This window comes from Yersinia sp. 1252 StPb PI (assembly GCF_048593885.1).
GTDB classification, from domain to species: domain Bacteria; phylum Pseudomonadota; class Gammaproteobacteria; order Enterobacterales; family Enterobacteriaceae; genus Yersinia; species Yersinia enterocolitica_E.
Map to the genome: position 1 here is coordinate 1 of NZ_JAZGQE010000007.1, position 57,671 is coordinate 57,671.

Below are 57,671 nucleotides of genomic sequence, written 5' to 3' on the forward strand. Positions count from 1 at the left end.
GCGCTATGATTTTTAACTTTCTACTTATATATTTTATTACGTCGATAACAGGAGGCTGTCAGGCATGTTCTATCGTTACGGTGAAACAGAAATTAACCATCTCAAACGGCGTGATAAAAAGATGGCCGCCGCCATCGAACGGCTGGGGATGATAACTCGCCCGCTATCCCCTGATTTATTTGCTGCATTGATCAGAAATATCGTTGACCAACAAATTTCGGTCAAGGCGGCACTAACGGTCAACGCACGGTTGGTCGCATTGCTCGGGGCCGTGACACCAATAACTGTCGCAACTGCAACGGTAGAGGCTATTCAAGGGTGTGGTATGACGATGAGGAAAGCGGGATACATTAAAGGTGCTGCGGATGCTGCACTTAATGGCACGCTGGATTTATCTGCTATTTCCCTGCTGCCCGATAACGACGTTATTGCGCAGCTATCAAGCCTCAACGGTGTCGGCATCTGGACCGCAGAAATGTTATTGATCTCCTCACTTGCACGACCCGATGTCGTCAGTTGGGGAGATTTAGCGATCCGGCGCGGCATGATGAATCTATATGGCCATAAAACGCTGCCACGAGAACGCTTTGAGCGTTACCGCCGCCGTTACACACCCTATGGAACAACGGCATCCCTCTATCTATGGGCACTGTCACATGAGACGGTATAAGTAGCCTCACACCCCCATATTCATCACATCTTGATAAGCCGCAACTAACTTATTACGAACTTGGATGCCCAGTTGTAAAGATACTGATGACTTTTGCATATCTACCATCACATCATTCAGGCCAACACCGGGCACACCCAATTCAAAATTCTGTGCCTGAGTGCGGGCATGCTGTTGGTTTTCACTGATTTTGCCGATGGCCGCTTTCAACTCACTGGCGAAGCCGGCCTCTACTGGCAACATCTTTGCCGAACCGGATGCCTGCAATGCAGTGACCTGCAACTGCTGTAAAACCCCTTCAATACCTTGAACAGACATGCTCATCCTCAAACGATGTAATGGGTCAAATAACAACATGGAAAATGAGTCCGTAAATGCGGTTATTCACTATTCGCCACGTGTCACTATTTTCAGGATGACACCCTAACACATCATTTTTGTACTAAAGCCGCTAATTAGACACAAAAATACCGGCTTATTGAGCCATCGAATTCATCACTTACAGCAAATAATGGCATGCCCATAAAAGGGGAGATCAGCTATTGATGCTTTATCGCTCACAGCACTTGGGAGTCTGTTTTGTTTCGACACACTAGTTACATAAAAAATACTAACTCAAACGTTGTTCAGCTTGGCCAAGGACGTGTATGAATGCCTCGATAACTGGCGGTGAAAATCGTGAGAATGTTTTTACGACGACACTGGCACGCCTACGCGCGAATCCAAAAATCCCACTGCTGATTGCTGCGGCTGCGGCCGTCGCTATTATTGTCGCGCTGATGTTATGGGCTAAAAGCCCGGATTATCGCGTCCTTTATAGCAACCTGAATGATCGTGACGGTGGTGATATCGTTACGCAACTGACACAACTGAATATCCCTTATCGCTTCGCTGATAATGGTGGCGCGTTGTTGGTCCCGGCAGATAAGGTACATGAAACCCGCCTGCGTCTGGCCCAACAAGGCTTGCCTAAAGGCGGTGCGGTAGGTTTTGAACTGCTGGATCAGGAAAAGTTTGGCATCAGCCAATTCAGTGAGCAAATTAACTATCAGCGCGCTTTGGAAGGTGAACTGGCGCGCACTATTGGCACCCTCGGGCCAGTGATGAATGTGCGTGTTCACTTGGCAATGCCAAAACCTTCTCTCTTTGTTCGGGAACAAAAGTCTCCAACCGCCTCTGTAACACTCGCATTGCAACCAGGTCGTGCCCTTGATGATGGCCAGATTAACGCCATCGTATATATGGTTTCCAGCAGCGTGGCCGGTTTACCGCCGGGTAACGTGACTGTCGTTGACCAAACCGGCCGTTTGTTAACGCAATCCGACAGTGCGGGCCGTGATTTAAACGCCGCACAACTCAAATTTACTAACGAAGTTGAAAATCGCTTCCAACGTCGCATTGAAACCATACTCGCCCCGATGGTCGGTAACGGTAATGTGCATGCGCAGGTCACGGCTCAAGTTGATTTTGCCAGCCGTGAACAGACCGATGAAGAGTACAAGCCTAATCAGGCCGCCGACAAAGGCGCGGTCCGCTCACAGCAAGTTAGCACCAGTGAACAACTGGGGGGAACCAATGTCGGTGGTGTTCCGGGGGCATTATCCAATCAGCCATCTGCCACACCGGTCGCACCGATTGAAACCCCAGCAGCGACGCCTGCTGCCGGTGCTGCTGGTGCCACAGCGAACAATGCCAACGCGGCTAATCGTCCGGCCACTGCCGCTAAATCGACAGCGACGTCAAGCAACAGCCGCCACGACCAAACCACTAACTTTGAAGTTGACCGCACAATCCGTCATACCCAGCAACAAGCTGGCATGGTGCAGCGCCTCTCTGTTGCCGTTGTTGTTAATTACGGCAGTGATAAGGCGGGCAAGCCAGTTGCGCTGACCAAGGATCAATTGGCACAAGTGGAATCCCTGACACGCGAGGCGATGGGCTTCTCTACTGATCGTGGCGACACATTAAATGTGGTGAATACACCATTTAACGCCACCGATGATGCCAGCGGCAACACACTGCCCTTCTGGCAGCAACAATCGTTCTTTGATCAGATGTTAAATGCTGGTCGTTATCTGCTTATCTTGCTGGTGGCATGGATTTTATGGCGCAAATTAGTGCGCCCTATGGTCGCTAAGAAACAAGTTGCTGATAAGGCTGCGGCATCGGTCAATAACATTGTCCAGACTGCGGTAGCGTCTGAAAATGCCAAACAGAGTAAAGAAGAGCTGGCCTTACGTAAGAAAAATCAGCAGCGAGTGAGTGCTGAAGTTCAGGCCCAGCGTATACGCGAACTTGCGGATAAAGACCCACGTGTTGTCGCGCTGGTTATCCGTCAATGGATGAGTAATGACCAATGAGCCTGACCGGAACTGAAAAAAGCGCCATCATGCTGATGACTCTGGGTGAAGACCATGCCGCTGAGGTGTTTAAACACCTCTCCTCGCGCGAAGTGCAGCAACTCAGTACCACCATGGCCAGTATGCGTCAGGTTTCTCACCAGCAACTGATTGATGTATTGGCTGAATTTGAAGACGATGCCGAGCAATATGCCGCACTGAGCGTCAACGCCAGTGATTACCTGCGCAGTGTGCTGATAAAAGCCTTGGGGGAAGAGCGCGCATCCAGCTTGTTGGAAGATATTCTGGAATCGCGCGAAACCACCAGTGGCATGGAAACGCTCAACTTTATGGAACCGCAGATGGCGGCCGACCTGATCCGCGACGAACATCCGCAGATTATCGCCACCATCCTGGTCCATCTGAAACGCGCTCAGGCCGCCGACATACTGGCGCTGTTCGACGAGCGCCTGCGCAACGATGTGATGTTGCGTATCGCCACCTTTGGTGGTGTCCAGCCCGCCGCATTGGCTGAGTTGACCGAAGTATTGAACAACCTGCTCGATGGCCAGAACCTCAAACGCAGCAAAATGGGCGGTATCCGCACAGCGGCCGAGATTATCAACCTGATGAAAACACAACAGGAAGAGACGGTCATGGACGCAGTACGCGAATACGACGGCGAATTGGCTCAAAAAATTATCGACGAAATGTTCCTGTTCGAGAATTTGGTCAGTGTCGACGACCGCAGCATTCAGCGTTTACTGCAAGAGATAGACAACGAATCACTGTTGATCGCCCTGAAAGGTGCCGATCAAGCATTGCGCGAGCGTTTCCTCAGCAACATGTCATTGCGTGCAGCAGAAATCTTGCGCGACGATCTGGCAACCCGTGGACCGGTACGTATGTCACTGGTCGAAAACGAACAGAAAGCCATCTTGCTTATCGTCCGTCGTCTGGCGGAAAGCGGCGAGATAGTCATTGGTGGTGGCGAGGATATCTATGTCTGACAGGATAAATGCCCTGCCCTGGCAACCTTGGTCACTCAACGACTTTGCCACTACATCGGATACTACTCCGCCCGCGGCTGCGCCGGATATCAGTATGCTGTTTACTGATGAACCGGATACGGGTAGCGATAGCGAATCAACCGGGGTCAGTGAGCAGCAAGCACTGGTAAATCTGCAACTCGAAGCCGAGAAGCAGGGCCGCCAACAAGGGTTCGCTAAAGGGTTACAAGAAGGGTTGGATAAAGGTTACCAGACCGGTCTGGAGGAAGGTCATCAACAGGCACTGGCCGATGCTCAAAAGCAATTGGCCCCGATGACTGCCCACTGGCAACTGCTGGTGAACGACTTCCAAAGTACCCTTGATGCACTCGACAGCGTGATTGCCTCGCGGTTAATGCAAATGGCCCTGGCCGCCGCGAAACAAATTCTCGGGCAACCTGCAATCTGTGATGGCACGGCATTATTGGCCCAAATCCAACAACTGATTCAGCAAGAACCGATGTTCACCGGTAAGCCACAACTGCGGGTTAATCCTGATGATCTGGCTGTCGTCGAGCAACGCTTAGGCAGCACCTTAAGTCTGCATGGCTGGCGCTTGCTGGGTGATAGTCAAATTCATCCGGGTGGCTGCAAAGTCAGCGCCGAAGAAGGTGATCTCGATGCCAGTTTGGCGACCCGCTGGCATGAGTTGTGCCGCCTCGCCGCGCCGGGAGAATTATGATGACCGCGCGCCTTGGTCGTTGGCTCGCCTCTTTAGATAAATTCGAAGAGCGCATCAGCCAGTCAACCACTATCCGTCGCTACGGGCGGTTGACCCGCGCCACGGGTTTAGTCCTGGAGGCCACGGGATTACAGCTGCCATTGGGTGCAACTTGTCTGATTGAGCGCCACGATAACGGCGCAGTGCAGGAAGTTGAAAGTGAAGTGGTCGGTTTTAACGGCCATCGCCTGTTTCTGATGCCGCTGGAAGAAGTCGAAGGCATTGTACCCGGTGCCAGAGTCTATGCCCGGGTGACCACCGGCGGTGCTTCAGCCAGTAAACAACTGCCGCTCGGCCCGGAACTCCTGGGGCGGGTATTGGATGGCAGTGCCAAACCGCTTGATGGTCTACCTGCACCAGAAACCAGTTATCGCGCCCCACTGATCACCCCGCCAATCAATCCATTACAACGTACCGCGATTGTGCAGGTACTCGATGTCGGTGTGCGGACGATTAATGCCCTACTGACCGTTGGCCGTGGGCAACGTATGGGTCTGTTCGCCGGCTCTGGGGTAGGTAAAAGTGTGCTGCTCGGCATGATGGCGCGTTATACCCAAGCAGATGTCATTGTGGTGGGTCTGATTGGCGAACGTGGCCGTGAAGTAAAAGACTTTATCGAGAATATTTTAGGGCCGGAAGGCCGTGCTCGTTCGGTAGTGATAGCCGCGCCTGCCGACGTATCGCCATTACTGCGTATGCAAGGTGCCGCTTATGCAACTCGCATTGCAGAAGATTTCCGTGACCGTGGTCAGCACGTATTGCTGATTATGGACTCGCTGACTCGCTATGCCATGGCGCAACGTGAAATTGCGCTGGCCATCGGCGAACCACCGGCAACGAAAGGTTATCCACCCTCCGTATTCGCTAAATTACCGGCGCTGGTGGAACGTGCGGGTAACGGTGTCACCGGCGGTGGCTCGATTACTGCATTTTATACCGTATTAACCGAAGGCGATGACCAGCAAGACCCGATTGCCGACTCGGCACGCGCCATTCTCGACGGTCATGTGGTGTTATCACGCCGTCTGGCTGAATCTGGCCACTATCCGGCCATCGATATTGAAGCATCGATCAGTCGTGCCATGACATCACTGATCGATGAGAACCATTACAGTCAAGTTCGCCAGTTTAAACAACTACTTGCCAGTTATCAGCGTAACCGTGACTTGGTCAGTGTGGGTGCCTATGCCGCCGGTAGTGATCCGCTACTGGATAAGGCTATCGCCCTTTACCCGCAAATGGAAATCTTCTTACAGCAAGGCATGTTCGAACGCAGCAGTTACGACGATGCATGCCAGCATCTGAAGAGTCTGTTTCCGGGTTGATAGCCAGTGACTCAAGCCACCGCCCCTGGCGTATACCCAAAGAAATTGGCGTGGCAGGTAGGCGGCAAGTGAATGACAAATCGGTCGGGAACCGATTTGAACAGCATTTATGCTAGCCCGTAGGGTGAGCCTCATTAATCCCAATGAGCTGACACCGTCAAGCCATTTGGGTAAGTGAAGGTAGCCAACAACCCTGCGGCTTCAAGTACGGCGGGTATAAGGAATACGATGAAAAGTCAGTCACCTCTCATCACCCTGCGCGATCTGGCCCAGAAAGCCGTCGAACAGGCAAGCACGCAACTGGGTCAGGTTCGCCTGTCCTATCAGAATGCTGAGCAGCAACTCACGATGTTGCTGACTTATCAGGATGAATACCGGGTGCGGTTGAATGACACACTGAGTAACGGGATGGCCTCCTCCAGTTGGCAAAACTATCAGCAATTTATTCAGACGCTGGAGCAAGCCATTGACCAACATCGTAATCAGTTGGCTCAGTGGAATGTCAAAGTTGAGCAGGCAGTTAAGCATTGGCAAGAAAAGCAGCAACGGTTAAATGCATTTGAGACCTTGAATGAGCGGGCTGAAACCACCGCGCGCTTGCAAGAAAACCGTTTGGATCAAAAATTGATGGATGAGTTCGCACAGCGCGCCTCACAAAGGAGTCTTAATTCATGAATCTGTCCCTATTGCCTGCCACTGCAACTGCCAGTGAAACTGAGGGTGCATCTTCCTCTTCATCGATTGCTGCGCTGTTTACAGACGCAGGGCTACCGGCTGATTTTGCCAAATTATTGGGTGACCAACTGGGTAAAGAGCTGACGGCTATGGATGCCTCGACCCTGAAATCATCGCTGGCTGCAACCACTGATATCACTGCCAATGTGGACGGAGGAAAGTCAATCAGTGGTAACAGTAAATTGAATCAGTTATTGGCCGCCTTAGGTGATATTAGCGCCACGTTGCCTGTAGGCCTGACCCACGCAGGGCAGACTGGAGACGCGGCTAATGTGAAGAAAACCACATTAGATGATGACAGCACGCTGGATAAAACCACCGCGCTGACCGAATCCAGTGCGTTGCAGTCGTTATTAGCCATGTTACCCCACCAGGTTGCTACCACGCTGGGCAGCGCCAACAATGGACAGAAAACGCCATTGACTGACGGCAATGGCCTGACCAGCGACAAAACCAGCGCCAGGCAGGACTTAGCTACTCTGACCAGTCTGACCTCACAAGATAAAGGTTTGGCGGCATTGATTGGCGGCACAATCGGCACTGCGAAAAGTGACAATGCCACCAACAACGCACTGCCAGCGGCCACCCCCGGTAAGGCTAAAACCACTACCGCCCAAGATAAGCTGGCACGTCTGACGACAGCACAGGATGCAGATAGCAGCCTTAGTGCCAAAGCCGCCCCCGTAGCCGTACCGACCGACAAAACCATTGCCACGGCCGCGGTGGATAAAATAGCCGTGAGTTCAGCCACGGTAACACCATCACTCCCTCCGGTTTCCAGCCCGGTTCTGCCAGCGACGGCCAGTGGTGCGGTTAGCGTGCCAGTCAGTGGTCATTTAAGCGCTCAGTTGGGTAGCCAGGAATGGCAACAATCGCTGGGGCAACAAGTGGTGATGTTTAGTCGTAACGGCCAACAAAATGCCGAACTGCGGCTACATCCGCAAGAGTTGGGGGCATTGCAAATCAGCCTGAAAATGGAAGATAACCAAGCTCAGTTGCACTTTGCTTCAGCTCACAGCCAGGTTCGGGCAGCTATTGAAGCGGCGATGCCAAGTTTACGCTCGGCATTGGCTGAAAGTGGTATCCAGTTGGGCCAAAGCAGTGTCGGCAGTGAAGGACAGTGGCAACAGGCACAACAACAGAGCCAACAAAATCAGCAGAGTTTCGCATCACACGGCCAACCCGCTTACGGTAGCAGCGCATCGGGTGATGTATCGAACAGCACACCGCTCGTGACACCTGCGGCGTTGCAATCGCTGGCTAATGGTAATGGTGGTGTTGATATTTTCGCCTAAAACGGGTGTTAATTTCAGCAAAAGGTGACAAACGGACAAGTTAGGCCGTTTTTCGCCACCTATTCTGCCTATTGGCATTAAAGATACGCGGGATAATCATCAGTAATAATTCGGATAGCATGGGGTTATTTGTCGGTGGTCAGCGGTTTGTGCCATCCAGCAATGAGATACCCCAGGTTATTGTCGTGATTCACCGGTTTGATACCGAAACAGGAATTTGTCTTCTCCATGTCTGATAATACCTTCCCGGCCAAGCGTAAGAGTTCGATCTGGGTGATCCTGCTAGTGCTGATTGCTGTGGCAGCATCTGCAGGTGGCGGTTATAGCTGGTGGATACTCCATAAGAGTAAACCTACCGCTGCGAAAGCCGTTCCTGTTATTCCGGTGTTTATGCCGCTGGAGACCTTTACGGTCAATCTGATCACGCCAGATAACAATCTGGATCGCGTGCTTTATATCGGATTAACGTTAAGGCTGCCCGACGATGCGACTCGCGCCAAACTCAATGACTATCTGCCGGAAGTTCGCAGCCGCTTGCTGTTGCTACTTTCTCGGCAGTCCGCCGATAGCCTGTCAAATGAAGAAGGCAAACAGCGGTTAGTCGGTGAAATTAAAAACGTACTTAGCCCGCCAATGGTTAAAGGCCAACCTAATCAGGTAGTCAGCGATGTGCTGTTTACCGCATTTATATTGCGATAATCATTATGGGCGATAGCATTCTTTCACAAGCAGAGATTGACGCACTGTTAAACGGTGACAGCGGTGGCGATGAGCCAGTTGCTGTCGTCGGTAATGAAACAGACGTTAAACCTTACGATCCGACGACCCAGCGACGTGTGGTGCGTGAACGCCTGCAAGCGTTGGAGATCATCAATGAACGTTTTGCTCGTCAGTTCCGTATGGGGCTGTTTAACCTGTTACGTCGCAGCCCGGATATCACCGTCGGCCCGATAAAAATTCAGCCATACCACGACTTTGCCCGTAATCTGCCGGTACCGACCAATCTCAACCTGATTCATCTCAAACCGCTACGTGGCACCGCGCTATTCGTTTTCGCCCCGAGCCTGGTCTTTATTGCGGTTGATAATCTGTTCGGTGGTGATGGTCGCTTCCCAACTAAAGTAGAAGGTCGCGAGTTTACCCACACTGAGCAACGTGTGATTAACCGCATGTTACGGCTAGCGCTGGATGCCTACCGTGATGCCTGGGCGCCTATCTATAAAATTGATGTGGAATATGTCCGTTCTGAAATACAGGTGAAATTCACCAATATCACCACCTCCCCCAACGATATCGTGGTCACCACCCCTTTCCATGTGGAGATCGGGGCGTTGAGTGGTGAGTTCAACATCTGTATTCCCTTCGCCATGATCGAGCCATTGCGTGAGCTGCTAACCAACCCACCGTTGGAAAATTCCCGACAGGAAGATAGCCACTGGCGCGAAACACTGGTGAAGCAAGTGCAGCACTCCGAGCTGGAGCTGGTGGCTAATTTTGTCGATATCCCGCTGAGACTATCGCAGATACTCAAGCTGCAACCAGGGGATGTATTACCCATAGATAAACCGGATCGACTGATTGCGCATGTCGACGGCGTACCGGTACTGACCAGTCAGTACGGGACATTAAACGGGCAATATGCCCTACGTGTTGAACATTTGATTAACCCTATTTTGAATGCTCTGAATGAGGAACAGCCCAATGAGTGACCCTAAGCTTCCGTCTGACGATGGAAAGGAATCCGTGGACGATCTGTGGGCTGATGCGTTTAATGAGCAGCAGGCAGCGGATAAACCAGCGGCCACCACCGAGGGTGTATTTAAATCACTGGAAGCACCGGATGCCTTGGGTAACCTACAGGATATCGATTTAATTCTGGATATCCCGGTAAAGCTGACCGTTGAACTGGGTCGCACCAAAATGACCATCAAAGAGTTACTGCGCTTGTCTCAAGGCTCGGTCGTCTCCCTTGATGGCTTGGCCGGTGAGCCATTGGATATTTTGATTAACGGTTATCTGATTGCGCAGGGTGAAGTGGTGGTAGTCGCTGATAAATATGGCGTACGTATCACTGACATCATTACTCCGTCAGAACGTATGCGCCGTCTGAGCCGCTAATGACCGCAGCACAGGTTGATACTGCCGCATCCACGGTTACGACACCGGTTACTGGCTTTGCGGCCAGCCACCCTGGTACTGCGGTGCAACAGACGGCACCAGCGATACCTGCCGGCTCGGTGTTAACGCAGGTTGGCAGCGTGTTAGGCGGTATTTTACTGCTGATTTTATGTGGTGCCTGGCTGGTACGCCGTTTAGGTTTTGCCCCGCAGGCACGTAACAACAAATTATTGAATGTGAAGGCCAGTTGTCAGGTTGGTCAGCGCGAGCGGGTGGTCATTGTTGAAGTAGACAATACCTGGCTGGTGTTAGGCGTAACTGCACAGCAGGTGACACAACTCCACACTCTGACACGTCCTGCGATTGATGAAGCGACAGCGGCTTCGTCGCCCGACCGTGCGAAACCGGCCGATTTTCGCCAGCTACTGAACAACCATCTATTTAACAAGAAATCGAAACACCCGGAAAAATCGGCATGATGTCTCTTCGCCCCGTGCTTACCACAGCCAATAGCGTAACAACCGCAGCGGCCAACACTGATTTCACTTATCGGTTGCTGCTGCGCCGTCTTCTGGCTGCACTCATCAATAAAACCACCCTACTGCTATTGGGCTTACTCTGCTCTCCGGTGGTGCTGGCTCAACTGCCCGGTATCATCAGCCAGCCATTGGCTAATGGTGGGCAGAGCTGGTCTTTACCGGTGCAGACCTTGGTTTTCATCACCACCCTGAGTTTCCTGCCTGCCGCCTTACTGATGATGACCAGTTTTACCCGTATTATTATTGTGCTCGGGTTGCTGCGCAACGCATTGGGTACCCCCTCTGCCCCCCCCAATCAGGTGATGTTGGGTCTGGCGCTGTTTCTGACATTTTTTATTATGTCGCCGGTATTTGACAAGGTGTATCAGGACGCTTATCTGCCTTTCAGTCAGGACAAGATAAGCATGGAAGTGGCGATGGATAAAGGCTCACAACCTTTACGTGAATTTATGCTGCGCCAAACCCGCGAATCAGATCTGGCACTGTATGCCAGGCTGGCCAATCTGCCGCCATTGGAAGGTCCCGAAGTGGTACCGATGCGCATTCTGCTACCTGCTTATGTCACCAGCGAGCTGAAAACCGCCTTCCAAATCGGTTTTACCGTGTTTATTCCCTTCCTGATTATCGATCTGGTGGTAGCCAGTGTGCTGATGGCATTGGGGATGATGATGGTTCCCCCAGCCAGTATCTCACTGCCCTTCAAGCTGATGCTATTTGTCTTGGTTGATGGTTGGCAGCTACTACTGGGTTCCCTGGCACAGAGTTTTTATAGCTAAGGTAGACTCATCATGACACCTGAATCGGTAATGGCCCTCGGCGTTGAGGCAATGAAGATTGCACTTGCCCTGGCTGCGCCCTTGTTATTAGCCGCCCTGATAAGCGGCCTGATCGTGAGCCTGTTGCAGGCAGCAACGCAAATTAACGAAATGACATTGTCATTCATCCCAAAAATACTGGCCGTGTTCGCCACGATGGTGATCGCAGGCCCATGGATGCTGAACCTGATACTGGACTATATGCGTAATCTGTTCACCAGCCTGCCCACGTTGATTGGCTAACGGTGCTTTCCCTCGATACCACTCAACTTAGCCTCTGGGTCAGCCAGTATTTCTGGCCGTTAATTCGGGTGCTGGCGCTGATCACCACTGCGCCGGTGTTTAGTGAGAAACAGATAAACCGCAAAGTTAAAGTCGGTTTGGCGCTGTTAATTACCTTTCTGATTGCCCCTTCGCTACCCCCGGTCAATATTCCCTTAGTCTCAACCGGTGCAGTCTGGGTCGCCGCCCAACAAGTGTTGATTGGGGTAGCCATCGGCTTGACCATGCAATTTGCTTTTGCTGCCATCCGGCTGGCCGGTGAAGTGATTGGTTTACAGATGGGATTGTCGTTCGCGACCTTCTTTGACCCCTCGGGGGGGCCGAATATGCCGGTTTTAGCCCGGTTACTTAACTTGCTGGCCCTGCTGTTATTCCTCACTTTTGATGGTCATTTATGGCTAATTTCATTGTTGGCCGACAGTTTTCATACCTTACCCATTCAGTTCGAACCGCTCAATGGTAATGGCTTTCTGGCATTGACGCAGGCCGGCTCATTAATCTTTATGAATGGACTGATGTTAGCATTGCCGCTGATCACGCTGTTGTTAACTCTGAATATGGCATTAGGCATGCTAAACCGAATGACACCTCAACTTTCGGTGTTCGTTATCGGTTTCCCGCTGACGTTGACCGTCGGTATCATCTCAATAGGGTTGATAATGCCATTATTGCCCCCCTTTGCTGAGCATCTGTTCGGGGAAGTTTTTGACCGATTAGCCGGCGTATTGAGCGGATTGGCAAACTGAGTCGCTGCAAAAAAATGGTATGTCACCCCAAACCTTAGTGGGAAAAGATGACACACCAAAAAGTGCACCCGGTTTAAGTACACTTAAGAGGGAACCTGTGGGGTAGACCCACAGGCAGAAGACGGATTACTTATTAAGCTGGAACAGAGATAAACCCTGCATATTGGTAAATGTGGTATATGAAGCCTGTAGCGCAGCCTGCTGCATCACATATGACGAGATAGCCGCGGTCCAATCCACATCCTGCAAATCACTCAAACGCTGTTTATTAATCAAACTACGATCACTGCCCAAACTATCCAGGTTGTCTAGCTCTTGCAGTTGGGTACCGATTTCGGCTTGAACCGACAACACATTATTCAATGAGTTGGACATCCCACGGATACCTTTATCCATATCGGCATTAGCTTGATCTTTAACCGCATCAGTCGCCCCTTGTAACGGGACTTTCAGTGAGTTCAGCACGGTATCGATGGTATTGAAAATATTGCTTTCTGACGCAACCGGATTACCACCGGCATCATCAGGTTCAGGTTTCGCATTACTGGTCAATGCCATAAAGACACTGGAACCGGTATGTCCAACCGTAATCGAACGGTTAGCATCGACTTTCTGCTCAATAGCGACATCGCCGCCCTGATAAGTCACATCACCGGTAGCACTAACCGCAAACGGCGCTTTGTCACTTTTGAAGCCAGCAAAGATGTAACGACCGTTGCCATCAGTGGTGTTAGCCTGATTGACCAGTTGGTCTTTCAAACCCTGTAACTGAGTGGCATAAGAGGCACGGTCATCATCACTCAATATATCGCTCTTAGCGCTAATGACTAAGGTCTGAATTGATTGAATGGTACTGGTCGCCTGCGCCAAAACCGTGGTTTCCAGCGAAGAACTTTGGCGAGCGAAACTGCGCGCTAAAGTATATTGGCTATTTTCCGATTGGGCTTGCGACACCATCACCGCTTGAGATGCGGCCATCGGGTCATCGGAAGGGTTAACCACCCGCTTGCCGCTGGAGAGTTGTTGGCCCGACTGCATCCACAGTGATTGGGCGTTAGTCACGCCCTGCATATTTTGCTGATACAGCATGCTGGTACTTAAGCGCATGATGCCAGTTCCTTTTAGTAATCGTTCAGCCCGCTAACCCCGTCTCAACAATCAATCTGTCTTAACAGGGATACTGACTAACCGCTAAATAAGATAAGTAGCGACAGGGACTCTCTGCCGCTGACAAAAAATTAACCGCGCAGACTCAGCAACGCATTAAACAGCGTCGAAGCCGTCTGAATGACCTGGGCATTCGCCAGATAATATTGCTGGAAACGCTGTAAATCGCCGTACTCTTCATCCAGGTTCACGCCGGAAATAGACTGCTGCTCGGCGGTCAACTGTTTGACGATATTGGCTTGCGCCGTGCTGTTGGTTTTCGCGGTGCTGGTTTGGTTACCGACGTTACTGACCAAACCGGCATAAGCACCAGACAGCGTGGCTTTGCCATCAACCAGTTTTTTGGTTTGCAGATCTAACAATGCCTGGGCGTTAACGTTGTCACTCGCGCCACCATCAGCGGTACCGGCAGCAGCAATCTTACTTGAGTCGGTGATATCGACCTGTAAATTAGCAGCCACGTTAGAGACGGTTTTGACGATGAATTTATCTCTGGCTTGCGCGCCAGCAGTGCCGTTATCAACACTGACGGCGACACCATCAAAGCTCAGCCCGGTGGTGTTACCACTGCCGTCTTTCACCGGGTTAGCCGGCACTTTGGTGTTATCAGACAGCCGTGTCACCTGCCAGTCAGTTCCATCAAACTCCACACTATAATCACTGGCTTTGACTTTTGAAGTATCAGTGTAGGACACCGTCAAGCTGGCATCACCCTGATTTCTCGCATTTTTCAACACATTCGGTTGTGCAAAGCTGAAGAAATCAACGCCCGGATCACCGCTGGTATCAAACCCGGCTTTATGCTGAGTATTGAAGCTGTCTGCCATGACCAGGGCCAATTGCCCCAGTTGGTTACGTGCACTGTCGAGTGCCTCACTGCGGAATTTCAGCGTACCACCCAGGCTACCGGTGGTCAGGCGGCTTTCGTCCACTTCAAGCACATCGCCACTACCATATTTGTAGCCAATGGTTAATCGGGTAGCATCACTGCTGGAAGGTATGGCTTCGACTTTATAAGAATCCGGTCCTTGCACCAATGGCAGACCGCTGGCAAAAGAAACGTTGTAAGCATCACCGTCTTGCTGGGTCACGGTCACGCCAACAATCTGGTTCAATTCTGTGACCAATTGGTCGCGCTGATCGAGTAACGCATTTGGCTCGCTGCCACTGCTGCCGCGCAAACGGGTAATTTGATCGTTTAACTTAGCAATTTGGTCAGCATAGTTATTGATTTGCGTAACGCTTTCGGTGATCTTCTGGTTTACGCCGGTATCCATATCACGCAGATATTTATCCGCATTCTGGAACTGGTTAACCAACCCTTCAGCCTTGCCCAATACCGTTTTACGGGCCGCATCATCACCGGAATTACTCACCAGATTTTGCAGGTTACTGAAAAAGTCCTGCATGGTGCTGGAGAGGTTATTGGACGAATTAGAGAGCAAATTATCAATTTGCGAAATTTGCTGATAATAGGTAGTTAAGCCACTGCTTTGCGTTTGTGAAGAACGTAATTGGTTGGTAATAAACGAGTTATATTCACGGTTAACACCGGTTACTGCAACGCCATTACCAATAAAGCCGGCGGGACTTAAGGTTCCACCGTTTTGTGCAAAAATAGTATTCTGACGGTTATAGCCCGCCACCTGAAAATTAGTGATGTTATTACTGACGGTGCTCAGGGCATATTGCGCTGCGCTCAGACCACTCATCGCAGTATTCATTAAACTATTGGACATGAAGAAATCCTTTTACCACAGACGACGAGCATCGCAGCGCCTGCATTAATTAATATTGGGATACTGCCTGAGGAGACCTTAGCCTCCGCACAGCCTGTGATTATTATCGGCTCGACTTTGGAAAACTTGAGTCAAAATATGGGTGTAAATCTCGATCCTCACCAATCCAATAGGCGTTATTGTCGCAGACAGTTTGGGTGTGGCCAGCGCACAGGCAACGGAGCGTACACCATGACTTTGTAAGTTATGGCTACGTGACGCCGCCGAGCACTGTCCAATCCCAAAATGACAAATAAAATAGCCTATTTAGAACAACTGACTTAGGTCGCTGCTGTATGCCTTTACTGCTTGTTCACCGCTATTTTTCATTTGCTGGATCACGCTGACTAATTTTTGCGCATATTGCGGGTCGGTGGCATAACCGGCTTGTTGCAGCGCATGTGCCCCCTGCTCAGGGCTTTGTGCTGCGGCAACATTGGCGTAGCGCGGGTTTTGTGTCAGTAATTTGACATAATCACTGACGGCCTCGACATAGGAGCCATATACCCGGAAGCGAGCTTTGGTTTTCTTCGCCACACCTTGCTCATATTCGGTAGTCGTAATTTCACTGACTGGACCATCCCAGTTGCTACCCGCTTTGATGCCAAATACGTTGTAACTGGTTTTGCCGTCGGCCGTCGGAATTTCGCGCTGACCCCAGCCCGACTCCAGTGCCGCCTGAGCCACAATCAGCTGATGAGGAATGCCACTTTGCTGACTGGCAATTTGTGCCGGAATAGACATCCGCGCCACGAAATTACCGGTGCCTTGTGGCAATGACGCTGAGTTGTTGGCTGGCGGTGTCGGCATGGCACGACGTACCATTTGTGCCAATGCCTGTGCTGGCAATGTTTGCAGCACTTCATTATCCAGCAGCATCGGTACCGTTCCTGCCGTTTCACTTGGCGAGGTAGAGCCTGAAAGCTGCTCCACCATCATATCGGCCAGGCCCAACCCCTTGACCGACATTTGCTGCGCGACTTGTTGGTCATACATCGAGGTATAAAGCCGGGTCTGATCACTGTTCATCACGCCATCTTGCGGCAAGGCAGAACGCATACTTTTCAGCATCATCTGCACAAACATCCCCTCTACCTGCTGAGCAACCTGCCTCAAGTTACCTTGTGGATCTCTTGCCGCATCACGTTTTAAGGTATTCAGTGATTGGGCGTCATACGCCGCCCCAGACATCGCCATCAAATCACTCATCAGATAATTTCCAATTTAGCCCGCAAGCAGCCAGCACTTTGCATTGCCTGCAAGATAGACATCAAATCGATCGGGGTTGCCCCCAGCGAGTTCAGGGCGCGGACCACATTATTCAGATTCGGGCTGGCATTGACGCGTTGCAATACCCCACCTTGTTGCTGAACGGAAATCTGAGTATTCGGGGTAACTACGGTCTGCCCACCACCAAATGGGGTATCAGGCTGGCTGACGGTATTTTGCTTATCAATCACCACCGATAGATTCCCTTGCGCCACAGCACAAGAATCCAGCATTACATTGCGGTTCATCACCACCGAGCCGGTACGAGAGTTGATAATCACCTTGGCATCACCCGCATCGACATTCACTGGGATATTTTGAATATCTGCCAGGAAACGCACTTGCGAGCTGCTGCCGCGCGGGACCAAAACCTGAATGGTGCGAGCATCAATCGCTGTGGCAGAACCAAAACCGCGCTGGCGGTTAATGGCATCACTCACCTGTTGTGCCATGGTGAAATCCTCGGTATTCAATTGAAGATTAATCACACCATCGGTACCAAAGGTCGTCGGCAGCTCACGTTCGATAGTGGCACCATTGCTGATTCGCCCACCGGTCAGTTGGTTGACCTGTACACTACTGCCACCCGATGCCGCACCCGCACCGCCGACCAGCACGTTACCTTGTGCCAGGGCATAAACCTGATTATCCACCCCTTTCAATGGGGTCATCAGCAGGGTGCCGCCGCGAATACTTTTGGCATTACCCATTGAAGAAACCACAATATCAATGGTTTGCCCGGCACGGGAGAATGCCGGTAACTTGGCCGTGACCATCACTGCTGCTACGTTTTTGAGCTGCATATTGGTACCTGGCGGTACGGTAATCCCCAACTGCGACAGCATGTTACTCAGGCTTTGCGTGGTAAACGGCGTTTGCATGGTCTGGTCACCGGAACCATCCAGGCCGACCACCAGGCCATAACCGATTAACGCGTTATCACGTACTCCCTGAACGGTCACCAAATCGCGGATACGCTCTGCGGTGGCAGGTAATGACACCAGTGTGAGCAGCGCAATAAGCTGTATAACAAATAGAGTGACAAGTGACTGTTTACGCATCGACGGCCTCTTAGTACGGTGAGATATTAAGGAAGAACCGCTGCAACCAGCCCATGGTCTGCGCTTCATTGATATAACCATTACCCACATACTCGATGCGCGCATCTGCAACCTGCGTTGAGGTCACGGTGTTGCTGCCGCTGATGGTGCGTGGGTTTACTACCCCAGAGAAGCGGATAAATTCAGTCCCCTGGTTGATTGCAATCTGTTTCTCACCGACCACATGCAAGTTGCCGTTAGCGAGCACGCGATCGACGGTAACGGTGATCGTGCCGCTGAAGGTGTTGTTGGCATTCGCCCCGCCCTTACCGCCAAAGGTATTGTCACCCGAGATATCCATATCAGCCCGCGCATTGCCCAATAATCCTTCCAGATAACGCGGCGCGGTGGCGACACCAAATTTGCTTGAACCATTACGGCTGGCGTTGGCAGAGGAGCTTTTGCTGGCACTGACATTTTCCTGCAAGGTAATGGTCAGCGTGTCACCGACATTACGTGGGCGACGGTCTTCGAACAAAGGCTGATAACCATAGTTCATCGGCTGAGCAGCCTGGAAAATAGAGCCATTCGGCAACGGCGCACTGGCCGGTGCCGGTTGTGCCGAGGTGGTACCCTCCACCAGTGGTTTATGCGGAATATACGCGCAGCCATTGAGCAGCATCGCCGTCAACGGCATACAGACCCATTTCAATCCACCTGATTTGCGCAGCGGCTTTCTGTCCATCTCTGATTATCAGTCCTGTAACCGGTAAGAGGCCACGCGGTCGGCCTCATCTACTCATTATTCTGTTGCAGTCAGGGGGCTAAATTACCCCCTGAAAGCGGATTTACAATTGGGTCAGTTTTTGCAACATCTGGTCTGAAGTTGAAACCGCTTTACTGTTGATTTCATAGGCTCGTTGCGTCTGGATCATATTGACCAACTCTTCCGCCACATTGACGTTAGAGGTCTCAACATAGCCCTGATACAGCAAGCCCCCGCCATTCAGACCTGGCGTGGTTTCGTTTGGTGCACCGGAACTGGCGGTCTCCTGATACAGGTTTTCGCCAATACTTTCCAAGCCACTGTTATTGATAAATGTGGTCAATGTCAGTTGCCCGACTTGCTGCGTGGCAGTTTGCCCCTGCAAGGTGACACTGACTATCCCGTCGCGCCCCACCGTCATGCTCAGGGCATTGGCCGGAATGGTAATCGCCGGTTGTACCTGAAAACCGCCGGATGTTACTAACTGGCCGTTTTGGTCCACCTGAAAAGACCCATCGCGAGTATAAGCGTTGGTACCATCAGGCATTTGCACCTGAAAGAACCCTTCACCTTTAATGGCGATATCTTTGGTATTGTCGGTCTTGGACAGGTTGCCTTGACTGTGTAAACGCTCTGTCGCTACCGGGCGAACACCGGTACCTATCTGTAAACCCGATGGCAAGGTTGTCTGCTCGGAGGATTGCGCACCCGGCTGGCGCATGGTCTGGTAGAGCAAATCTTCAAATACCGCCCGCTGGCGCTTAAAGCCATTGGTGCTGACGTTCGCCAGGTTGTTGGCGATGACATCCATATTGGTCTGCTGTGCATCCAAACCGGTTTTGGCAATCCATAATGATCGGATCATCTGTTTATTCCTCTGCGCCTGCGCGCTTAGCCCATTGCTAACAGCTGATTAGCGCGCTGTTCATTTTCATCCACACTGTGAATGACTTTCATCTGCATTTCGAAACTGCGGGCATTGGCAATCATGTCTGTCATGGCTTCAACCGCTTTCACGTTGCTGCCCTCCAGTACACCCGGCATAATTTTAATCAGCGGGTCATTGGCCAACTGAGCACCACGCGCCTGTTGCGTCGAGGGAGTCAGATGGAACAAACCGTCATCACCGTGCATCACTTCACCCGCATTGGCCCTAACCCGTTTGATTTGGCCGAGCTGAGCAATCGTATTCGGTGAGTCACCGGCGTTCAGCGCCGAAATGGTGCCATCAGCCGCAATAGTCACTGCGGCCTGCGGTGGCACTTCAATCGGGCCGTTATCGCCCATCAGCGGGTAGCCCTGCACGGTCATTTGACCGTTAGCCGCAACCTGAATATTCCCGTTGCGAGTATAAGCCTCGGTGCCATCAGGCAGTTGCACCGCCAGATAACCATCTTGCTGTAAGGCAACATCCAATGGGCGGCCGCTATAATTCATCGTCCCCTGACTGATATCCACACCGGGGGTCGATGCCGTCACCATGGTACGGGTTGCCATGCTCGGCCCGTCGATAGGTACGGCACGCATCGCTGACAACTGCGCGCGGAAACCCGGCGTCGAGGCGTTAGCCAGATTGTTAGCCGTAACCGCTTGCTGCTCCAGCGACTGCCTGGCAGCCCCCATCGCGGTATATATTGCGTGATCCATGAGCTTATCCCGTCAGTTCGATTAACGCAGGTTAACCAGAGTTTGTAAGATCTGATCCTGAGTTTTGATGGTCTGCGCATTGGACTGATAGTTACGTTGCGCCACAATCATATTCACCAGTTCTTTACTCAAATCCACGTTAGAAGACTCCAACGCGCCACTGGTCAAAGTGCCGAAACCGCCACCACCGGCAGTACCGAGGATCGGGTTACCGGAAGACTTGGTTTCTTTCCAAACGTTATCGCCTTCAGGAGACAAACCTTCAGGGTTAGAGAAGTTAACCAGCACAATTTGGCCAAGCAGTTGGGTCTGCTGGTTTGAATAAGTGCCGACAACCGAGCCATCGTTGTTGATCTGGAAGCCGGTGAACTCACCTGCGGCATAGCCGGTTTGGTTCTGAGTCACAATACCGTCAGTACCGGTATTTTGCTGTTTGCTACCCCCAACATTCAGCGCGAAGGTTTGCGCCGGGGCACCATTCACCACCGCCATAGGGACAGTCAGATTGAAGTCAGTGGTACTGGCAGCACCCGCACCATTTTTCACGCTTTTCAGTGCGCCATTGGTATCAAATACCATCGTTCCGCGCAGAGAGGCAGCGGCAGGGTCAGCAGGGTCAAAAGGTTTAGTCGCATCGGCCAATGTCCCGCTGCTGTCTTTGGTATAGACATTCCAGCTATTACCATTGACGGCATCTTCAGCGGTTTTCACATAATACACATTGATAACGTGGCGGTTACCCAGGCTATCGTAGGTGGTCATGTTATTCACAAAGCTATAAGTATCTGGCTTTTGCGGATCAAAGGTTGCGCTAATAACATCATGGGTTGAGGTCAGGTTAGCGACCATATTGCCCGAGGTGGTGGCTTTCGCGGCAATCATATCCTGAGGAATCGACAGGGGTACCGGGTTTGCCCCTTGCTGTATGGTAGGAGGAGTCCCTGTTGCCGGATAACCGGTCAAACTCAGCCCTTGCATGTTAACGATGTTGCGGTTTTCATCAAGTTTGAACTGGCCGTTACGGGCAAAGTACACACCGCCGCTGCTATCTTGCATGCGGAAGAAACCACTCTGGCTGATGGCTAAATCCAAACGGCGGTTGGTGGTGGTTGGCGTACCGTCGTTAAAGTCTTGAGTAATCCCGGCAACTTTAACCCCCATACCGGTCTGGGAACCTGCGAACATATCGGCAAAAGAAACTGAGCCGGCTTTAAAACCTGATGTCGCCGAGTTGGCGATATTGTTACCGATCACATCCAGATTGCTGGATGCTGCGTTCAAACCGCTGACTGCTTGAGAAAAGCCCATTTTCTTCTCCGTTAGATTCGGGGTCCGTTATAGACCTTGAGCATTGATGACATATCAAACGCTATTTAAAAAATTAAGATGAGTTTTTTCAATTAGTTAACTCACCGTGGTGTTTGTTTGGTTACTGCTTAAGACTGATCTCTGACCTACAAAATCTGACGGACTTTATCCATGGTGATAGTCCCCGCCAGGCCCAGATCCAGCTTGGAACCGTCACTGCCACGGGTCACACCATTAACAACCGCGTAGCTCAGCGGAGTAGCAACCAGTGACTCGCTACCACTGCTGGCGGCGATCGTCACGGTGTAAGCACCATCTGGCGCATTACCGCCCGCGTCCAGTGAACCATCCCAGGTAAAGGAGTGGACACCTGCTGACAGGCCACCGATTTCAATGGTGCGTACTGCCAGACCATTGCTGTCGCTGATGGTTGCCGTCACTTTGTCTGCGGAACGTTCTAACTCAACACCAAATGGCGTGGTAGTGACGGTGCCATCTTTGCTGCCTGCCAACACCGTGGTGCCGGGGATCATCACGCCGTGGCCAATCAGGCTACTGGCTTGCAGCGACTGGCTGCTATCAATCTGCCCGGAGATGGAGCCCAGTGTAGTATTCAATTTTTCAATGCCACTTACGGTGTTGATTTGCGCCAATTGCGTTGTCAACTCGTTGTTTTGCATTGGGTTAGTCGGGTCCTGATTCTTTAACTGGGCAACCAGCAACGTCAGGAAACTGTTCTGCAAATCCTGACTGGTGCTACCGCTACCGGTGGTGGAATTAGCCCCGGTGGTGTTGGTAATACCGTAATCGCTCTCAGTCAGAGAATTGGTAATGGCCATATAGACAAGCTCCTGTTATTGACCCAGTGTTAGCGTCTTGAGCATCAGAGATTTAGTGGTATTAAGCACTTCAACGTTGGCTTGATAGCTACGCGAGGCCGAAATGGTGTTAATCATTTCCCCTGTTACATCAACGTTGGGCATGCGGACATAACCCTTGGCATCAGCCAGCGGATTACCCGGCTGATACACCAAACGATCCGGTGCGGGATCGTCAACGATTTGTGATACACGTACCCCGCCGGTTTCCTGCCCTGGTTGAGCCGCTACCTGAAACACCACTTGCTTGGCACGATAAGGCTGACCATCCGGGCCGGTAACGCTATCGGCGTTGGCCATGTTACTGGCGCTGACGTTCAACCGTTGCGATTGGGCTGATAATGCCGAACCGGCAATATCAAAAATATTCAGTAAAGACATACGTCTTATCCTTGTTGTAACACTGACATCATCCCTTTGATCTGGCCGCCAAGAACGGTCAAATCGGTCTGATATTTCAGGCTGTTATCGGCAAAATTAGTACGTTCACGATCCATATCAACCGTGTTACCGTCCATCGCCGGCTGGTCTGGAACCCGGAATAAAAGGTCAAGGTCAGGTGGCGCAACGGTGCTTGCCGGGATATGACGGGCTGACGTTAAACTGAGCGACACCCCTGTACCTGTGGCACGGCCTTGCTCCATCACTTTTTTCAGTTGGCTGGAGAAATCAATATCACGTGCCTGAAAGCCGGGTGTATCCGCATTTGCAATATTGGACGACAGGATCTCCTGTCGTTGCGCACGCAAATTAAGCGCCTCTTGTTGAAAACGCAGAGCACCGTCCAGTTTGTCGAGCATAGTCCCCCCGCAAGGTTAGAATTTGGAGTCGACAGCATAAACGCCGTATAGGAAAGCCTATCGCCAGAATAAGAGCAAAATGCGTCGCTATTTGTCCCCTTAACCTCATCGCGCTACAGGTACACTAGTGTGCAAAAGGGGTGTGCCCTGGTATTACCTGGTTACACAGGCAGAAAGGAGATTGATGACAATGAATAAAAATGGCGTCATAAAGTTGGCTTGGGGGGTGCTGTTGCTGAGTCAGACCGTCACTCATTCAGCGATGGCGGCAGATTTATCAACGCAGGTAAATCAATTCTTCCAACAGCAATACCCGGATAAAGAGAGTCAGGTTAAGGTGGTTATCAAAACGCCACAGAACCAATGGCCGCAATGCGAAGTGCCAGAAATCACGCTGCCTGCCAATGCACGCCCGTGGGGCAATATCAGTTTGTCCGTACGCTGTGAGGGGGTTCGCCGTTTTATTCAGACACAAGTGCAGGTCAGTGGGCAATATGCTGTGGCTGGCCGCCAACTGGCAGCGGGTGAGAAAATTGCCGTGTCTGATATACAGATGAAACAAGGCCGGTTGGATACCCTCCCCCCCGGCGCCTTGCTGGATTCGCATTTTGCTCAAGGTGCCGTCAGCTTGCGGCAAATCAGTGCCGGCCAGCCGCTGACGCGCAATATGCTGCGTCGATTGTGGGTCATTAAAGCAGGGCAAGAGGTGCAAGTTTTGGCACAGGGAGAAGGATTTAATGTTAACAGTAATGGTAAAGCGATGAACAACGCCGCCATACAGGATAACGTTCGGGTGCGCATGGCATCCGGCCAAATCGTCAGTGGCACCGTAGCCGAAGATGGCACAATTCGGATTATGTTATAGTGATTAAAGTTTTTTTAACCTTTGCCGATAACTCTGGTATGCAGTTATTTGCGGGTAGCACTGTGACAATCCCGCCTTTCTTTTTGTTAAAAGATAAAAGTCTCGCGGGTCGATAAACGTCAATCCCGCTATAGAGGGAGCAACACAACATGAGTATTGATCGCACTCAACCGTTATTACCGGTATCGCAAGTGCAGCCACGGGAAACCAGTGACATTGCGCAGCAGATGCGTAAGCCTTCTGCCCAGACAAAAGCACAGGTGAGTGGTACTGAGGTTAAATTAAGTGATGCGCAGGCAAAACTGATGCAACCGGGCAGCCAGGACATCAACGTAGAACGTGTAGAAACCTTAAAACAGGCTATCCGCTCAGGTCAACTGACGATGGACACCGGTAAAATTGCCGATGCTCTGTTAAAGAATGTCGCGGATTTTCTGAGAAATAGCTAAACATAACAAAAGTCATTAACCCTAGAACAATCGTTAACCGCAAAACAGTCGTTAACCGTAAAAGGATACGTGGTGGTGGAAAGACTACAGACCAATTTGGACCAGCAACTGGAACTTCTCGAGTCACTGACGACTGTGGTAGCACAAGAGCAGCAATTACTCTGCTCCGGTCGGATTCAAGGTGTCGTGCTGCAAGGTGTGACGGAACAAAAAAGTTCAATACTGGCCACCTTGGCTTATCTGGATCAAACCCGGCTCACCACCGAAATTGCGGCCAATATACAGGCGCCATATAGCGAGATTCAAGAGTTGGCAATTCGTTGGCAACGTATCTTGCAGCTGGCTGAGAACCTTCAGTACAGTAATTTGCACAATGGATTATTGCTACAACAGCATATTGAGCATAATACTCAGGCGCTGGCAGTATTGAATACCCGCCACGGCCAGTCACTATACGGGCCAGATGGTCATTCTAAAGGTGCCAGTCTACTGGGCCGCAAGATCGGTATTTAAAACCTCATCCCTACGGATATAAACCGCCGCTCAGCCGAGGCTTATATCCGTAGCGTTCCTCCGCGTTGATTGGCTCGTGCCCTCAATGCTTTCTACCTACTTAAAAAATGAGTTTTCCTGTTTTTCTCCGATGTTTTAGTCTGCTGAAACTGAGCAAATGTGCTTAGTGTCAAGGAGGAAATATGAAAAAAAGGTATGTAAGTCTGCTACTGGGGTGTTTTTTTTGCGGTGCGGCAGCACTGTCAATGAGTCAGGCAGTGCAGGCCGTTGAGACCAACAATCAGCTCGAACATCCGGTCTATTTCTGTACGACTTGCTATTACCCCTTCGTCTGGTTTTAGCGATAATTGACCAACACCTGATTGCTGATCACTTGCAACGGCGGGTTAACCCGGCCTTTACCGGCAATAAAGTAAACAAACCTCAGTTGAGTTGCTGCCGCCTCTCCCGCCAGTCCCCGGCTCTGTCCGCTGCCACCCTCAAGTGGCATACAACGGGTCGGGGTGCATAATTTAACCTGTAAACCCTCTGGCGCTGTCGACATTAATTGGTAGCGCCAACCAACCGACACGATGCGCGCATTTTCCTGCGCCAGCGCTACCGGTGGTTGCAGTACCGCCGACGAGGTAGCTACCCCGCGCAAACCCTGCGTAACCCCAATATCGTCCGCCACCCAAGTGCCTGAAGCGACAGCCTTCAACGGCAATACACATACCGGAAGTAGTGTAGCCAACATTAGGGAGAGACGAGTTAGCATCAAGCAGCTCCTATCGTTGATGTCATCCGGATCTGGCGATTATCGCCAATTTCCAGATTAGACAGCACCACCATCTGCGGCAAACTGCGGCGCAAGAAACGGGCTAAAAGTGCCCGTAGTGCATGGTTAACCAGTAACACCGGCGGTGCACCCAACATCTCCTGACGTTGCAGCGCTTGTTTAGATTGATCCAACAAACGGTCAGCCAGACCTGGCTCCAGACCACCCCCACCTTGCAGCGCCTGTAGTAACAAACGCTCTAATGCCGCATCCAGCCCGATGACCTGAATCTCGCCGGTTCCCGGGAACCATTGTTGCGCAATGGAGCGCCCTAACGCCACTCGAACTACCGCCGTTAATTCGTAAGGGTCGGTCTGGTTTGGCGCATGTTCAGCCAGTGTCTCGATAATGGTGCGCATATCGCGAATGGATACCCGCTCCATTAGCAGATTTTGCAGTACTTTATGCAGCGTGGTTAAGGTGACGACGCCGGGAATGAAGTCTTCCGTCAGCTTCGGCATCTCTTGCGCAACTCTGTCCAGCAATTGCTGGGTTTCCTGGCGGCCAAACAGTTCGCTGGCAAATTGGCTAATCAGATGGTTTAGATGGGTCGCCACAACGGTACTGGCCTCAACCACGGTAAAACCTTGAATCTGCGCCTGCTCACGTAATGCACTTTCAATCCAAACCGCCGCCAATCCGAAGGCGGGATCATGGGTGGCCTCACCGGGTAACGAACCGACCGCATTGCCGGGGTTAATGGCTAACCAACGGCCGGGATGAGCTTCGCCACTGCCAATCTCGACCCCTTTCATTAATATCCGATAGTTTGCTGGTGGCAGTTCCAGATTATCTCTGATATGCACCACCGGTGGCAGGTATCCCATCTCTTGAGCAAACTTTTTACGAATACTGCGAATCCGCCCCAACAGCTCACCATTTTGCTGGAAATCCACCATCGGAATCAGGCGATACCCCACCTCCATACCCAGCGGATCTTCCAGTTGAACATCTGACCAGGTCGCTTCAGTGGCTTGTTGCTGGTCTTGCACCACCGGTGATTCTGCCACCATGGGTTGCTGCATTTGTTTGCCACGTAAACGCCAGGCTAATGCCAACAGTGCGCTGGTGAATAGCAGGAAGACAAAGTTAGGCATGCCAGGCACCATCCCCAGTAACCCGAGGACACTGGCACTCAGCACCATCACGCGTGGGTTATTAAATAGCTGGGTGACCATTTGCTGGCCAACATCCTGGTCGGTACTGACGCGGGTCACGATAACACCCGCCGCCGTCGAGATAACCAATGCCGGGATTTGTGCTACCAGGCCGTCACCAATCGTCAACAAGGTATAGGTTTCTGCTGCATGGCCCACCGCCATGTCGTGCTGAAGCACCCCTACCAGTAAGCCACCGACCACGTTAATCACCATGATCAGTAACCCGGCAACCGCATCGCCACGAACAAACTTACTGGCCCCGTCCATTGAGCCGTAGAAGTCAGCTTCTTGCGTAACATCGGAACGGCGTTTTTTGGCTTCGTCTTCACCAATCAAGCCGGCATTTAAGTCGGCATCGATCGCCATCTGCTTACCGGGCATACCATCCAGAACAAAGCGCGCCCCCACTTCTGCAATACGCCCCGCCCCTTTGGTGATAACCATAAAGTTGATTATGACCAAAATAATAAAGACCACGATGCCGATGGCAAAGTTGCCACCAACCAGAAAGTGACCAAACGCTTCCACCACTCGGCCCGCAGCCGCCGCACCGGTATGCCCATCCATCAGAATGATACGGGTGGAGGCGACGTTTAGCGATAAACGCAACAGCGTTGAGAACAGCAGAATGGTTGGGAAGGCGGCAAAATCCAGCGTGCGTTGGGTAAACATGGCAACCAACAGCACCATAATGGACAGCGCGATATTAAAGGTAAACAGCAAATCAAGGATGAAGGGCGGCAGCGGCAGCACCATCATCGACAAGATCATCAGGATAAGAATTGGCCCGGCAAGGATTTGCCACTGCGTATCTTTAAAATTGCCCGGTAAACGTAGCAGGGCGGCCAAGTTAGCCATTAGTCAGTCTCACTCTCTGTTGCAAAATCCAGTGCTTCCGGCACTGGCAGATGTTCAGGTTTTTTCGGGATTAGCCCGCCTTCCCGTTTCCAACGCTTCAACTGGTATACCCAGGCAAGAACTTCTGCCACCGCGGCATAAAGGGTGGCTGGAATATGTTGGCCTACCTCGCTGTGCCGAAACAGTGCCCTGGCCAGCGGTGGCGCTTCTAATAACGGAATACGATGCTCTGCACCTAACTCGCGGATACGCAGTGCCACTGCGCCAGCACCTTTCGCCAGCACCTTGGGTGCACTCATTTTTGCTTCGTTGTATTGCAAGGCAACAGCATAGTGGGTTGGGTTGGTCACTATTACATCAGCTTTAGGGACATCAGCCATCATTCGGCGGCGAGCCATAGCCCGTTGCTGCTGACGAATGCGCCCTTTCACATGTGGGTCACCTTCTTGATCTTTGAATTCATCACGTATCTCTTGTTTGGTCATACGTAATTTTTTAATGTGGCTGGTTATTTGGAAGAACACGTCGAATCCGACCATCGGGGTCAGGCCTAATACCACCACCAGTCCGCAGAAAATAATCAAGTGGACAGCATCACTTAAAGCCGCCACTGGCGGGGCTGCCATCAACCGCATCATATCTGACCAGTTGTGCCAGAGGAATATTCCCGTGACCCAACCGACCAGCGTGGCCTTGAGGATGGCTTTCAGCAATTCGGCCAGAGCCTGAGAAGAAAACATACGCTTTAAGCCCGCAATCAGACTCATCCGCTGAAAATCGAACTTGATGGATTCTCCGCTGAACAGCACCCCACCTAACAGCATCGGTACTGCTAGCGCCACGATCACCAATCCGGCAAAGATTGGCAGTAATGCCATCATCGTTTGACTCAGCAGCATCCCTATTTGGCGCAACATCTGCTTATCATCGCTGATAATGCCATGGTCAAAATGCAGCCCTTGGGCAATCATCGCCGCCAGTTGGCGAGCCATCGATTCCCCAGATACCCACAGGATCGCCAAACCGGCCCCGAGCATCAGCATCGAGGTCAGTTCGCGCGAACGCGGTATTTGGCCTTTTTCGCGAGCCTTCTCCAGCTTGTGGGCTGTGGGTTCCTCGCTCTTTTCCGCGTCGCTATCTTCAGCCACAGCAGGTTTTCCTGTTCAGCGTAAGCGTTCCCATATCAGATAATTAGGAAATAAAAAATTGCTGTCTAGCATGACAAATATTCAGCAAGGTTATGGATGGAACAAAGCAGCTATTAGGGGGTTATTTCTCGGATGAGGACATCATGTCAGGCTCAGTCGTCTGTTAGGGGGCTGGTTGGCTAAACAACAAGCAGCCTTAAATGAAGTTATCGCGCAGATCAATACAGAGAGAAATAATGGCAGATGAGATATCCCCTCACCTGCCGATTATGGTCATCAGTCGGCTTAGAAGCCTAAACTGTCCAGCAGATCATCAACTTGATCCTGGTTGGCAATAACACCAGCACCATTCTTATCCAGTTGTGGCCCATTGAGTAGACTGTCAGCAGGTTTTTGCGGTTTAGATGGCATATCTGGGATATTTTCCATCAGTACCATTAATAGCTGCTTCTCAATCTCTTGCACCACATCCATCATGCGTTTGATAACCTGACCGGTAAGGTCCTGGAAATCTTGCGCCATCATGATTTCCAACAATTGTGCATTGGTAAATGAGGTATGTTGCGGCACGACTTCCAGATATTCACGGGTATCAGCGACCAGAGAGCGGGCATCTGACAGCTCGACAGGATTAGCAAACCATTCGTCCCAACGAACTTTAAGCGCCTTTGCCGATGACTCCAGCTCATTTTGGCGCGGCTGTGCTGCCTCAACACAGTTCAGTGCTCTTTCTGCGGCCTGAGCCGTCATATGAACGACATAATCCAGTCGATCACGCGCATCTGGAATGGCTTCCGCAGCCTGTGCAATCGCCTGATCAAGACCTAATTCGCGCAGGCTATCGCGTAACATCCGCGTCAATTGGCCAATGCGGCTTATTATATCACTGGCCGATGCCGCATCTGTTGCGGGCATTTGATGGTTACTCATCTCGCCTCCTTACATACCCAACTTTTCAAAAATCTTATTGAGCTTCTCTTCCAAGGTAGCGGCAGTGAAAGGTTTCACTACATAACCACTGGCACCTGCTTGCGCTGCTGCGATGATATTCTCTTTTTTCGCTTCGGCGGTTACCATCAGAACCGGCAAAGTACTAAGAGCACCATCGGCACGGATAGTTTTCAACAGGTCCAGGCCATCCATATTCGGCATATTCCAATCAGAAACCACAAAATCAAAACCACCCGCACGTAATTTATTCAATGCGTCGACGCCATCTTCGGCCTCTTCCACATTGTTAAAACCCAGCTCTTTCAGCAGGTTTCTGACAATACGACGCATGGTCGAAAAATCGTCTACCACCAAAAATCTGAGATTCTTATCCGCCATACCAACTCCTAAGGTTTGTTGCTCACCGCTGAGCGATTAACTATCAACGCCCGATTTCCACCGGAAAATGTCTACTAGATTCGCAGGGCTTGACCACTGCTAATCTGCGCCAACATACGCTGGCTTATCTGGTTCAAATCCAGAACTTCATTAACGCCCCCCATACCAATCGCTTCACGCGGCATGCCGAAAACCACACAACTGGCCTCGTTTTGCGCGATGGTATAAGCACCGGCGCGATACATCTCCAACAACCCGGCCGCACCATCATTGCCCATCCCCGTCAGGATAACCCCCACGGCGTTACGCCCGGCATACTGCGCCACTGAGCGAAATAGGACATCAACCGAGGGACGATGGCGGTTAACCGCCGGCCCGTCATGAATGCGAACCTGATAGTTCGCCCCACTACGCGCCAGTTCCATATGCCGATCGCCGGGCGCAATATAGGCATGCCCCGGTAAGACCCGTTCACCGTCTTCTGCTTCTTTCACAGTGATTTGACACAGCTTATTGAGTCGCTCAGCAAATGAACGGGTAAAACCCGGCGGCATATGCTGAGTAATTAACAGTGCCGGGCTGGTCGGTGGCAACGGCTGTAATACCATACGGATAGCTTCTGTCCCCCCGGTAGAGGCACCAATTGCAATTAACTTTTCACTACTGAGCAGTGGTGTATGCGTCAGCATAACCGGCGCGTTCTCTGGGCCGCGCTGCGGCAGGCGAGCTTTAGCAGCCGTACGGATTTTCTCCGCAATCAACTCACTGTAAGCCAGCATTCCCTCTCTGATCCCAAGCTGAGGTTTGGTAACAAAATCAATCGCTCCCAACTCCAACGCACGCATAGTTATCTCGGAGTTCTTACCGGTTAATGATGAGACCATCACCACCGGCATCGGCCGCAACCGCATCAGCTTTTCAAGAAAATCCAAACCATCCATCCGCGGCATTTCGACATCGAGCGTCAAAACCTGCGGATTGAATTTTTTGATCAAATCACGGGCAACCAACGGATCGGGAGCCGTTGCAACCATTTCCATGTCCGGGTGACTATTAATAATCTCGGTCATTAGTTGGCGCATCAATGCAGAATCATCAACGCACAATACTCTGATTTTACTCATCACCTCTCCTTGGTCAGCCCATAAACGGTCTGCCCGCGCAAATAGAATTCCCGACTAATTTGACTGAAATTCTCCGAGTGGCCTGCAAACATCAGACCACCTGGTTTTAGCAAAGGGACAAAGCGACGCAGAATGCGCTCCTGCGTTTCTTTATCAAAATAAATCATCACATTACGACAAAAAATAGCATCAAACTGCCCGGGTAACGCCCACTCTGGTGCCAACAGATTGAGTTGCTGGAAATGGATCATATTGGCCAATTCCGGGCGCACTCGCACCATGCCTTGATGTGGGCCGGTGCCACGCAAGAAATAGCGTTGCATCTGTTGTGCCGACAATGAACGCAATTCATCTTGCCGGTATACACCACTGGTCGCTTTTTCCAGTACTTGCGTATCGATATCGCTGGCTAACACCTGACACGAACCCGCTCTATTTCCCAACACATCACACAGTGTCATCGCGATAGAGTACGGCTCTTCACCGGTCGATGCCGCCGTACTCCACACCGAATAGCTTCCCGGCCGCTGGCGGGCATGTTCAGCCAGAATCGGAAAATGGTGTGCCTCACGGAAAAATGCCGTCAAATTAGTGGTCAAGGCATTAACAAATGCCTGCCACTCTGCACTGTTCGGGTCGGTCTCCAGCAAAGCAAGGTATTGACCAAAATCGTTAATCCCCAGCAATCTCAGCCGCCTGACCAGGCGGTTATAGACCATTTCCCGTTTGTGATCGGCCAGTACTATCCCGGCTCGTTGATAAATAAGTTGGCAGATGCGCCGGAAGTGAACATCCGGCAACGGGAGCCGTTGAATCATCTGAGTCAGGATCGACCCAGACTCTTGGGGTGATGGCTGTTTCATCGATGATGGTTTCATCCGGCCTCACCCCACAACAAAGTCTTCGTTACGCCGTTTGACAATCTGGAATTTCCTTAACAGCCGGTTGTTTACCACTGCCGTCTGCTGCCTGCCCCTCCCCGCTGTCGCTATCCTGCTCCAAACGAAAAACAGACACTGCATCGGAGAGCATACTTGCCTGCTCTTCGAGTGCGTTAGCCGCAGCCGCAGCCTCTTCCACTAATGCGGCGTTTTGCTGAGTGACCTGATCCATCTGTGTTACTGCCAGTGAAACCTGCTCTATACCTCGGCTTTGCTCATCCGAGGCGGAAGCGATTTCACCCATAATGTCGGTAACCCGAGTCACTGAGCGAACAATCTCTTCCATGGTAGTACCCGCATTTTCAACCAGAGTGGAGCCCTGGCGAACACGGCTGACCGATTCATCGATCAACCCTTTAATCTCTTTTGCTGCTTGTGCACTGCGCTGGGCCAGATTACGAACTTCACCGGCGACGACAGCAAAACCGCGCCCCTGCTCACCGGCGCGAGCAGCCTCAACAGCAGCATTTAACGCCAGAATATTGGTCTGGAAGGCAATACCGTCAATAACACTGGTAATGGCACCAATCTTCTGTGAACTGGTGGCGATATCATGCATGGTTGTCACCACACTGCCCGTCAACTCACCCCCTTTGGCAGCGGTTGCTGATGCGTCTTTCGCCAGCAATGTTGCCTGACGAGCATTATCCGCATTCTGTTTGACCGTCGCGGTCAGTTGCTCCATGCTGGCCGCAGTTTGTTCCAGTGACGCCGCTTGCTGTTCGGTTCTTGCCGACAAATCATTGTTACCAGCAGAAATTTCCTGAATCCCCGTTAGCATTGCTTCAGTGCCATCCCGGACATGACTAACGGTGGTGATAAGCGACTGCTGCATGATGCGTAAACTGGCAAACATCTCGCTGATTTCATTACGCCCGGAGACATGAATCTGCGCCGATAAATCCCCCCGTGCGATGCGGTCAAAATGCGCGCGCATAATTTTCAGCGGCCTGACAAACATAGTGCGCAGCCAAACAAGCGACGAAATCGCCATGGCTATTACCATTACAATCGCCGCACCAAATATCCACATGGAGAGATGGTACGCCTGCTGGTTTTGGGTACCGGCCTCAGCAATCACTTCATTGGCATACTGCAAATACTGTAAAAAATCGGCTTCGAACAAATCTTGTGTTTTCTGGGTGGGTTGGTCCATAAAGCCTTGTAAATTACCGGCTTCCAGAAAATCGATTAGTTGTCGTAACGACGTCCGTAAGTTCTGATAACTGTTTTTAGTGGCATCCAACAATTCGCCACCGTTATCACTCTCATCAAGGCGTGGCACCGCAATAAACTGATTGAAGTAGAGGTCCGCTTTCTGTAATGAGCTGCGCGCACTGCCCATTAATGCGTTGACTTGCTCCTGAGGTACTTTGAGAGCCGAGCGCGTCCCCGCCCGGTTTAAGGTATTACGCGCCTGAAGCAAGGATACCCAACTGAGGCTTAATGCATCCCGTTGCTGGCTACTGAGATCCACCCGGTTCAAATTTTGGTAGTCTGAGCGAAAAGCAGTAAATGACAGACCACTTGAAATTAACTGTATCGAGCAAATTAATATCAGTAACAGGAAAAAGCTGGTAGAAATCCGAATTCGGCCAAACATCGTAACCTCTTCTCAGCCGGCTCATTGGTCGGCTTTATCTATTTTTGTCCACCCAAAATAATTGGAGTTGCAGGTAGGCAGCCAGCAAACGAATCCCGATGAGCTTACGCAGTCAAGTGATTCGGGTTCGTGAGCGCAGTTAACACCCCTGCAATTTCAAGTATGAAGGGTTGTAGGGGACTAGAAAGTTTCCCAATTGTCTTGCAGGCCACTTCCCAGTGTTTTTTTAGCTGTGATGCTCAAATCCTGTGTCGGCTGCTTTATTTTTCTAACATCTCTTGTAGTACTACCGTTATCCATACGCAGAATGAATACAGACATGGATTGGGTTAACATACTGGCTTGTTCTTCCAGTGCGGCGGCGGCAGAGGCTGACTCTTCCACCAAAGAGGCGTTTTGCTGGGTTACCCGGTCCATTTCAGTGACCGCCTGACCCACCTGATCGATACCGCGACTTTGCTCATCGGAAGCAGAAGCGATTTCACCCATGATGTCGGTGACGCGGGTTACCGCATTAACGATATCTCCCATGGTTTCACCCGCACTTTCAACCAGTACTGACCCCATATCGACACGGCTAACCGAGTCTTCAATAAGGCCTTTAATCTCTTTTGCAGCTTGCGCACTACGTTGTGCCAGGTTACGTACTTCACCGGCAACAACGGCAAAACCACGACCCTGCTCACCGGCTCGGGCAGCTTCAACGGCGGCGTTCAGCGCCAGGATATTGGTCTGGAAAGCGATACCATCGATGACACTGGTAATATCTGCAATTTTCTGTGAACTACCGGCAATCTCATGCATGGTTTGCACCACATTCGCCACCACTTTGCCACCTTTTTGTGCCGTTTCCGATGCACTTAAGGCCAGTTGGCTAGCTTGACGGGCATTCTCAGCATTCTGTTTCACTGTGGCGGTTAACTGCTCCATACTGGCGGCGGTTTCTTCCAGTGAGGCGGCTTGTTGTTCTGTACGCGCTGACAGATCGTTGTTGCCGGCGGAAATTTCTGAGGCACCGCTATAGATAGCATCGGCACCTAAACGCACGTCACTGACGGTGGTAATCAATTCAGATTGCATGTGTTTCAGGCTGGCTGCCAATGTGCCCATTTCGTTGCGGCTATGCACTTCGATAGTCTGCGTTAAGTCACCGTTAGCGATATGTTTAATATGTTCTATCAAGTGTTTAAGCGGATTAATCAAGATGTGTTGCATGCCAAGCCAAACAACAATAATTACCGCGAATACCACAATCAGTACGGTAACAATCACCCCCATCGCGAAGCTAAATGACTGGTTGCTGTCTTCCACTGCAGAGGCATACAAGCGATCATTTTGTGTCAGGTAAGTGTTGTAATCCTGTTCAAAAGCATTTTGGAAGCTAGAGGTGGGTTGGTCGAAGAACTCATTGATCTTGCCAGCTTCCATCAATTGGATCAGTTCGGTCAACGCACCAAAGTATTGGTCATAAGTCTGTTTTAATTTTTTAGCTGATTCGGCATCTTGCTGGCTATCCAACGGGATCTGTTCGTAGCTTTTAAAACGCTCCGCCGCCACACCCAATGTCCCTTTGGCTGATGCCAACAGGTCATTCACCGTAGGGCCACTACCGGTGTGATTCACATCCATCATGTAGCGGATGCCTGCGCGGTTCAGCGTATTACGGGTTTGCAGCAGATTTACCCAACTTTCATTCAACACCGACTGTTGCTGACGAATAACCTGTAAAACCGCAAAGTTCTCTTTGTCATTTTTCAGGGAATTGAAGAAAAGCCCGCCGGAAACGAACTGTAAGGCACCAAATAGCACTAACACCAACAGGAGGCTGGTGACCACTTTCATACGCTTAAACATGTTATCCCTTCATAAGTACGTCAAAACACAGGTACGCCAAAACATAGGACGTCTAATTAACTGTGTTATCGGCACTGGGAGGGGGAACTTTACCGGAGAGAGACATTATTTTAACGAGATGAGGATGAGTGTTAGCAGTTTGTTATTATCGAGGTGAAAACCGGCCTCATCAGGTTTTGGCCGGACAAAAACGGACCACGGTTTCGATGGAGACCGACGTGGTGATTGGTTCGGTTGACATGAGACAGGAGATCACCTGATCACTGAACGAATATCAACCGAAACCCGATAGGCAAATTAACCGAAACTTACCCTTTAATGACGGAGTCAATCAACGACATCTCTTCACTGCTCAACAGCTTTTCGATATCCACCAAAATCAGCATTCTTTCCCCGAGTGAACCTAAACCTGTTAGATACTCAGTTGCCAGAGTGACGGCAAATTCTGGAGCAGGACGTATTTGCTCATTGGTTAATGACAGCACATCAGACACACCATCAACGACAATACCCACCACGCGCTGATCAAAATTCAGTACGATCACTACGGTATTTTCGTTATAGCTCACGCCTTTTTGTGCAAACTTAACCCGTAAATCAATAATAGGGACAATGACGCCGCGTAAGTTAGTGACACCTTTAATGAACGTCGGGGTGTTAGCGATACGGGTCACCTGATCGTAGCCACGGATCTCTTGTACTTTCAGAATATCAATCCCGTACTCTTCATCGCCCAGCGTAAAAATCAGGAACTCTTGTCCTACCGTTTCGCCAGCCAGCTTCGTGACGGTTGCTAGTCCTGCCATGTTTTTACCCTTCAATCAATAGGTTGAATTTATGTTTGTTTTCAGGACCGGAACACTCCGTGCCCTATACCTGTTTTCATACGGGTTCCATACAGGCTTCAATTGGTCGACCTGTTAGGCTGCGACCACATCATCAGCCGTTACACGCTTTTCCCGGTTTAATGCCTGCAAAGCCGACACATCAACAATTAATGCCACGCTGCCATCACCCAATATGGTTGCGGCTGAAATACCTGGCACCTTGCGATAGTTACTCTCGAGGTTTTTCACCACCACCTGATGCTGACCAATCAACTGATCTACCAAGAGTGCATAACGACGCCCGGCACTTTGCAGAATCACAACGATGCCCTGAGTGGCTTCAGTTTTGGCGTTTTCAACATCAAATACCCGGTACAATTCAACCAAAGGTAAATACTCGCCGCGCACTTGTAATACCCGTTCACCGCCGGCTAGCGGGTGTAAATCTTCAGCCAAAGGTTGCAGTGATTCCATTACCGCATTCAATGGCAAGATGAAGACTTCATCACTGACTTTTACTGACATTCCATCAAGAATAGCTAGCGTCAATGGCAATAGAATACGGATTGAAGTACCAAGACCGGCCTGGAAACTGACTTGCACATGGCCGCCCATCTCCTGAATATTTCGCTTAACCACGTCCATACCGACACCGCGGCCAGAAACATCAGTGACTTGCTCTGCGGTGGAGAATCCGGGAGCAAAAATCAGCATCCCAACATCTTCATCACTCATATGCTCATTAATGGCCATTCCTTGAGACTGCGCTTTTGCCAGAATCTTCTGCCGGTTTAACCCTGCGCCATCATCCAAGACTTCAATACAGATATTACCGCCCTGATGCTCTGCGGACAGCGTCAGATTCCCCACCGGCGGTTTACCGGCAGCAATACGGGTTTCAGCATCTTCAATACCGTGGTCCAAACTGTTACGAACCAGATGGGTCAGGGGATCGATAATGCGTTCAATCAGGCTTTTATCCAGTTCGGTAGAACTGCCAAGCAGCGTCAGTTCGACTTGCTTATTGAGCTTACTGGCTAAATCGCGCACCAAACGAGGGAAGCGGCTGAACACATACTCCATCGGCATCATACGGATCGACATCACCGACTCTTGCAAGTCACGCGCATTGCGTTCCAACTGCCCCATACTATTGAGCAAATCACCGTTGATGACGGGATCCAGCGTGCTGGAGCGCTGTGCCAACATTGATTGAGTAATCACCAACTCGCCCACCAGATTAATCAACTGGTCAACTTTCTCAACCGCGACGCGAATACTGGTTGACTCACTGGCTTTCGCTTTTGGTTTTACATGTTCCGGGCTGGTCGGTGCGGCAATAACACCCGTTTTAGGGGAACTGTTGGTTTCAGCCACTGGGGCCACCGCCGTTGGCGGTAATTCTGCGATAACCGGCGCCACTACAGCCATTTCAGCTGTAGCTTCTGGTTGCAATTCAGCGGGTATAAAACTGATCTGTTCCGGTTCCAACACAAAACAGAGCACGGCGCTGATATCATCTTCACTGACAGACGTAATCAGGGTGGCTTCCAGGCTATCAGCACTTTGATGCGGATCTTTCACTTCACCCAGATTGCCTAGCTCTTCCAACATCAGTGGGATTTCTTGCTCTTTCAGGCCAGACAAGCGAATGCGCATTCCCCCCTGAACCAATGCCGGTGACTTACCACCCACTTTGGTGTCAGTCATCACAACGCCATTCCCTTGTGCTACTGATGTGTTGGTTCCTGTGCTTTGTTGTTCTAAAGCCTCTAATGCCAGTTGGCGCAATGCGTGGCAGATATACTCAAAGCTTTCCGCATTAGGTTCCTGAGAGGTTTTATAGGCGTCCAACTGTTCCTGCATAATATCTTTCGTTTCCAAAAACAGGTTGATGATATCAGTGCTCAACCGCATTTCATCGCGACGAGCACCATCCAACAGGTTTTCCAACAGATGGGTTGTCTCTTGTAATACCGTAAAGCCAAACGTCGCTGCACCGCCTTTGATCGAATGAGCAGCACGGAAAATGGCATTGAGTTGTTCTTTATCTGGTGCCAGTGGGTCCAGCAATAACAAGTGCTGTTCCATATCTGCCAACAGTTCATCTGCTTCATCAAAGAAAGTCTGATAAAACGCGGTAATATCCATGCTCACGGTGTCACCTCTACTGTGCGTCGCGGCTTGTCGGAGAGACCGGTGCATTACTTGCAGGTGCCGCTGGCAACGATGTCGTTGGCCCAGTGGTCGCTGGAGTGATGCTCCCCGTGCTCGATTGTTGTGTTTGTGGTGCTGTTGCAGGCTGCGTTATCGTTTTCACAGGTGCTGCCGTTACCGGTACTGCCGCCGATACTGTTACCGCCCCAGTCGCGGTTTGCCCGGTGGAGGTTGCCGTACCCGTTGGCGCTGTCGCAGCAGCAGGCGTCGCGGTTGGCACAGTCCCACTGGTTTCAAGCTGCTTTAAGCTCGCGGCTTTTTCTATATCCAGCGCTTTGTTATCTAAATTCTCATGCTCAATATCATGTTGCGTCTGTTTGTTCAGCACTAAAATACTGATTCGACGGTTAACCGGATCATCCGCTGCTTGCTCTTTTAAGCGCATCGTCGAGGCCATGCCCACCACCCGCAGCACTTTTCCCTCATCCAAACCACCGGCGAGCAATTCACGCCGTGAAGCATTAGCACGATCAGCCGACAACTCCCAGTTGCTGTAACCTCGTTCGCCATTGGCATACGGCAGATCATCGGTATGCCCAGACAGACTGATTTTGTTTGGTATGTCATTCAAGATAGGGGCTATAGCACGTAAAATATCACGCATATACGGCTCTACCTGCGCACTGCCCATCTTAAACATGGGCCGATTCTGGCTATCAATAATCTGAATTCTTAGCCCTTCTTCCATCATGTTAATCAACAGATGTGGCCGTAATGCTCTCAATCTCGGGTCGGATTCGATTAATTGATCCAGTTTTTCCCGCAACTTGTTCAGTCGATACTCTTCTTTGCGACTCTCTTCTGAATCGATGTGCTTGCGTACCTCGCCCACTTGCTGGGTGGGATCATCACCGCCCCCAGGAATCGGACTGGTACTGGCACTGCTCTTATCACCGCTGGTCAACGCTATTTTCAACGGTGTCCGAAAATACTCCGCAATTTGCGTCAGTTGCTGCGGGCTGGAAACCGATAGCAACCACATCACCAGAAAGAAGGCCATCATCGCTGTCATAAAGTCAGCGTAAGCAATTTTCCATGACCCGCCATGATGACCGCCACCATGCTTAGCTTTTCGCTTTCTAATCACAATAACGGGGTGGTTCTGATGCTTCATGCGTCCTCTTCTGTCGCTTGCGGTGCCGGCGCTTTCACTCTGCGTACATGCTCTTCCAGCTCAATGAACGATGGACGCTCAGTGGTGTAGAGCGTTTTACGACCAAACTCCACGGCAATTTGTGGCGCATATCCGTTCAGGCTGGAAAGCAGTGTCACCTTGATGCACTGCATCATTTTGGTGGTTTCTGCACTCTGTTGACGCAACAAGGTGGCCAAAGGTGAAATAAAGCCATATGCCAGCAAAATACCCAGAAACGTCCCCACCATCGCATGGGCAATTAGTGCCCCAAGTTCTGCGGCGGGTCGGTCGGCGGAAGCCAGGGCATGTACCACCCCCATAACCGCAGCAACAATACCGAATGCGGGTAACGAATCCCCCACCATCGCCAGGCTACCTGCGGGAACTTCACATTCTTGTTCGTGAGTTTCTATCTCTTCATCCATCAGTGCTTCGATTTCAAAAGCATTCATATTTCCGCTGACAATTAACCGTAAATAATCAGTAATAAATTCCACTAATAACTTATCGGCCAAGATCCGAGGATAATTAGAGAAAATTTCACTTTCCCGCGGACTTTCTATATCCCGTTCCAGTGACAGCATTCCCTGTTGACGGGATTTAGCTAATAAACGGTAAAGTAACGCCATTAAGTCCATATACAGGACTTTGTTATATTTAGAACGGCGCATCAATTTTGGCATGACCTTTATTGTCGCTTTTATCGCTTTGCCGTTGTTACCCACGATAAATGCACCGATACCTGCACCGCCGATAATTAAAAATTCGGCTGGCTGATACAGTGCGCCAAGGTTGCCACCAACAATCATGTAGCCACCGAAGACCGCACCTAAGACCACGATATAACCCAAAATAACTAACACGCGACATCCTTAGCAAAGTGTGTGGGTGGAAGGTGAGGCGTTAGCACCCTTTGAGTGCAATGAATTGTCATTAACTGGCTACAGGAACGGTATCCATACCGCAGCTGTAACCAAAAAACTCTGACAACTCAAAGAGACTCAAACTGCGCGTCTAACCTGCTCATCCAGCAGTTGTGAAGTAATATCGGCAGATGGCGGAGAAAGTTTACGTTTTTTTACTGCGCGGGAAGGTGGCTGGCAGAGACTGCAAACAAAGCTATTTCGTGGTTGATGCGCATGGGTGATAAAAGTCCCACCACAGCAACTGCAACCTGAGAGTTGCAACATACCACTGTCAACGAATCGAACCAGGGTCCAGGCACGAGTTAACGCCAGTAATGGCGGCACTCCAGACTGATCAGGACACTGTTCCAGATAAAGACGATAGGCCTTAATAACGGCCTCAACACCGGTGCATTGCCCGCTTTTTAGCAGGAAGCTATAAGCGTTATAAAACATCGATGAATGAATGTTTTGTTCCCAGGTCATAAACCAATCAGTCGAAAACGGCAGCATTCCTTTAGGTGGCGGACTCCCTCTCAGCTCTTTGTAGAGCTTAATTAATCGCCCCCTGCTGAGTTGCGTTTCGCTTTCAAGCATCTGCAAACGCGCACCTAAAGTGATCAACTCCATTGCCAAATGAATGTCTTTGGCTTCCTGGACAATACTTTTCACAACCATCAGTCATGCTCTTTTTTTAGGCGCACTACCGTCTTGTAACGATAGCTCGTGGAGTAAGTGACTCGACAATAGGATCCCTGTGTGGATTTGCTGCAAGTCATCGACACGAGATTCTTTCGTCAGATGATGAATAGTGTTGTGGTCACTGAAACGGAAATGACAGACTAATTGGTTAGTCTCAGCTAATTTAACCATTTGCGGTAAAGTTAACTGCGCTAATGCGTCGGCCATAGTATCTGTAATACCCAGACGAAACATCGCTGAGGCTTTTTCATCGTTAATTAACCGTTGTGCTAAAAGCAAGTAAGACAAATTAATATCATAAATATGTTTGAGTAATTCAGACGTACTCATTTTATACATCCCGACTGATTATGTTTTAAAACATAAGTTGGATGATAGAATTCTTCACCCAAGACCTGGGATCCTTCCCGCTATACAGTTAATTAAAACCCATAGAACTAAAAGTAATTAAAACCTACTGGTGTTACATTACAAAAATACCATTTTGGTATGAAATAACATGTCGTAAACTTGGCAGCTCGGTTTTGTGCTGCTCTGATAGTGCATTTTGCTATGCAATTTTTCTTACAAAATATTAGGATTATTCCTAAAGAGGCCCAACTCTACTCCCGAATCGTTAGCACATACAATGTGACTAGTGATTCATTTTAAATGCAATGTGATGCAGGTCACAAAAATAAAATATAAAGCTGTTTCTTACACCCATAATTGTTCATTTTTCACTCACACCCATGGTTAAAAAACACTCACAAGTCAGAAAAGAGCTAAAAAACTAGATATATAGGCCCAATTCTTAGTGTTTTTAGATCAGTTCGAACAAAAGCATTCCTAAAGCAAAATAGCAGAACATAAATCTGTTATAACCCAAAATTATCAGCAGTAAGGACTAAAGCAGAGGATTATAGTTCGGTTATCCTATAACTACCCTTCCGAAACTATTTTGTTTTAACGAATATTTATGCGATTTCACAAAACACCGCCTATCGACCATTTATTAACCCATTTACCTTTTAACGTTAAAAAACCCAACAACATGTATTAAAAAAGGCAACAGAGGTAACTGCATGTTTCAGTTCAACGCTATTGCACACATTTCATTCTGCCGCAGTTTTAACTTTGGTTCATACCCGCGTTTTTACAAGGAATTTGTGAATAAAATGTAATTTAAAATAATTAATAATGTTTGAAATATAAGTTTCAAACATTGCTTATTAGCGACTATTTTAATTAACGCCCTATCACGGCTCGCATTATTGGCTGGTCGTAACCAAATGTGACTGACATCCCATTTATCAAAGGTGTATTCCCCTAACCTTTAATCTATAGCCGCGCTTATGGGAGCTTAATGATGGGATACAGAAATGTACTGGTCGCAGTTGCCCTTTCACCCGATAGCCAACAATTGGTTAATAAAGCCGTTTCTATCGTGCGGCCCTATAATGGCAGGGTTTCGTTAATCACCCTGACAACTGAGCCAGAAATGTACAGCAGTTATGCTGCCCCCATGCTGGGAGACTTGCGTTCTGTGTTGCAAGAAGAAGCGCAACTATTTATGGAGGAGTTAGCGATTAATGCAGATTATCCCATAGAGGATAGATCCATTGTGCACGGGCAATTCGCTGATAGCATGGCTTACGTTTGCCAACAGCAGCATATTGATTTAGTTATCTGCGGTAACCACAGTACAAGCCTAATGAATAAACTCTCCTGTTCTGCTGCCAAGCTGATTAATACCAGTAGTGTCGACGTGTTGATCGTCCCACTTTAATTAACCCGTAGCTGCGCGTTGCGGCAACCGTTCTGTCAGAACCGTAATACCTTTCGCTGTGTTGCCGCACTATTAGCTGAAATCATCCCGCCGAGTTCTACTATTATTCTCAACACGCGTTATTTTTAATATTCGCTATGTTCACTACCGGCCTTTTTACTCCGTCCAAGTAAGGGAATTTGATGCCTCAAGATAAAACCAGTAACCGCCGTATTCTGCTGGCTTCACGCCCACATGGCACACCAACCAGCGAAAATTTCACCTTAGATATTCAACCTATTGCGCAACCCGCAGCAGGTCAGGTGCTACTTCGCACTCGCTATTTGTCGCTTGACCCCTATATGCGTGGCCGTATGAGCGACGCCCCCTCCTATGCCGCGCCGGTTGAAATTGGTGACGTCATGGTAGGCGGGGCCGTCTCACGCGTTGAAGCCTCTAATCACCCGGAGTTTCAAGTGGGTGATTGGGTTTTGGCCAACAGTGGCTGGCAAGACTATACGTTATCGGATGGTGCTGGTATCCGCAATTTGGGGCCACAACTCTCCCATCCTTCACGCTCTCTGGGCGTTTTGGGCATGCCTGGTTTCACGGCTTATATGGGACTATTGGATATTGGTCAGCCCAAAGCGGGCGAAACTCTGGTCGTTGCCGCAGCCAGTGGCGCGGTTGGCTCAGTTGTCGGGCAAGTCGGTAAACTAAAAGGATGCAAAGTTATCGGGATAGCCGGAGGATCGGAGAAATGCCGCTATGTGGTGGAAGAATTGGGCTTCGACGCCTGTATTGACCACCGGGCAACAGATTTTGCGCAACAATTGGAGAAAGCCTGTTCTGACGGCATTGATATTTATTATGAAAACGTAGGTGGTGCGGTATTTGACGCGGTATTACCATTGCTGAACCCACGCGCCCGTATTCCAGTATGCGGGTTGATAGCACGCTATAACGATACGGAATTACCGGACGGCCCGGATCGTTTGCCACTGTTGCAAAGCATCATTTTGCGCAAACGGATTAGGATGCAAGGATTTATCATTTTTGATGACTATGGCCATCATTTTGGTGATTTCCTACAGCAAATGACCCAATGGGTTGATCAGGGCAAAATCAAGTTCCGTGAAGACTTGGTTGACGGACTAGAAAATGCGCCGCAAGCCTTTATCGGCCTATTGGAAGGCAAGAATTTTGGCAAGTTGGTGATTCGCGTCAGTAATGAATAGTCGACATAATTCCGGGGCCAACTCGCCCCGGAAACTGTTATATCAATGCCCTGATAGCAACAAATAGTCTTGCCGGATATAAAACCTAGCCATTAATCGAAGCAATTACAGCCACTCGCCGAAGCGGCGAATATAAAATTGCTTCATCATTTGCGCAACAACACAGTAGCTGACTAAGGTACCTGCCAACCAAGGGAAATATTGCCACGGTAATGGTTGCAATCCGACTAATGCTCCCAATGGTGAGAACGGAATATAGATACCTATTGCCATGATCAATCCGGTCGTCAATAGCACTGGCAAGGCGGCGGTACTTTGAATAAACGGTATTTTTTGTGTGCGCAACATATGGACAACCAACGTCTGCGACAACAGACCTTCAATAAACCAACCGGACTGGAACAAAGCCTGATGCTCAACACTGTTAGCCGCAAAAACAAACCACATCAGCGCATAAGTCGTAATATCAAAAATTGAGGAAGTTGGCCCAATCCATAGCATAAAGCGGCCAATATTCTTAGCATCCCACTTACGCGGTTTGCGTAAAAACTCTTTGTCCATTTTATCCCACGGCAGGGAGAGCTGGGAAATGTCATACATCAGGTTTTGTAACAGCAGGTGGATGGCAAGCATGGGTAAGAAAGGAATAAATGCACTGGCAACCAGCACTGAGAACACATTGCCGAAATTCGAGCTAGCCGTCATATTCAGATATTTGATGATATTACCGAAGGTTTCACGCCCTATAATAACCCCCTCCTCCAGCACCATCAGATTCTTTTCTAACAGAATAATATCTGCCGACTCTTTAGCGATATCAGTGCCAGTATCAACCGATATCCCCACGTCAGCATCGCGTAATGCCGGTGCATCATTGATGCCATCGCCAAGAAAACCAACGGTATGCCCATTGCTTTGCAGCATTTTTAGCACCCGTGATTTTTGCAAAGGGGTAAGTTTGGTAAACACTGTGCGCAACTCGACTTCACGCGCTAACGTTTCATCATCCATACCTTCAATATCACGGCCACTCAGCGGTTCCCCCGGCTCCAACCCGACATCGCGGCAGATTTTTGCCGTAATAATCGGGTTATCGCCCGTTAACACTTTTACTGCAACGCCATTTTCACGCAGTGCGGTGATAGCAGCCTCCGCGCTCTCTTTTGGCGGATCGAGGAAAGTCAGTAGCCCTTGAACAACCAAATCACGTTCATCATTAATATTTAACGGTAATTCACTGAGCTGAGTCCCTAACTCACGGGTTGCCAGTAACAAAACACGAAAACCGTCTTCATTATATTGCGTGGCTAACGCCAGTAATTTGGCTCTGCGGGCTTCATCCAGTGGGTATATCTTATCTCCCTCGCGAACTTGGGTGCAGATGCTCAGCATCTCTTCCACCGCACCTTTGCAAATTAAGCGCTGGTGCTGCTGCTCATCTTTTACCACAATTGACAGACGGCGACGGATAAAATCAAACGGTAATTCATCGACCTTGTTAAAGCCGCGCAAGGCATCTATTTCAGGTTTACCGCGGCTAAATTTTATGACCGCCTGATCCATCAGATTGCGCATACCACTTTGATGGAAACTATTAAGCCATGCTAATTGCAGCACTTTATTGTCATTGCTGCCATTGGCATCCAGGTGGTGTTCAAGAATGATGCGGTCCTGGGTTAATGTGCCGGTTTTATCTGTGCACAACACATCCATAGCACCAAAGTTCTGTATTGCATTCAATCGCTTAACCACAACTTTGCGCCGTGACATAGCAATTGCACCTTTCGCCAGGTTAGAACTGACAATCATTGGCAACATTTCAGGGGTTAACCCAACCGCAACTGCCAATGCAAATAGTGCCGCTTCAGTCCAATCACCTTTTGTAAAACCATTAATTAGCAATACAATCGGTACCATTACCAACATAAAACGAATCAATAACCAACTGACACTGTTGACGCCACGATCAAATGCCGTCTGCGCGCGTGTGCCAACAATCGACTTAGCAAGCGACCCGAAATAAGTATGCCCGCCGGTAGCCACAACCACAGCCATTGCCGTTCCACTGGCAACGTTAGTTCCCATCAGACAAATATTAGATAATTCAAGTAATTCACTCTCGCTATTGGCATCCGCATCTACTGATTTTGAGCTGATGGCCCCCATTGCGTCGTACTTTTCAATAGGGATAGCTTCTCCGGTCAGGATCGCCTGGCTGATAAACAAATCTCTGGATTTAATGAGCCGTAAATCTGCCGGAATCATATCTCCGGCGGATAACAGAATGATATCCCCCGGCACTAATTGCTTAATCGCAATTTCTTGTTTTGCCGGTTGGGCACTATGGCTACTACGGCGTAATACTGTGGCGGTGGTTCGCACCATCGATTTCAGGGCTTCAGCCGCTTTATTGGTGCGGTACTCCTGCCAGAAACGCAATAAACCACTGATCAATACCATCGTCACAATAATAGTGACACCTATCAGATCAGTTTCCTCACCCTGTTGTAATGGCAGCCAATAATCAGTAAAGAAACTGATTGCCGCCAATACCATCAAAACAAAAATAAAAGGGTTATTAAATGCTGCCAATAACTGAAGCAACGCTGGGGGCGCTTTCTCATGTGCTACCTGATTAATGCCGTATAATTCCAGTCGCTCCCTGGCATCCTCTTCTGTCAGCCCATTTAAATTAGCATTCAACTTGGATAATGTTTGATCCAAACTATTCTTGGCCTCTTGCGCGATAGCAAAAGTTTTTTTATTACTGCTACGGCTGGTAACTGTTTTTTTGAATTGGGTCATAACGCTTCTCTTTTAATTCTAAACGCACAGGGTTTATCCGCTCAATTATTGAGAGATAAATGTGCTGAACTATTATTGCGCTGCCAACTTTGTATTTATATTTAATTAGCAGCGACTAATTTGGTTAACTCCGGGGTGATCGTCCATAACAACTCCTTACTACCACATGGGTCAGTATTTAATTATTTATTGCAAAAAATTGAGCAACTTATTAATGAGTAAATTACTTTATTATTAAGCAGGTAATTCAGATGCGATACGCCAATGGACGGCACTGACGCTCCGCTCCAGACTGACACGGCAAACAATACTTTCAATTTCTCTTTGCGCTGCGGGTGTCGCCATTATTTCTGCACACACTTCCAACTGACCGGGTTTGGCAATATCTGCACTGCAAAGTGACTGTAATCGTAATGCCACACCATTTAACGCCTGTAAAATAAGGGTGCGAACCAATATCTCATCTTCCGCACCACAAGTGACCTGAATCCGGTAACGAACTTCCAGGTCTATAGCTTGTTGCTGAGGCTGCATATTAATCCGTTGCGCCGCCTCCCGTAACAATATATTGGCACACAGAATAACGGCAGTGGCGGCCACTGCATTCCAATACAGTCCCAAGCCACAAAGCACACCAATACCCGCCGAGCACCAGAGTGTAGCTGCGGTGTTCAGGCCACGAATATTCATGCCTTCACGCATAATGACGCCTGCACCCAAAAAACCGATGCCTGAAACAACTTGAGCGGCGATACGACCAGGGCTATCAGGGGATGTGGCATAAGAGCTGAGAATAAATACTGCAGCACCGGTCGCGACTAATGCATTAGTACGTAAGCCCGCCATACGCTGGCGCCATTGTCTTTCAGCGCCAATTAATGCGCCCAAACACATCGCCAGTAATAAATTTACGACAAAAGGAGTTAATGCCATGATTCTCTCCATGAATTAATCATTGGTAGAATAATCATGTGCTATTTAGCACACAGGTAATTGTGCTGAGATATATAACCCGAGGGTATAAATCAGCAATAGCCCGTGTTTCTGCCGGGAGGAAAAAGTGCGTGGTTGTTAAATACCATAATAAAAACCCGAATTATTACCCTCGATGATTAAACATCGAGTGAAATATGACACCCACACTTATTGGCGTTATAACCAGACAACGATTGAATGAATCTCGTTGCGCTGACTAAAATATGGGCTTCAAGTGAATAAACACCACCAGCGCCACGATAACGTCAAGTAATAAGGGTCTACTTGGGTATGCACAACTCAGGAAATAAGAGAGGGTGCTGCCCGCCATTTTCGGCAAGCAACAAATCTGTAGAGAGATAGGTTAGCTTGCCTTGCTTATTTGACTACTACTTTGCGTATCCATTATTTTCTCCACCGAAATTTTTCAAGAGTATAGTTGCGTGTGATAATTATGTAAAGTCTATATTTCTAAACAAAACCTAAACCAGCCCCAATGAATTAAACAATAAACTTAATATTTATAATATATCGATTAATTACATCATACTCTACTCAAGCCATTGAGCATGCGTCAGGGGCATATAAGAATAAAACAGAGATAAGAGAATCAACTCAAACACTCTTACCTGCCATTCCCCACGTCGGTGCCCATACTCAATCACCCTCGCTAAGACTCGCGCACAATGACACCTATACCCCCTCACTCAGCCAACTGAGTGCATCCCCCTGTCCTTACCATCAAGTCATTGACACAATTACAGAAATCCCATCAATCTTTAATCCAAATTGCGATCGTGATCCCATTTATAACCCTAACTATTTTAGCTCCGTTGCCGATAGGTTCTTAAAGGACTGTTGAGATTTTTTTAGATATAGGGGTGGATTAACTGTAAGTAGCGATGCCTGTACCCACCGTAAATCGGCGTTACAGCGAACCAGGCTATAGCTTCAAACATACCGGGTACATCAGGCAAGGACCTTTCCTCGAGCGACTATAGAAACGGAACTAACAATGAAACGTGGAAGTACGCATCAGCCATTGGATATAAAAATAGCGCCAGAACAGAATAAAAATACGAAAGTATTGTTTATTAATAATATGCGTCTGGTCACTTTGTTTATCGCCATCTTGGCGGGAATACTGCTTTTATTTGCAGCGGCGATTGGGACGTCAGGTTACTTCTTAAAACAGAGTAACCAATCACTGGAAGAGGCGACGCAAGAGCTAGATATCCGCCTGGGTCTGTCTAACAGTTCGAACCACCTGCGTACTGCACGCCTTATTCTGATTCAAGCAGCATCAGCGGCACGTATCGGTGATACCGAGGGTTATCAGCAGGGGCTAAAAAACGCTGAGAGCCGTATCGCTCAATCGCAGCAAATGTTTAATCTCTACTATAACCGTCCGGTTAAATCCGAAACGGATAGCGCATTAGATGCACCATTGAAAAAAGCCTATGAACAGTATCGCGACGAGGGGATGAAACTCATGCTCGACGCGACGAAAGAAGGTCATTTTGAAGAAGTTATTTCCCTCGAAGCTGAAAAACTTAATCAGTTGGATGATGCTTATAATGAACCACTGCTGAAAGCAGTTAAGTATCGCACCGAACGGGCTAACCAGATTAATCAGACCGCCCAACAACAAGCCCGTCTTGGTTATATGCTGATGGGAGGCGCTTTTATTCTGGCCATCTTACTGACATTAATTGCTTTTTTAGTGATCAGCAAAGTCATCATCAAGCCGATTAATTGGCTGGTAGCACGTATTCAGCGTATTGCTCAGGGGGATTTGACACAAAGTTCGGTCTCATTTGGCCGCAATGAAATTGGTGTGCTGGGTAACAATATCCAACAAATGCAGGATTCGTTATCCCTAACTGTGGAAGCTGTGCGCAGCAGTGCTGAATCTATTTACCAGGGATCGAGTGAAATTGCACTGGGTAATACCGACCTTTCGGCACGTACCGAGCAACAAGCCGCATCACTTGAACAGACCGCCGCCAGCATGGAGCAACTGACCGCAACCGTAAAACAAAATGCGGAGAATGCCCATCATGCGAGCCAGCTCGCAGCCAACGCCTCAGGTAAAGCTGCTCAGGGTGGCGATATCGTTAATGATGTTGTTAGCACGATGGATAAGATATCCCTCAGTTCAATGAAAATTGCTGAAATTACCAATGTAATTAATAGTATCGCGTTCCAAACGAATATTCTGGCTCTGAATGCTGCGGTTGAAGCTGCCCGGGCGGGCGAACAAGGCCGTGGTTTTGCTGTAGTGGCCAGTGAAGTCCGTAATCTGGCACAGCGCAGCGCCGATGCTGCCAAAGAGATAGAATCGTTGATTGAGGCCTCGGTTGACCTGATTGGTGATGGATCCATCCTGGTGTCCGATGCCGGTAAAGCGATGAATGAGATCGTGACAGCCGTTAGTCATGTAACTGATATTATGGGTGAAATTGCCTCTGCTTCTGATGAGCAGAGTCGTGGTATTAGTCAGGTTGCCCAGGCAGTTTCAGAAATGGACAATGTCACGCAACAGAATGCCTCTTTAGTTCAGGAAGCGTCAGCGGCGGCGGCCTCGTTGGAACAACAAGCTGAAATCTTGACTCAAGCCGTTGCAGTATTCCATTTAAAAGGCGGCAACCCTGCCCCGTCACTGAAAACTCCAGCACCTATGTCCACCAAACAGAAGAGCGCGGTCGGGAATAAGAAGTCCGGTGACGACTCACTAAACTGGGAAACGTTCTGAGTTAACACCGAAATCGTTCAACCAAACTATAGTGACGATATTTAGATAGCAAAACCGGAGGCAAGGTGTATTCACCTTCCTCCGGTTTTTTATTGCGCCGCTCGCAGCACAACAGACAGAACACCAATGTTACGGGTGAAGTGGCTCGACAAAGGTGCCATCATGGCTATCAATCTCGTTAAAGAACCAGACACCTGCGGGGTAATCTTCCAACGAAACCAGATACATAATGCCCTCACTAAACTGCTCAACCTCTAACACAACCCCCTCACGCCGTGGGCCGCCATCGGTTTTTACTGTCACCCGATCATTCACTTTCATGATATTACCTTCAATTAAATCAATGCTGCTAGTGTAGTACAGAATAAGGTGAGAATGATAAGGTTTACGTATAAACAACGGTATGCTTTTGGTGAATATATTCGAGGGTAGAACAGTATTGGCTTACTGAGTAAGAGAAGCTGAGTTAATCAGAATCGAGGGGATAAAGCAGAGGATCTTGCCGGATGCCAGAAAGTAAAAAACCCGCCTTAGCGGGTTTTTTTATAATCAGCCAAAGGCCAATTAGATTGCAGTTACGTTTGCTGCAGACGGACCTTTAGCACCGTTCTCGATAGAGAACTGTACATTCTGGCCTTCAGCCAGGGTCTTGAAGCCTTGATCTTGGATTGCAGAGAAGTGAACGAACACGTCTTTGCTGCCATCAGCTGGAGTGATGAAACCGAAGCCTTTAGACTCGTTGAACCACTTTACTTGACCTTTCATCATGTTAGACATGTGTATTTCCTTTATTAAAAAAATTTGCCACCATGGGCGTGTTATAGCCGGTTATCAGTCGTTACTTATGGAGGCACTATGAAGGAAATTCGTCAGTGAAGAGCTATCAACGATAACGCTTTAAATATGAACCACTTTACTCAAGATGTCGTGCATAAATAGGTCTGTACCACAGGCCGAGACGCATTAACTCATGACCGGCTTTTAATAGCAACTCTTTTTAGCGGGCAAACTACAGATTCTTGTTTGCATGGCTAAAATAAAACCAAAAAAGCTATTAATTATACTCTTGATGCCCACTTTTACGCAGAATAATCATAAAATTTATTGTTACTAAACTACTGCTGCCCAAACGCTGGCGATAATAAAAAGAGCAAAATGTATTAAATGGGCTGTTTTACGTCATGTTTTCCGATGGGGACTGAAAGTTTATCTCATGAGTTTGCTATAATATGCAGCCACCTATCCCTGAGAAGAACGCATGAGGCCGAAGTCTGTCACCTTAGATGATGTTGCACGTCAGGCGGGAGTGTCATATCAAACCGTATCACGTGTTTTAAACCAGGCCCTTCATGTCTCGCCAAAAACCCGCAGCAAGGTCGAACAGGCCATGGCTGACTTAAACTATGTTCCTAACCGCGTAGCACAGCAATTAGCGGGGAAACATAGCCTTACGCTTGGGCTGGCAACGACAGATCTCGCGTTGCATGCCCCTTCTCAAATAGCTGCAGCGATAAAAAGCAAAGCCCGCGAGTTGGGGTACGCAATAGTGATTGCCATGGTTGATGATCAAACTGGCCCGGCCTGCCAGCAAGCCATAAATGAGCTATTAGCCCAACGGGTGGACGGGATCTTAGTGAATATTCCGTTGAAGCCCAAAGGCTGCGAGAAAATTGTCCAGCAGTGTGCTGATACTCCAGTGCTGTTCCTGGATGTTGATCCACAATCCACCGCCTTCAGTGTTCTGTTTGACGCCAAAGTCGGGGCTGTTCAGGGGGCTGAACACCTAATTAGCTTAGGCCACCAGCAGATTGCCCTTATCTGTGGGCCCAAAAATGCCATTTCAGCCCAGTTACGTTATCAGGGCTGGTTACAGGTACTCAATGATGCCTCGTTAACACCGCAGGCGGTCTATCACGGTGAGTGGAATGCCAAAAGCGGCTATCAGACCACACTGCAACTCATTACCAGCAACATCCCTTTTAGCGCCATTTTGGTCGCTAACGATCAAATGGCTCTTGGTGTATTACGCGCTCTGCATGAGCATAATATCAATGTCCCTGAGCACGTCTCGGTCATTGGTTACGATGACACCGCAGACAGCGCCTATTTCCAACCGCCACTGACGACTGTCAGGCAGGACTTCAAGCAATTAGGGGAAGAGAGCGTTTCCCGCCTGATTGTCAGGCTGCATCACTCAATTGAGTTACCTTCTGCGTCTCTCTTGTTAGCCACTGAACTGACAATACGCCAAACAACAGCACGCTTTAAGCGCTCTATCCTTAAAAACGAATAAATGCGATCACTCTCGACTATTTATCCAACCACTATTTACTTTATCTGTCGTTGAATTCATCTTTATCCCAACACAATTGTGAGCGCATAACATTTTTACCCTTTGATCACTTACCAGCACAAAAAGTATCCACGCACATCGCAGAAATGAGGCTGATATCATGACGTCACAGCAGAAGGTTCAACAGCAGGTTCAACCGCCCCTATCGCAGATTTTGTCACGCAGAGATTGGGAGAACCCGCAGGTGACGCAGTATCACCGCCTTGAAGCACATCCTCCCTTTTACAGTTGGCGTGATAGCGACAGCGCAAAAAATGATACCCCTTCGCCACAACGGTGTTTACTCAACGGACAATGGTCATTCAGCTATTTTGACCAGCCAGAAAGAGTACCAGATGAGTGGGTTGAGCACGATTTATCGGGAGCGAGATTACTGCCAGTCCCCGCCAACTGGCAACGCCATGGTTACGACACCCCGATTTACACTAACGTCCAATACCCTATTCCGGTCAACCCGCCGCGAGTACCACAACAGAACCCGACCGGTTGTTATTCGCGTAATTTCGTTTTAGAGCCAGATTGGCTCTCATCAGGCCAAACACGCATTATTTTTGATGGTGTCAGTTCCGCATTTTATCTGTGGTGTAACGGAAAATGGGTGGGTTATTCCCAAGACAGTCGCCTGCCTGCTGAGTTCGATCTCACTCCTTACTTACAGGCAGGTGATAACCGTATCGCCGTTCTGGTTTTACGTTGGAGTGATGGCAGTTATCTGGAAGATCAGGATATGTGGCGCATGAGCGGTATTTTCCGTGATGTCAGTTTGCTTCACAAACCAGCGATCCATTTGCGGGATATCCATATCGCCACACATTTGTCCCCGGAGTTCAGCTCTGCCAATTTAGAGGTAATGGCAGCGATAAATATTCCTCCACTCAGCATCAACGATCCACAGATAACTGGGGCTTACCAAGTCCGCGTACAATTGTGGCTGGCAGATAAGTTAATTAGCAGTTTGCAGCAACCGCTAGGTACCCAAGCCATTGATGAACGTGGGCAATACACTGATCGCACCCATCTTAAGCTGCGGGTGGAATCCCCCTCTTTATGGAGTGCAGAACAACCCACGCTGTATCGCGCCGTGATTTCGCTGCTCACGCAGCAGCAAGAATTGATTGAGTCGGAAGCCTATGATGTCGGTTTTCGACAAGTTGCCATCCACCAGGGTCTGCTTAAGGTTAATGGTAAAGCGGTATTGATTCGGGGGGTGAACCGTCATGAGCATCATCCGCAAACCGGTCAGACCATAGATGAAGAGAGCATGCGGCAAGACATCATTCTGATGAAACAGCATAACTTTAATGCCGTGCGCTGCTCACACTATCCAAACCATCCATTGTGGTACCGCCTGTGTGATCGCTATGGTCTGTATGTTGTGGACGAAGCCAATATTGAAACACACGGTATGCAACCGATGGGGCGTCTCGCGGACGATCCTCAGTGGTTCTCTGCTTTCAGCGAACGGGTTACGCGCATGGTTCAGCGTGACCGTAATCACCCCTGTATCATTATTTGGTCTTTGGGCAACGAATCTGGCCATGGCGCAACCCATGATGCCCTCTATCGCTGGATTAAAACCAATGACCCGACACGTCCGGTACAATACGAAGGCGGCGGCGCAAATACGCTCGCGACCGATATTGTATGCCCAATGTATGCTCGCGTGGATGAGGACCAACCTTTCCCAGCGGTGCCAAAGTGGTCAATCAAGAAATGGATTGGTTTGCCTGATGAATCTCGCCCATTGATTCTGTGTGAATACGCTCATGCAATGGGTAATAGCTTTGGTGGGTTTGCCCGTTACTGGCAGGCATTCCGCCAATATCCTCGGTTACAGGGTGGTTTTATCTGGGATTGGGTAGATCAAAGCCTTGTCCGCGATGATGAGAATGGTGAACCTTACTGGGCTTATGGTGGTGATTTTGGTGATAGCCCCAATGACCGTCAATTTTGTATGAACGGGTTAGTTTTCCCTGACCGCAGCCCTCATCCCAGCTTGTACGAAGCACAATGCGCGCAGCAGTTTTTCCAATTTTCATTACTGAGCACCACGCCACTGGTGATAAGTGTCACCAGTGAATATCTGTTCAGACACAGTGATAATGAACAGCTCTATTGGCGAATTGAATTAGACGGCGAATTGATACAGGAAGGTGACTTTTCTCTTGATTTATCTCCTGAGGCTACGCAGCACTACAGGCTGGCAGAGCAATTACCCCTGACAGATAAACCCGGCCATTTATGGTTAAACGTCGACGTCAGGCTGAGAACAGAAACACCTTGGGCAGCCAGTAACCATCGCAGCGCCTGGCATCAATGGCGTTTACCTCGGGCGCTATCTATACCCCGCCGCTCTGTGCCAAATAGCACTGAGCTAAACAGTACCGAGCCAAGCGAGCTTCAGCTCATTCAAGATGCGCACTCGATTATGGTGACTCACCAGCAACAGCGTTGGCAGTTCAATCGTCAGACTGGCTTGCTGGAACAATGGTGGGTGGGTGAATTACCGGTGTTACTTAGCCCGCTGCGTGATCAATTTGTTCGTGCGCCACTGGATAACGATATCGGTATTAGCGAAGCAACCCGTATCGACCCCAACGCCTGGGTTGAACGCTGGAAAAAGGCGGGAATGTATCAGTTGGAACAACGTTGTCTATCATTACACGCTGATAGCCTCTCCCACTCAATACAAATCTGTGCCGACTACAGCTATGAGTTTGCCAATGAAGTGCTATTGCATTCACATTGGTTATACCGTTTTGATCAGCAAGGCCGTATGACCATTGATGTTCAGGTTGAAGTGGCAACATCACTTCCCCCTCCGGCCAGAATCGGTATGTGCTGCCAACTATCAGATCTCGCTCCATATGTTGACTGGCAAGGGTTAGGGCCACATGAAAACTATCCTGACCGACAGCTTTCAGCACAATATGGTCAGTGGTCACAGCCGCTTGAGCAGATGCACACACCCTACATTTTCCCGAGTGAAAATGGCTTACGCTGTAATACCCACTCTCTGCGTTACGGAAACTGGCAATTAACCGGTCGGTTCCATTTTGGTATCAGCCGTTACAGCACGCAGCAACTGATGACAACCAGCCACCAGCACTTACTAAAACCAGAGCAAGGTACCTGGTTGAATATCGATGGTTTTCATATGGGGGTCGGTGGTGACGACTCATGGAGCCCTAGTGTTCACGCTGATCACTTGCTGACGAATGAAAGCTATCACTATCAGGTCTGCTGGCACTATAAGGATTAGGCTTAGCGCGGCGTACGGTGGCTATCTCGTCACCGCACGCCGCGGGTTATCCTGGTCCACAATTTCAGATTTATACCTATAGCGTAAGAAAAGTAATGTTCATACAATCAAAGCGTTCCAAACATCTCTTAGTCTTGATTGTAGCCCTGCAAGTAAGCCATACATGCACGACTCCTTTGCAAATTTGTGCGCCCACTCTGTTGGGCGCTTTTTTTGTTTTCTACTTCACTGATGTTTTCTGACGCTTATTTTTGTCATCACTTAAGCACATTCTCGTCATGAATTATTTCCATTACCAGACTAAGATAGTCTCGTAGTCACTGGCATAGCATCGGACTTACCACTTTTAGGCGACAAGAGGAATATTATGACATCGTTAACGCACCTCCCGGCGAATATGGTCGCAATTGAAATCACTCAGTCTGGTGGACCAGAAGTCTTAGCGGCCGTACAGCGTCCAACACCGATGCCTGCTGCGGGCGAAATATTAGTTAAAGTTTCAGCCGCAGGTGTTAACCGCCCTGATGTGATGCAACGTCGTGGTCAGTATGCGCCGCCGCCGGGAGCCTCAGATATTCCTGGATTAGAAGTTGCCGGCGAAGTGGTCGCCATTGCGGCTGATGTTAGCCGTTTTAAGATCGGAGACAGAGTCTGTGGGCTGATAGCTGGTGGGGGTTATGCGCAATACTGTGTCATACATGAAACCAATGCCTTACCTATTCCCTCCCCCCTTACTGATATTGAAGCAGCGGCGTTACCTGAAACATTCTTTACCGTATGGACCAACCTATTCCAACGAGGC

General features: G+C 49.5%; 55 protein-coding genes (1 of these 55 running past the window's edge). 24 read left to right on the forward strand and 31 right to left on the reverse strand.

What is annotated here, in order from left to right; genetic code table 11:
• Positions 1 to 64 precede the first annotated feature (64 nt).
• Positions 65 to 670 (forward strand): DNA-3-methyladenine glycosylase family protein, encoded by a 606-nt coding sequence (locus tag V2A85_RS02020; protein ID WP_372558744.1) that lies wholly within the window; start codon positions 65 to 67, stop codon positions 668 to 670.
• Between the two features lie 6 nt (positions 671 to 676).
• Here V2A85_RS02020 and fliE read toward each other — a convergent pair whose 3' ends face one another.
• Positions 677 to 988, reverse strand: coding sequence for a flagellar hook-basal body complex protein FliE (fliE, locus tag V2A85_RS02025; protein ID WP_372558683.1), 312 nt, complete (start codon positions 986 to 988; stop codon positions 677 to 679).
• Positions 989 to 1,317: 329 nt separating this feature from the next.
• Between fliE and fliF the strand changes: the two genes are divergently transcribed.
• The 13 genes from fliF to fliR all read left to right on the forward strand — a co-directional run bounded on the left by fliF (position 1,318) and on the right by fliR (position 12,634).
• Positions 1,318 to 3,030 carry a flagellar basal-body MS-ring/collar protein FliF gene (gene fliF, locus V2A85_RS02030; protein WP_372558682.1) on the forward strand — a complete coding sequence of 571 codons (1,713 nt, stop codon included), beginning with the start codon at positions 1,318 to 1,320 and terminating at the stop codon, positions 3,028 to 3,030.
• Positions 3,027 to 4,019, forward strand: a complete 993-nt coding sequence (gene fliG, locus V2A85_RS02035; protein WP_083159147.1) for a flagellar motor switch protein FliG — start codon at positions 3,027 to 3,029, stop codon at positions 4,017 to 4,019. Before fliF ends, fliG begins: the two co-directional genes overlap by 4 nt.
• Positions 4,012 to 4,740 (forward strand): flagellar assembly protein FliH, encoded by a 729-nt coding sequence (fliH, locus tag V2A85_RS02040; RefSeq protein WP_372558681.1) that lies wholly within the window; start codon positions 4,012 to 4,014, stop codon positions 4,738 to 4,740. The genes fliG and fliH overlap by 8 nt, the downstream gene beginning before the upstream one ends.
• The gene (gene fliI, locus V2A85_RS02045) at positions 4,740 to 6,104 is read left to right on the forward strand and encodes a flagellar protein export ATPase FliI (protein WP_372559880.1); all 1,365 of its coding nucleotides are present in this window, start codon (positions 4,740 to 4,742) and stop codon (positions 6,102 to 6,104) included. The genes fliH and fliI overlap by 1 nt, the downstream gene beginning before the upstream one ends.
• Before the next feature lie 228 nt (positions 6,105 to 6,332).
• Entirely contained in the window at positions 6,333 to 6,779 is a 447-nt protein-coding gene (gene fliJ, locus V2A85_RS02050) for a flagellar export protein FliJ (protein WP_083159150.1), read from the forward strand.
• The gene (locus V2A85_RS02055; RefSeq protein ID WP_420070828.1) at positions 6,776 to 8,134 is read left to right on the forward strand and encodes a flagellar hook-length control protein FliK; all 1,359 of its coding nucleotides are present in this window, start codon (positions 6,776 to 6,778) and stop codon (positions 8,132 to 8,134) included. Before fliJ ends, V2A85_RS02055 begins: the two co-directional genes overlap by 4 nt.
• 228 nt (positions 8,135 to 8,362) lie before the next feature.
• Entirely contained in the window at positions 8,363 to 8,833 is a 471-nt protein-coding gene (fliL, locus tag V2A85_RS02060; RefSeq protein WP_372558678.1) for a flagellar basal body-associated protein FliL, read from the forward strand.
• A gap of 5 nt (positions 8,834 to 8,838) precedes the next feature.
• Positions 8,839 to 9,843, forward strand: coding sequence for a flagellar motor switch protein FliM (fliM, locus tag V2A85_RS02065; RefSeq protein WP_083159152.1), 1,005 nt, complete (start codon positions 8,839 to 8,841; stop codon positions 9,841 to 9,843).
• On the forward strand, positions 9,836 to 10,252 hold the full coding sequence (fliN, locus tag V2A85_RS02070; RefSeq protein WP_025377918.1) for a flagellar motor switch protein FliN: 417 nt from the start codon (positions 9,836 to 9,838) through the stop codon (positions 10,250 to 10,252). Before fliM ends, fliN begins: the two co-directional genes overlap by 8 nt.
• Positions 10,252 to 10,731, forward strand: coding sequence for a flagellar biosynthetic protein FliO (gene fliO / locus V2A85_RS02075; protein ID WP_083159153.1), 480 nt, complete (start codon positions 10,252 to 10,254; stop codon positions 10,729 to 10,731). Before fliN ends, fliO begins: the two co-directional genes overlap by 1 nt.
• Positions 10,732 to 10,811: 80 nt before the next feature.
• Positions 10,812 to 11,567 carry a flagellar type III secretion system pore protein FliP gene (gene fliP / locus V2A85_RS02080; RefSeq protein WP_420070837.1) on the forward strand — a complete coding sequence of 252 codons (756 nt, stop codon included), beginning with the start codon at positions 10,812 to 10,814 and terminating at the stop codon, positions 11,565 to 11,567.
• A gap of 12 nt (positions 11,568 to 11,579) precedes the next feature.
• Complete coding sequence (gene fliQ / locus V2A85_RS02085) at positions 11,580 to 11,849, forward strand: flagellar biosynthesis protein FliQ (protein WP_083159154.1); 270 nt, start codon at positions 11,580 to 11,582, stop codon at positions 11,847 to 11,849.
• A gap of 2 nt (positions 11,850 to 11,851) precedes the next feature.
• The gene (gene fliR, locus V2A85_RS02090) at positions 11,852 to 12,634 is read left to right on the forward strand and encodes a flagellar biosynthetic protein FliR (protein ID WP_372558675.1); all 783 of its coding nucleotides are present in this window, start codon (positions 11,852 to 11,854) and stop codon (positions 12,632 to 12,634) included.
• A gap of 126 nt (positions 12,635 to 12,760) precedes the next feature.
• Here fliR and flgL read toward each other — a convergent pair whose 3' ends face one another.
• The 11 genes from flgL to flgB all read right to left on the reverse strand — a co-directional run bounded on the left by flgL (position 12,761) and on the right by flgB (position 23,287).
• A complete protein-coding gene (gene flgL, locus V2A85_RS02095; RefSeq protein WP_372558674.1) occupies positions 12,761 to 13,741 on the reverse strand; it encodes a flagellar hook-associated protein FlgL in 981 nt (326 codons plus the stop codon).
• A 131-nt stretch (positions 13,742 to 13,872) separates the two neighbouring features.
• On the reverse strand, positions 13,873 to 15,540 hold the full coding sequence (gene flgK, locus V2A85_RS02100; protein ID WP_372558673.1) for a flagellar hook-associated protein FlgK: 1,668 nt from the start codon (positions 15,538 to 15,540) through the stop codon (positions 13,873 to 13,875).
• 306 nt (positions 15,541 to 15,846) lie between these two features.
• Positions 15,847 to 16,788 (reverse strand): flagellar assembly peptidoglycan hydrolase FlgJ, encoded by a 942-nt coding sequence (gene flgJ, locus V2A85_RS02105; protein ID WP_102970432.1) that lies wholly within the window; start codon positions 16,786 to 16,788, stop codon positions 15,847 to 15,849.
• Positions 16,788 to 17,909, reverse strand: coding sequence for a flagellar basal body P-ring protein FlgI (locus tag V2A85_RS02110; protein ID WP_372558672.1), 1,122 nt, complete (start codon positions 17,907 to 17,909; stop codon positions 16,788 to 16,790). Before V2A85_RS02110 ends, flgJ begins: the two co-directional genes overlap by 1 nt.
• A 10-nt stretch (positions 17,910 to 17,919) precedes the next feature.
• Positions 17,920 to 18,633: a flagellar basal body L-ring protein FlgH gene (gene flgH / locus V2A85_RS02115; RefSeq protein ID WP_372558671.1), complete on the reverse strand. Its 714-nt coding sequence runs from the start codon at positions 18,631 to 18,633 to the stop codon at positions 17,920 to 17,922.
• Between the two features lie 103 nt (positions 18,634 to 18,736).
• On the reverse strand, positions 18,737 to 19,519 hold the full coding sequence (gene flgG, locus V2A85_RS02120; protein WP_005189344.1) for a flagellar basal-body rod protein FlgG: 783 nt from the start codon (positions 19,517 to 19,519) through the stop codon (positions 18,737 to 18,739).
• A gap of 26 nt (positions 19,520 to 19,545) precedes the next feature.
• Positions 19,546 to 20,301, reverse strand: coding sequence for a flagellar basal body rod protein FlgF (locus tag V2A85_RS02125; RefSeq protein ID WP_420070829.1), 756 nt, complete (start codon positions 20,299 to 20,301; stop codon positions 19,546 to 19,548).
• 21 nt (positions 20,302 to 20,322) lie between these two features.
• Positions 20,323 to 21,609, reverse strand: coding sequence for a flagellar hook protein FlgE (flgE, locus tag V2A85_RS02130; RefSeq protein ID WP_083159158.1), 1,287 nt, complete (start codon positions 21,607 to 21,609; stop codon positions 20,323 to 20,325).
• Positions 21,610 to 21,755: 146 nt separating this feature from the next.
• Positions 21,756 to 22,448 carry a flagellar hook assembly protein FlgD gene (flgD, locus tag V2A85_RS02135; protein ID WP_372558670.1) on the reverse strand — a complete coding sequence of 231 codons (693 nt, stop codon included), beginning with the start codon at positions 22,446 to 22,448 and terminating at the stop codon, positions 21,756 to 21,758.
• Between the two features lie 15 nt (positions 22,449 to 22,463).
• Entirely contained in the window at positions 22,464 to 22,868 is a 405-nt protein-coding gene (gene flgC, locus V2A85_RS02140) for a flagellar basal body rod protein FlgC (RefSeq protein WP_005189321.1), read from the reverse strand.
• Positions 22,869 to 22,873: 5 nt separating this feature from the next.
• A complete protein-coding gene (flgB, locus tag V2A85_RS02145) occupies positions 22,874 to 23,287 on the reverse strand; it encodes a flagellar basal body rod protein FlgB (RefSeq protein ID WP_083159160.1) in 414 nt (137 codons plus the stop codon).
• A gap of 184 nt (positions 23,288 to 23,471) precedes the next feature.
• On the opposite strand from flgB, the gene flgA reads away from it, so the two are divergent.
• The 4 genes from flgA to V2A85_RS02165 all read left to right on the forward strand — a co-directional run bounded on the left by flgA (position 23,472) and on the right by V2A85_RS02165 (position 25,455).
• Positions 23,472 to 24,152, forward strand: coding sequence for a flagellar basal body P-ring formation chaperone FlgA (flgA, locus tag V2A85_RS02150; RefSeq protein WP_083159161.1), 681 nt, complete (start codon positions 23,472 to 23,474; stop codon positions 24,150 to 24,152).
• Between the two features lie 149 nt (positions 24,153 to 24,301).
• A complete protein-coding gene (gene flgM, locus V2A85_RS02155) occupies positions 24,302 to 24,601 on the forward strand; it encodes a flagellar biosynthesis anti-sigma factor FlgM (protein ID WP_372558669.1) in 300 nt (99 codons plus the stop codon).
• 72 nt (positions 24,602 to 24,673) lie between these two features.
• Positions 24,674 to 25,114, forward strand: a complete 441-nt coding sequence (locus tag V2A85_RS02160) for a flagella synthesis protein FlgN (RefSeq protein WP_083159163.1) — start codon at positions 24,674 to 24,676, stop codon at positions 25,112 to 25,114.
• A 182-nt stretch (positions 25,115 to 25,296) separates the two neighbouring features.
• Complete coding sequence (locus tag V2A85_RS02165) at positions 25,297 to 25,455, forward strand: hypothetical protein (protein ID WP_420070830.1); 159 nt, start codon at positions 25,297 to 25,299, stop codon at positions 25,453 to 25,455.
• On the opposite strand, the gene V2A85_RS02170 is transcribed toward V2A85_RS02165, so the two are convergent.
• The 15 genes from V2A85_RS02170 to flhD form a co-directional block, all read right to left on the reverse strand.
• Positions 25,452 to 25,871, reverse strand: coding sequence for a flagellar protein FlhE (locus tag V2A85_RS02170; protein WP_420070831.1), 420 nt, complete (start codon positions 25,869 to 25,871; stop codon positions 25,452 to 25,454). The genes V2A85_RS02165 and V2A85_RS02170 overlap by 4 nt on opposite strands.
• Positions 25,871 to 27,949 (reverse strand): flagellar biosynthesis protein FlhA, encoded by a 2,079-nt coding sequence (gene flhA / locus V2A85_RS02175; protein ID WP_372558667.1) that lies wholly within the window; start codon positions 27,947 to 27,949, stop codon positions 25,871 to 25,873. The genes V2A85_RS02170 and flhA overlap by 1 nt, the downstream gene beginning before the upstream one ends.
• Complete coding sequence (gene flhB / locus V2A85_RS02180; protein WP_420070832.1) at positions 27,949 to 29,097, reverse strand: flagellar biosynthesis protein FlhB; 1,149 nt, start codon at positions 29,095 to 29,097, stop codon at positions 27,949 to 27,951. The genes flhA and flhB overlap by 1 nt, the downstream gene beginning before the upstream one ends.
• A gap of 285 nt (positions 29,098 to 29,382) precedes the next feature.
• Complete coding sequence (gene cheZ, locus V2A85_RS02185; protein ID WP_372558664.1) at positions 29,383 to 30,027, reverse strand: protein phosphatase CheZ; 645 nt, start codon at positions 30,025 to 30,027, stop codon at positions 29,383 to 29,385.
• A 9-nt stretch (positions 30,028 to 30,036) separates the two neighbouring features.
• Entirely contained in the window at positions 30,037 to 30,426 is a 390-nt protein-coding gene (gene cheY, locus V2A85_RS02190) for a chemotaxis response regulator CheY (protein ID WP_372558663.1), read from the reverse strand.
• A gap of 74 nt (positions 30,427 to 30,500) precedes the next feature.
• Positions 30,501 to 31,550 (reverse strand): protein-glutamate methylesterase/protein-glutamine glutaminase, encoded by a 1,050-nt coding sequence (locus tag V2A85_RS02195; RefSeq protein ID WP_083159168.1) that lies wholly within the window; start codon positions 31,548 to 31,550, stop codon positions 30,501 to 30,503.
• Positions 31,550 to 32,428 (reverse strand): protein-glutamate O-methyltransferase CheR, encoded by an 879-nt coding sequence (gene cheR, locus V2A85_RS02200; protein ID WP_372558662.1) that lies wholly within the window; start codon positions 32,426 to 32,428, stop codon positions 31,550 to 31,552. The genes V2A85_RS02195 and cheR overlap by 1 nt, the downstream gene beginning before the upstream one ends.
• A gap of 28 nt (positions 32,429 to 32,456) precedes the next feature.
• A complete protein-coding gene (locus tag V2A85_RS02205; RefSeq protein ID WP_372558661.1) occupies positions 32,457 to 34,094 on the reverse strand; it encodes a methyl-accepting chemotaxis protein in 1,638 nt (545 codons plus the stop codon).
• Positions 34,095 to 34,274: 180 nt separating this feature from the next.
• Positions 34,275 to 35,948 (reverse strand): methyl-accepting chemotaxis protein, encoded by a 1,674-nt coding sequence (locus tag V2A85_RS02210; RefSeq protein WP_372558660.1) that lies wholly within the window; start codon positions 35,946 to 35,948, stop codon positions 34,275 to 34,277.
• Positions 35,949 to 36,256: 308 nt separating this feature from the next.
• The gene (gene cheW, locus V2A85_RS02215) at positions 36,257 to 36,754 is read right to left on the reverse strand and encodes a chemotaxis protein CheW (protein ID WP_083159171.1); all 498 of its coding nucleotides are present in this window, start codon (positions 36,752 to 36,754) and stop codon (positions 36,257 to 36,259) included.
• Between the two features lie 114 nt (positions 36,755 to 36,868).
• Positions 36,869 to 38,926, reverse strand: coding sequence for a chemotaxis protein CheA (cheA, locus tag V2A85_RS02220; RefSeq protein ID WP_372559878.1), 2,058 nt, complete (start codon positions 38,924 to 38,926; stop codon positions 36,869 to 36,871).
• A gap of 16 nt (positions 38,927 to 38,942) precedes the next feature.
• On the reverse strand, positions 38,943 to 40,106 hold the full coding sequence (gene motB, locus V2A85_RS02225) for a flagellar motor protein MotB (RefSeq protein WP_420070833.1): 1,164 nt from the start codon (positions 40,104 to 40,106) through the stop codon (positions 38,943 to 38,945).
• Positions 40,103 to 40,990 (reverse strand): flagellar motor stator protein MotA, encoded by an 888-nt coding sequence (gene motA / locus V2A85_RS02230; RefSeq protein WP_083159174.1) that lies wholly within the window; start codon positions 40,988 to 40,990, stop codon positions 40,103 to 40,105. Before motA ends, motB begins: the two co-directional genes overlap by 4 nt.
• A 138-nt stretch (positions 40,991 to 41,128) precedes the next feature.
• Positions 41,129 to 41,710, reverse strand: coding sequence for a flagellar transcriptional regulator FlhC (gene flhC, locus V2A85_RS02235; protein WP_083159175.1), 582 nt, complete (start codon positions 41,708 to 41,710; stop codon positions 41,129 to 41,131).
• A 3-nt stretch (positions 41,711 to 41,713) separates the two neighbouring features.
• Positions 41,714 to 42,064, reverse strand: coding sequence for a flagellar transcriptional regulator FlhD (flhD, locus tag V2A85_RS02240; protein WP_193784677.1), 351 nt, complete (start codon positions 42,062 to 42,064; stop codon positions 41,714 to 41,716).
• Positions 42,065 to 43,082: 1,018 nt separating this feature from the next.
• On the opposite strand from flhD, the gene uspC reads away from it, so the two are divergent.
• Both uspC and V2A85_RS02250 read left to right on the forward strand, forming a co-directional pair.
• Positions 43,083 to 43,502 (forward strand): universal stress protein UspC, encoded by a 420-nt coding sequence (uspC, locus tag V2A85_RS02245; RefSeq protein WP_083163715.1) that lies wholly within the window; start codon positions 43,083 to 43,085, stop codon positions 43,500 to 43,502.
• Positions 43,503 to 43,684: 182 nt separating this feature from the next.
• Entirely contained in the window at positions 43,685 to 44,719 is a 1,035-nt protein-coding gene (locus V2A85_RS02250) for an NADP-dependent oxidoreductase (RefSeq protein WP_083159177.1), read from the forward strand.
• Positions 44,720 to 44,824: 105 nt separating this feature from the next.
• On the opposite strand, the gene mgtA is transcribed toward V2A85_RS02250, so the two are convergent.
• A complete protein-coding gene (mgtA, locus tag V2A85_RS02255) occupies positions 44,825 to 47,524 on the reverse strand; it encodes a magnesium-translocating P-type ATPase (RefSeq protein ID WP_372558657.1) in 2,700 nt (899 codons plus the stop codon).
• A gap of 234 nt (positions 47,525 to 47,758) precedes the next feature.
• Entirely contained in the window at positions 47,759 to 48,457 is a 699-nt protein-coding gene (locus tag V2A85_RS02260; RefSeq protein ID WP_193784678.1) for an MgtC family protein, read from the reverse strand.
• 1,057 nt (positions 48,458 to 49,514) lie between these two features.
• On the opposite strand from V2A85_RS02260, the gene V2A85_RS02265 reads away from it, so the two are divergent.
• A complete protein-coding gene (locus tag V2A85_RS02265) occupies positions 49,515 to 51,254 on the forward strand; it encodes a methyl-accepting chemotaxis protein (RefSeq protein WP_083159180.1) in 1,740 nt (579 codons plus the stop codon).
• A gap of 129 nt (positions 51,255 to 51,383) precedes the next feature.
• On the opposite strand, the gene dsrB is transcribed toward V2A85_RS02265, so the two are convergent.
• Both dsrB and cspE read right to left on the reverse strand, forming a co-directional pair.
• Complete coding sequence (gene dsrB / locus V2A85_RS02270; RefSeq protein ID WP_372558655.1) at positions 51,384 to 51,575, reverse strand: protein DsrB; 192 nt, start codon at positions 51,573 to 51,575, stop codon at positions 51,384 to 51,386.
• Positions 51,576 to 51,818: 243 nt separating this feature from the next.
• Positions 51,819 to 52,031 (reverse strand): transcription antiterminator/RNA stability regulator CspE, encoded by a 213-nt coding sequence (cspE, locus tag V2A85_RS02275; protein WP_002210893.1) that lies wholly within the window; start codon positions 52,029 to 52,031, stop codon positions 51,819 to 51,821.
• Positions 52,032 to 52,512: 481 nt separating this feature from the next.
• On the opposite strand from cspE, the gene V2A85_RS02280 reads away from it, so the two are divergent.
• From V2A85_RS02280 to V2A85_RS02290, 3 genes are all read left to right on the forward strand, one after another.
• On the forward strand, positions 52,513 to 53,547 hold the full coding sequence (locus V2A85_RS02280) for a LacI family DNA-binding transcriptional regulator (RefSeq protein ID WP_420070834.1): 1,035 nt from the start codon (positions 52,513 to 52,515) through the stop codon (positions 53,545 to 53,547).
• A 160-nt stretch (positions 53,548 to 53,707) separates the two neighbouring features.
• The gene (locus V2A85_RS02285) at positions 53,708 to 56,869 is read left to right on the forward strand and encodes a beta-galactosidase (protein ID WP_420070835.1); all 3,162 of its coding nucleotides are present in this window, start codon (positions 53,708 to 53,710) and stop codon (positions 56,867 to 56,869) included.
• A gap of 367 nt (positions 56,870 to 57,236) precedes the next feature.
• On the forward strand, positions 57,237 to 57,671 hold the 5' portion of the coding sequence (locus V2A85_RS02290) for an NAD(P)H-quinone oxidoreductase (RefSeq protein ID WP_420070836.1). Its footprint extends 576 nt past the window's final position; the window shows 435 of its 1,011 coding nt (coding positions 1–435); the start codon lies at positions 57,237 to 57,239; its stop codon lies beyond the right edge, outside the window.

What these genes read in the sequence shown, in the direction of transcription:
- flgJ (WP_102970432.1), bottom strand. Translation starts at nt 16,788, where the DNA reads ATGAGTGATTTGATGGCGATGTCTGGGGCGGCGTATGACGCCCAATCA.
- cheR (WP_372558662.1), bottom strand. Translation starts at nt 32,428, where the DNA reads ATGAAACCATCATCGATGAAACAGCCATCACCCCAAGAGTCTGGGTCG.
- flhA (WP_372558667.1), bottom strand. Translation starts at nt 27,949, where the DNA reads ATGGCTAACTTGGCCGCCCTGCTACGTTTACCGGGCAATTTTAAAGAT.
- flgH (WP_372558671.1), bottom strand. Translation starts at nt 18,633, where the DNA reads ATGGACAGAAAGCCGCTGCGCAAATCAGGTGGATTGAAATGGGTCTGT.
- flgM (WP_372558669.1), top strand. Translation starts at nt 24,302, where the DNA reads ATGAGTATTGATCGCACTCAACCGTTATTACCGGTATCGCAAGTGCAG.
- cheZ (WP_372558664.1), bottom strand. Translation starts at nt 30,027, where the DNA reads ATGAGTAACCATCAAATGCCCGCAACAGATGCGGCATCGGCCAGTGAT.
- V2A85_RS02020 (WP_372558744.1), top strand. Translation starts at nt 65, where the DNA reads ATGTTCTATCGTTACGGTGAAACAGAAATTAACCATCTCAAACGGCGT.
- flgC (WP_005189321.1), bottom strand. Translation starts at nt 22,868, where the DNA reads ATGTCTTTACTGAATATTTTTGATATTGCCGGTTCGGCATTATCAGCC.
- fliF (WP_372558682.1), top strand. Translation starts at nt 1,318, where the DNA reads ATGAATGCCTCGATAACTGGCGGTGAAAATCGTGAGAATGTTTTTACG.
- fliG (WP_083159147.1), top strand. Translation starts at nt 3,027, where the DNA reads ATGAGCCTGACCGGAACTGAAAAAAGCGCCATCATGCTGATGACTCTG.
- flgE (WP_083159158.1), bottom strand. Translation starts at nt 21,609, where the DNA reads ATGGGCTTTTCTCAAGCAGTCAGCGGTTTGAACGCAGCATCCAGCAAT.
- V2A85_RS02280 (WP_420070834.1), top strand. Translation starts at nt 52,513, where the DNA reads ATGAGGCCGAAGTCTGTCACCTTAGATGATGTTGCACGTCAGGCGGGA.
- mgtA (WP_372558657.1), bottom strand. Translation starts at nt 47,524, where the DNA reads ATGACCCAATTCAAAAAAACAGTTACCAGCCGTAGCAGTAATAAAAAA.
- cheY (WP_372558663.1), bottom strand. Translation starts at nt 30,426, where the DNA reads ATGGCGGATAAGAATCTCAGATTTTTGGTGGTAGACGATTTTTCGACC.
- uspC (WP_083163715.1), top strand. Translation starts at nt 43,083, where the DNA reads ATGGGATACAGAAATGTACTGGTCGCAGTTGCCCTTTCACCCGATAGC.
- V2A85_RS02260 (WP_193784678.1), bottom strand. Translation starts at nt 48,457, where the DNA reads ATGGCATTAACTCCTTTTGTCGTAAATTTATTACTGGCGATGTGTTTG.
- fliJ (WP_083159150.1), top strand. Translation starts at nt 6,333, where the DNA reads ATGAAAAGTCAGTCACCTCTCATCACCCTGCGCGATCTGGCCCAGAAA.
- fliH (WP_372558681.1), top strand. Translation starts at nt 4,012, where the DNA reads ATGTCTGACAGGATAAATGCCCTGCCCTGGCAACCTTGGTCACTCAAC.
- flgG (WP_005189344.1), bottom strand. Translation starts at nt 19,519, where the DNA reads ATGATCCGATCATTATGGATTGCCAAAACCGGTTTGGATGCACAGCAG.
- flhD (WP_193784677.1), bottom strand. Translation starts at nt 42,064, where the DNA reads ATGAGTACGTCTGAATTACTCAAACATATTTATGATATTAATTTGTCT.
- V2A85_RS02165 (WP_420070830.1), top strand. Translation starts at nt 25,297, where the DNA reads ATGAAAAAAAGGTATGTAAGTCTGCTACTGGGGTGTTTTTTTTGCGGT.
- flhC (WP_083159175.1), bottom strand. Translation starts at nt 41,710, where the DNA reads ATGGTTGTGAAAAGTATTGTCCAGGAAGCCAAAGACATTCATTTGGCA.
- fliM (WP_083159152.1), top strand. Translation starts at nt 8,839, where the DNA reads ATGGGCGATAGCATTCTTTCACAAGCAGAGATTGACGCACTGTTAAAC.
- cheA (WP_372559878.1), bottom strand. Translation starts at nt 38,926, where the DNA reads ATGGATATTACCGCGTTTTATCAGACTTTCTTTGATGAAGCAGATGAA.
- dsrB (WP_372558655.1), bottom strand. Translation starts at nt 51,575, where the DNA reads ATGAAAGTGAATGATCGGGTGACAGTAAAAACCGATGGCGGCCCACGG.
- fliE (WP_372558683.1), bottom strand. Translation starts at nt 988, where the DNA reads ATGTCTGTTCAAGGTATTGAAGGGGTTTTACAGCAGTTGCAGGTCACT.
- V2A85_RS02195 (WP_083159168.1), bottom strand. Translation starts at nt 31,550, where the DNA reads ATGAGTAAAATCAGAGTATTGTGCGTTGATGATTCTGCATTGATGCGC.
- fliI (WP_372559880.1), top strand. Translation starts at nt 4,740, where the DNA reads ATGACCGCGCGCCTTGGTCGTTGGCTCGCCTCTTTAGATAAATTCGAA.
- V2A85_RS02265 (WP_083159180.1), top strand. Translation starts at nt 49,515, where the DNA reads ATGAAACGTGGAAGTACGCATCAGCCATTGGATATAAAAATAGCGCCA.
- fliO (WP_083159153.1), top strand. Translation starts at nt 10,252, where the DNA reads ATGACCGCAGCACAGGTTGATACTGCCGCATCCACGGTTACGACACCG.
- V2A85_RS02205 (WP_372558661.1), bottom strand. Translation starts at nt 34,094, where the DNA reads ATGTTTGGCCGAATTCGGATTTCTACCAGCTTTTTCCTGTTACTGATA.
- V2A85_RS02285 (WP_420070835.1), top strand. Translation starts at nt 53,708, where the DNA reads ATGACGTCACAGCAGAAGGTTCAACAGCAGGTTCAACCGCCCCTATCG.
- V2A85_RS02055 (WP_420070828.1), top strand. Translation starts at nt 6,776, where the DNA reads ATGAATCTGTCCCTATTGCCTGCCACTGCAACTGCCAGTGAAACTGAG.
- cheW (WP_083159171.1), bottom strand. Translation starts at nt 36,754, where the DNA reads ATGGCAGGACTAGCAACCGTCACGAAGCTGGCTGGCGAAACGGTAGGA.
- V2A85_RS02210 (WP_372558660.1), bottom strand. Translation starts at nt 35,948, where the DNA reads ATGTTTAAGCGTATGAAAGTGGTCACCAGCCTCCTGTTGGTGTTAGTG.
- fliQ (WP_083159154.1), top strand. Translation starts at nt 11,580, where the DNA reads ATGACACCTGAATCGGTAATGGCCCTCGGCGTTGAGGCAATGAAGATT.
- flgA (WP_083159161.1), top strand. Translation starts at nt 23,472, where the DNA reads ATGACAATGAATAAAAATGGCGTCATAAAGTTGGCTTGGGGGGTGCTG.
- V2A85_RS02125 (WP_420070829.1), bottom strand. Translation starts at nt 20,301, where the DNA reads ATGGATCACGCAATATATACCGCGATGGGGGCTGCCAGGCAGTCGCTG.
- V2A85_RS02170 (WP_420070831.1), bottom strand. Translation starts at nt 25,871, where the DNA reads ATGCTAACTCGTCTCTCCCTAATGTTGGCTACACTACTTCCGGTATGT.
- cspE (WP_002210893.1), bottom strand. Translation starts at nt 52,031, where the DNA reads ATGTCTAACATGATGAAAGGTCAAGTAAAGTGGTTCAACGAGTCTAAA.
- motB (WP_420070833.1), bottom strand. Translation starts at nt 40,106, where the DNA reads ATGAAGCATCAGAACCACCCCGTTATTGTGATTAGAAAGCGAAAAGCT.
- V2A85_RS02250 (WP_083159177.1), top strand. Translation starts at nt 43,685, where the DNA reads ATGCCTCAAGATAAAACCAGTAACCGCCGTATTCTGCTGGCTTCACGC.
- flgL (WP_372558674.1), bottom strand. Translation starts at nt 13,741, where the DNA reads ATGCGCTTAAGTACCAGCATGCTGTATCAGCAAAATATGCAGGGCGTG.
- fliN (WP_025377918.1), top strand. Translation starts at nt 9,836, where the DNA reads ATGAGTGACCCTAAGCTTCCGTCTGACGATGGAAAGGAATCCGTGGAC.
- flgD (WP_372558670.1), bottom strand. Translation starts at nt 22,448, where the DNA reads ATGGCCATTACCAATTCTCTGACTGAGAGCGATTACGGTATTACCAAC.
- flgB (WP_083159160.1), bottom strand. Translation starts at nt 23,287, where the DNA reads ATGCTCGACAAACTGGACGGTGCTCTGCGTTTTCAACAAGAGGCGCTT.
- flgK (WP_372558673.1), bottom strand. Translation starts at nt 15,540, where the DNA reads ATGTCCAATAGTTTAATGAATACTGCGATGAGTGGTCTGAGCGCAGCG.
- V2A85_RS02110 (WP_372558672.1), bottom strand. Translation starts at nt 17,909, where the DNA reads ATGCGTAAACAGTCACTTGTCACTCTATTTGTTATACAGCTTATTGCG.
- fliL (WP_372558678.1), top strand. Translation starts at nt 8,363, where the DNA reads ATGTCTGATAATACCTTCCCGGCCAAGCGTAAGAGTTCGATCTGGGTG.